52 protein-coding genes and 2 rRNA genes (2 of these 54 running past the window's edge) are annotated in these 55514 nt (G+C 64.6%); 31 read left to right on the forward strand and 23 right to left on the reverse strand.

Going from position 1 to position 55514, the window contains the following annotated elements; all coding sequences use genetic code 11:
* From ACA097_RS13260 to ACA097_RS13300, 9 genes are all read left to right on the forward strand, one after another.
* Nucleotides 1–2438: ribosomal RNA gene (locus tag ACA097_RS13260) — 23S ribosomal RNA — on the forward strand; it begins 453 nt to the left of the window's first position.
* 132 nt (nucleotides 2439–2570) lie between these two features.
* Nucleotides 2571–2686, forward strand: a 5S ribosomal RNA gene (gene rrf, locus ACA097_RS13265).
* A 374-nt stretch (nucleotides 2687–3060) separates the two neighbouring features.
* A complete protein-coding gene (locus ACA097_RS13270) occupies nucleotides 3061–4032 on the forward strand; it encodes a phosphate ABC transporter substrate-binding protein PstS family protein (RefSeq protein WP_043256539.1) in 972 nt (323 codons plus the stop codon).
* 434 nt (nucleotides 4033–4466) lie between these two features.
* Nucleotides 4467–6443, forward strand: a complete 1977-nt coding sequence (locus tag ACA097_RS13275) for an ABC transporter permease subunit (RefSeq protein ID WP_371370514.1) — start codon at nucleotides 4467–4469, stop codon at nucleotides 6441–6443.
* 22 nt (nucleotides 6444–6465) lie between these two features.
* Nucleotides 6466–8142, forward strand: coding sequence for a phosphate ABC transporter permease PstA (pstA, locus tag ACA097_RS13280; RefSeq protein WP_043256535.1), 1677 nt, complete (start codon nucleotides 6466–6468; stop codon nucleotides 8140–8142).
* Between the two features lie 56 nt (nucleotides 8143–8198).
* Nucleotides 8199–9035, forward strand: coding sequence for a phosphate ABC transporter ATP-binding protein PstB (pstB, locus tag ACA097_RS13285; RefSeq protein WP_371370375.1), 837 nt, complete (start codon nucleotides 8199–8201; stop codon nucleotides 9033–9035).
* An 89-nt stretch (nucleotides 9036–9124) separates the two neighbouring features.
* Nucleotides 9125–9850: a phosphate signaling complex protein PhoU gene (gene phoU, locus ACA097_RS13290; protein ID WP_043256530.1), complete on the forward strand. Its 726-nt coding sequence runs from the start codon at nucleotides 9125–9127 to the stop codon at nucleotides 9848–9850.
* A gap of 103 nt (nucleotides 9851–9953) precedes the next feature.
* Nucleotides 9954–10850 (forward strand): response regulator, encoded by an 897-nt coding sequence (locus ACA097_RS13295; RefSeq protein WP_043256528.1) that lies wholly within the window; start codon nucleotides 9954–9956, stop codon nucleotides 10848–10850.
* Between the two features lie 113 nt (nucleotides 10851–10963).
* The gene (locus ACA097_RS13300; protein ID WP_371370376.1) at nucleotides 10964–11860 is read left to right on the forward strand and encodes a peptidoglycan DD-metalloendopeptidase family protein; all 897 of its coding nucleotides are present in this window, start codon (nucleotides 10964–10966) and stop codon (nucleotides 11858–11860) included.
* Between the two features lie 58 nt (nucleotides 11861–11918).
* Here ACA097_RS13300 and ACA097_RS13305 read toward each other — a convergent pair.
* Nucleotides 11919–13141, reverse strand: a protein-coding gene (locus ACA097_RS13305; RefSeq protein WP_160285487.1) for an IS3 family transposase whose coding sequence is annotated in 2 segments (ribosomal slippage) — nucleotides 11919–12790 and nucleotides 12790–13141 — 1224 coding nt in all. Because the reading frame shifts where the segments join, the coding sequence is not laid out codon by codon here.
* Nucleotides 13142–13295: 154 nt separating this feature from the next.
* On the opposite strand from ACA097_RS13305, the gene ACA097_RS13310 reads away from it, so the two are divergent.
* Complete coding sequence (locus ACA097_RS13310; protein WP_371370377.1) at nucleotides 13296–14717, forward strand: IS1182 family transposase; 1422 nt, start codon at nucleotides 13296–13298, stop codon at nucleotides 14715–14717.
* A 113-nt stretch (nucleotides 14718–14830) separates the two neighbouring features.
* Here ACA097_RS13310 and ACA097_RS13315 read toward each other — a convergent pair whose 3' ends face one another.
* From ACA097_RS13315 to phoB, 3 genes are all read right to left on the reverse strand, one after another.
* Nucleotides 14831–16171 (reverse strand): hemolysin family protein, encoded by a 1341-nt coding sequence (locus ACA097_RS13315; protein WP_371370378.1) that lies wholly within the window; start codon nucleotides 16169–16171, stop codon nucleotides 14831–14833.
* Between the two features lie 70 nt (nucleotides 16172–16241).
* The gene (gene phoR / locus ACA097_RS13320; protein ID WP_371370515.1) at nucleotides 16242–17546 is read right to left on the reverse strand and encodes a phosphate regulon sensor histidine kinase PhoR; all 1305 of its coding nucleotides are present in this window, start codon (nucleotides 17544–17546) and stop codon (nucleotides 16242–16244) included.
* A gap of 63 nt (nucleotides 17547–17609) precedes the next feature.
* On the reverse strand, nucleotides 17610–18299 hold the full coding sequence (gene phoB / locus ACA097_RS13325) for a phosphate regulon transcriptional regulator PhoB (protein ID WP_043256519.1): 690 nt from the start codon (nucleotides 18297–18299) through the stop codon (nucleotides 17610–17612).
* Nucleotides 18300–18540: 241 nt separating this feature from the next.
* Here phoB and ACA097_RS13330 point away from each other — a divergent pair, with 241 nt between their 5' ends.
* Entirely contained in the window at nucleotides 18541–18909 is a 369-nt protein-coding gene (locus tag ACA097_RS13330) for a hypothetical protein (RefSeq protein WP_197539240.1), read from the forward strand.
* 36 nt (nucleotides 18910–18945) lie between these two features.
* Here the strand turns inward: ACA097_RS13330 and ubiA are convergent, their stop codons facing one another.
* Nucleotides 18946–19836, reverse strand: a complete 891-nt coding sequence (gene ubiA, locus ACA097_RS13335; protein ID WP_160288790.1) for a 4-hydroxybenzoate octaprenyltransferase — start codon at nucleotides 19834–19836, stop codon at nucleotides 18946–18948.
* A gap of 26 nt (nucleotides 19837–19862) precedes the next feature.
* Nucleotides 19863–20393, reverse strand: a complete 531-nt coding sequence (locus ACA097_RS13340) for a chorismate lyase (RefSeq protein ID WP_156958159.1) — start codon at nucleotides 20391–20393, stop codon at nucleotides 19863–19865.
* A 213-nt stretch (nucleotides 20394–20606) separates the two neighbouring features.
* On the opposite strand from ACA097_RS13340, the gene glcD reads away from it, so the two are divergent.
* From glcD to ACA097_RS13380, 8 genes are all read left to right on the forward strand, one after another.
* Nucleotides 20607–22106 (forward strand): glycolate oxidase subunit GlcD, encoded by a 1500-nt coding sequence (gene glcD / locus ACA097_RS13345; RefSeq protein WP_160288789.1) that lies wholly within the window; start codon nucleotides 20607–20609, stop codon nucleotides 22104–22106.
* Entirely contained in the window at nucleotides 22106–23182 is a 1077-nt protein-coding gene (glcE, locus tag ACA097_RS13350) for a glycolate oxidase subunit GlcE (RefSeq protein WP_371370379.1), read from the forward strand. Before glcD ends, glcE begins: the two co-directional genes overlap by 1 nt.
* Before the next feature lie 13 nt (nucleotides 23183–23195).
* The gene (gene glcF, locus ACA097_RS13355; protein WP_371370380.1) at nucleotides 23196–24422 is read left to right on the forward strand and encodes a glycolate oxidase subunit GlcF; all 1227 of its coding nucleotides are present in this window, start codon (nucleotides 23196–23198) and stop codon (nucleotides 24420–24422) included.
* A 168-nt stretch (nucleotides 24423–24590) separates the two neighbouring features.
* The gene (locus tag ACA097_RS13360; protein WP_043256507.1) at nucleotides 24591–24758 is read left to right on the forward strand and encodes a rubredoxin; all 168 of its coding nucleotides are present in this window, start codon (nucleotides 24591–24593) and stop codon (nucleotides 24756–24758) included.
* A 184-nt stretch (nucleotides 24759–24942) separates the two neighbouring features.
* Nucleotides 24943–25110, forward strand: coding sequence for a rubredoxin (locus tag ACA097_RS13365; RefSeq protein WP_043256505.1), 168 nt, complete (start codon nucleotides 24943–24945; stop codon nucleotides 25108–25110).
* 74 nt (nucleotides 25111–25184) lie between these two features.
* Nucleotides 25185–26339 (forward strand): NAD(P)/FAD-dependent oxidoreductase, encoded by a 1155-nt coding sequence (locus ACA097_RS13370; RefSeq protein WP_371370381.1) that lies wholly within the window; start codon nucleotides 25185–25187, stop codon nucleotides 26337–26339.
* 198 nt (nucleotides 26340–26537) lie between these two features.
* Entirely contained in the window at nucleotides 26538–26810 is a 273-nt protein-coding gene (locus ACA097_RS13375; RefSeq protein WP_009614168.1) for an HU family DNA-binding protein, read from the forward strand.
* A 134-nt stretch (nucleotides 26811–26944) separates the two neighbouring features.
* Nucleotides 26945–27340, forward strand: a complete 396-nt coding sequence (locus ACA097_RS13380) for a hypothetical protein (RefSeq protein ID WP_043256502.1) — start codon at nucleotides 26945–26947, stop codon at nucleotides 27338–27340.
* A gap of 69 nt (nucleotides 27341–27409) precedes the next feature.
* Here ACA097_RS13380 and ACA097_RS13385 read toward each other — a convergent pair whose 3' ends face one another.
* From ACA097_RS13385 to ACA097_RS13395, 3 genes are all read right to left on the reverse strand, one after another.
* Entirely contained in the window at nucleotides 27410–28810 is a 1401-nt protein-coding gene (locus tag ACA097_RS13385; RefSeq protein ID WP_160288786.1) for an aminoacyl-tRNA deacylase and HDOD domain-containing protein, read from the reverse strand.
* A gap of 93 nt (nucleotides 28811–28903) precedes the next feature.
* The gene (gene recG / locus ACA097_RS13390) at nucleotides 28904–30979 is read right to left on the reverse strand and encodes an ATP-dependent DNA helicase RecG (protein ID WP_043256500.1); all 2076 of its coding nucleotides are present in this window, start codon (nucleotides 30977–30979) and stop codon (nucleotides 28904–28906) included.
* Nucleotides 30976–31908: a hydrogen peroxide-inducible genes activator gene (locus ACA097_RS13395; RefSeq protein WP_043256498.1), complete on the reverse strand. Its 933-nt coding sequence runs from the start codon at nucleotides 31906–31908 to the stop codon at nucleotides 30976–30978. The genes recG and ACA097_RS13395 overlap by 4 nt, the downstream gene beginning before the upstream one ends.
* 95 nt (nucleotides 31909–32003) lie before the next feature.
* Between ACA097_RS13395 and ACA097_RS13400 the strand changes: the two genes are divergently transcribed.
* From ACA097_RS13400 to ACA097_RS13410, 3 genes are all read left to right on the forward strand, one after another.
* Nucleotides 32004–32861 carry an NAD-dependent epimerase/dehydratase family protein gene (locus tag ACA097_RS13400; RefSeq protein WP_371370382.1) on the forward strand — a complete coding sequence of 286 codons (858 nt, stop codon included), beginning with the start codon at nucleotides 32004–32006 and terminating at the stop codon, nucleotides 32859–32861.
* Nucleotides 32861–33661: an AraC family transcriptional regulator gene (locus tag ACA097_RS13405; protein WP_371370383.1), complete on the forward strand. Its 801-nt coding sequence runs from the start codon at nucleotides 32861–32863 to the stop codon at nucleotides 33659–33661. Before ACA097_RS13400 ends, ACA097_RS13405 begins: the two co-directional genes overlap by 1 nt.
* A gap of 66 nt (nucleotides 33662–33727) precedes the next feature.
* Complete coding sequence (locus ACA097_RS13410; RefSeq protein WP_371370384.1) at nucleotides 33728–34351, forward strand: LysE family translocator; 624 nt, start codon at nucleotides 33728–33730, stop codon at nucleotides 34349–34351.
* A 33-nt stretch (nucleotides 34352–34384) separates the two neighbouring features.
* Here the strand turns inward: ACA097_RS13410 and ACA097_RS13415 are convergent, their stop codons facing one another.
* The 6 genes from ACA097_RS13415 to ACA097_RS13440 all read right to left on the reverse strand — a co-directional run bounded on the left by ACA097_RS13415 (nucleotide 34385) and on the right by ACA097_RS13440 (nucleotide 39637).
* Nucleotides 34385–35125 (reverse strand): hypothetical protein, encoded by a 741-nt coding sequence (locus ACA097_RS13415; RefSeq protein ID WP_043256492.1) that lies wholly within the window; start codon nucleotides 35123–35125, stop codon nucleotides 34385–34387.
* A gap of 73 nt (nucleotides 35126–35198) precedes the next feature.
* Nucleotides 35199–35579, reverse strand: coding sequence for a RidA family protein (locus ACA097_RS13420; protein ID WP_043256486.1), 381 nt, complete (start codon nucleotides 35577–35579; stop codon nucleotides 35199–35201).
* A gap of 23 nt (nucleotides 35580–35602) precedes the next feature.
* Nucleotides 35603–37720 carry a bifunctional GTP diphosphokinase/guanosine-3',5'-bis pyrophosphate 3'-pyrophosphohydrolase gene (gene spoT, locus ACA097_RS13425; protein ID WP_160288782.1) on the reverse strand — a complete coding sequence of 706 codons (2118 nt, stop codon included), beginning with the start codon at nucleotides 37718–37720 and terminating at the stop codon, nucleotides 35603–35605.
* A 51-nt stretch (nucleotides 37721–37771) separates the two neighbouring features.
* A complete protein-coding gene (rpoZ, locus tag ACA097_RS13430; RefSeq protein ID WP_043256481.1) occupies nucleotides 37772–38038 on the reverse strand; it encodes a DNA-directed RNA polymerase subunit omega in 267 nt (88 codons plus the stop codon).
* Nucleotides 38039–38127: 89 nt separating this feature from the next.
* Nucleotides 38128–38748, reverse strand: a complete 621-nt coding sequence (gmk, locus tag ACA097_RS13435; protein ID WP_371370385.1) for a guanylate kinase — start codon at nucleotides 38746–38748, stop codon at nucleotides 38128–38130.
* A gap of 25 nt (nucleotides 38749–38773) precedes the next feature.
* Entirely contained in the window at nucleotides 38774–39637 is an 864-nt protein-coding gene (locus ACA097_RS13440; RefSeq protein WP_043256477.1) for a YicC/YloC family endoribonuclease, read from the reverse strand.
* Between the two features lie 165 nt (nucleotides 39638–39802).
* Here ACA097_RS13440 and rph point away from each other — a divergent pair, with 165 nt between their 5' ends.
* Nucleotides 39803–40522, forward strand: a complete 720-nt coding sequence (gene rph, locus ACA097_RS13445; protein ID WP_160288781.1) for a ribonuclease PH — start codon at nucleotides 39803–39805, stop codon at nucleotides 40520–40522.
* Between the two features lie 28 nt (nucleotides 40523–40550).
* Nucleotides 40551–40913 (forward strand): DUF4870 domain-containing protein, encoded by a 363-nt coding sequence (locus ACA097_RS13450; RefSeq protein ID WP_043256473.1) that lies wholly within the window; start codon nucleotides 40551–40553, stop codon nucleotides 40911–40913.
* A gap of 54 nt (nucleotides 40914–40967) precedes the next feature.
* Here the strand turns inward: ACA097_RS13450 and ACA097_RS13455 are convergent, their stop codons facing one another.
* On the reverse strand, nucleotides 40968–41747 hold the full coding sequence (locus tag ACA097_RS13455) for an exodeoxyribonuclease III (RefSeq protein ID WP_043256470.1): 780 nt from the start codon (nucleotides 41745–41747) through the stop codon (nucleotides 40968–40970).
* A gap of 82 nt (nucleotides 41748–41829) precedes the next feature.
* Here ACA097_RS13455 and pyrE point away from each other — a divergent pair, with 82 nt between their 5' ends.
* Both pyrE and ACA097_RS13465 read left to right on the forward strand, forming a co-directional pair.
* On the forward strand, nucleotides 41830–42471 hold the full coding sequence (pyrE, locus tag ACA097_RS13460; protein WP_043256469.1) for an orotate phosphoribosyltransferase: 642 nt from the start codon (nucleotides 41830–41832) through the stop codon (nucleotides 42469–42471).
* Nucleotides 42472–42486: 15 nt separating this feature from the next.
* Nucleotides 42487–43125 (forward strand): DUF4124 domain-containing protein, encoded by a 639-nt coding sequence (locus ACA097_RS13465; protein ID WP_371370386.1) that lies wholly within the window; start codon nucleotides 42487–42489, stop codon nucleotides 43123–43125.
* 10 nt (nucleotides 43126–43135) lie between these two features.
* Here the strand turns inward: ACA097_RS13465 and ACA097_RS13470 are convergent, their stop codons facing one another.
* Genes ACA097_RS13470 through coaBC form a run of 5 tightly spaced genes read right to left on the reverse strand, consistent with a single transcriptional unit; the run spans nucleotide 43136 to nucleotide 48902 of the window.
* Nucleotides 43136–43582 (reverse strand): thioesterase family protein, encoded by a 447-nt coding sequence (locus tag ACA097_RS13470; protein WP_043256466.1) that lies wholly within the window; start codon nucleotides 43580–43582, stop codon nucleotides 43136–43138.
* A 56-nt stretch (nucleotides 43583–43638) separates the two neighbouring features.
* Complete coding sequence (gene argB, locus ACA097_RS13475; protein ID WP_160288778.1) at nucleotides 43639–44544, reverse strand: acetylglutamate kinase; 906 nt, start codon at nucleotides 44542–44544, stop codon at nucleotides 43639–43641.
* A gap of 21 nt (nucleotides 44545–44565) precedes the next feature.
* The gene (locus ACA097_RS13480; RefSeq protein ID WP_371370387.1) at nucleotides 44566–47190 is read right to left on the reverse strand and encodes a phosphomannomutase/phosphoglucomutase; all 2625 of its coding nucleotides are present in this window, start codon (nucleotides 47188–47190) and stop codon (nucleotides 44566–44568) included.
* A gap of 40 nt (nucleotides 47191–47230) precedes the next feature.
* Complete coding sequence (gene dut / locus ACA097_RS13485) at nucleotides 47231–47686, reverse strand: dUTP diphosphatase (RefSeq protein ID WP_043256460.1); 456 nt, start codon at nucleotides 47684–47686, stop codon at nucleotides 47231–47233.
* Between the two features lie 7 nt (nucleotides 47687–47693).
* The gene (gene coaBC, locus ACA097_RS13490; RefSeq protein WP_043256458.1) at nucleotides 47694–48902 is read right to left on the reverse strand and encodes a bifunctional phosphopantothenoylcysteine decarboxylase/phosphopantothenate--cysteine ligase CoaBC; all 1209 of its coding nucleotides are present in this window, start codon (nucleotides 48900–48902) and stop codon (nucleotides 47694–47696) included.
* Nucleotides 48903–49045: 143 nt separating this feature from the next.
* Here coaBC and radC point away from each other — a divergent pair, with 143 nt between their 5' ends.
* Nucleotides 49046–49720, forward strand: coding sequence for a DNA repair protein RadC (gene radC / locus ACA097_RS13495; RefSeq protein ID WP_160288776.1), 675 nt, complete (start codon nucleotides 49046–49048; stop codon nucleotides 49718–49720).
* A 6-nt stretch (nucleotides 49721–49726) separates the two neighbouring features.
* Here radC and ACA097_RS13500 read toward each other — a convergent pair whose 3' ends face one another.
* Nucleotides 49727–51298: an ABC transporter substrate-binding protein gene (locus ACA097_RS13500; RefSeq protein WP_371370388.1), complete on the reverse strand. Its 1572-nt coding sequence runs from the start codon at nucleotides 51296–51298 to the stop codon at nucleotides 49727–49729.
* 365 nt (nucleotides 51299–51663) lie between these two features.
* On the opposite strand from ACA097_RS13500, the gene rpmB reads away from it, so the two are divergent.
* A complete protein-coding gene (rpmB, locus tag ACA097_RS13505; RefSeq protein ID WP_009614118.1) occupies nucleotides 51664–51900 on the forward strand; it encodes a 50S ribosomal protein L28 in 237 nt (78 codons plus the stop codon).
* An 11-nt stretch (nucleotides 51901–51911) separates the two neighbouring features.
* Nucleotides 51912–52067, forward strand: a complete 156-nt coding sequence (gene rpmG, locus ACA097_RS13510; RefSeq protein ID WP_009614117.1) for a 50S ribosomal protein L33 — start codon at nucleotides 51912–51914, stop codon at nucleotides 52065–52067.
* Nucleotides 52068–52180: 113 nt separating this feature from the next.
* On the opposite strand, the gene ACA097_RS13515 is transcribed toward rpmG, so the two are convergent.
* Nucleotides 52181–52543, reverse strand: coding sequence for a cupin domain-containing protein (locus tag ACA097_RS13515; RefSeq protein ID WP_043256453.1), 363 nt, complete (start codon nucleotides 52541–52543; stop codon nucleotides 52181–52183).
* Between the two features lie 270 nt (nucleotides 52544–52813).
* Here ACA097_RS13515 and ACA097_RS13520 point away from each other — a divergent pair, with 270 nt between their 5' ends.
* Both ACA097_RS13520 and ACA097_RS13525 read left to right on the forward strand, forming a co-directional pair.
* The gene (locus ACA097_RS13520; protein WP_043256451.1) at nucleotides 52814–54307 is read left to right on the forward strand and encodes an aldehyde dehydrogenase; all 1494 of its coding nucleotides are present in this window, start codon (nucleotides 52814–52816) and stop codon (nucleotides 54305–54307) included.
* Between the two features lie 160 nt (nucleotides 54308–54467).
* Nucleotides 54468–55514: the 5' portion of an MFS transporter gene (locus tag ACA097_RS13525; protein WP_160288775.1), read on the forward strand. 123 nt of this gene lie beyond the right edge of the window; the window shows 1047 of its 1170 coding nt (coding positions 1–1047); it begins with the start codon at nucleotides 54468–54470; its stop codon lies beyond the right edge, outside the window.

Below are 55514 nucleotides of genomic sequence, written 5' to 3' on the forward strand. Positions count from 1 at the left end.
GTGAGGGAAAGGCGAAAAGAACCCCGGAGAGGGGAGTGAAATAGAACCTGAAACCGTATGCGTACAAGCAGTGGGAGCCTACTTTGTTAGGTGACTGCGTACCTTTTGTATAATGGGTCAGCGACTTATATTCAGTGGCGAGCTTAACCGAATAGGGAAGGCGTAGCGAAAGCGAGTCTTAATAGGGCGTTTAGTCGCTGGGTATAGACCCGAAACCGGGCGATCTATCCATGAGCAGGTTGAAGGTTAGGTAACACTGACTGGAGGACCGAACCCACTCCCGTTGAAAAGGTAGGGGATGACTTGTGGATCGGAGTGAAAGGCTAATCAAGCTCGGAGATAGCTGGTTCTCCTCGAAAGCTATTTAGGTAGCGCCTCACGTATCACTCCAGGGGGTAGAGCACTGTTTCGGCTAGGGGGTCATCCCGACTTACCAAACCGATGCAAACTCCGAATACCTGGAAGTGTCAGCGTGGGAGACACACGGCGGGTGCTAACGTCCGTCGTGAAAAGGGAAACAACCCAGACCGTCAGCTAAGGTCCCAAAGTTATGGTTAAGTGGTAAACGATGTGGGAAGGCTTAGACAGCTAGGAGGTTGGCTTAGAAGCAGCCACCCTTTAAAGAAAGCGTAATAGCTCACTAGTCGAGTCGGCCTGCGCGGAAGATGTAACGGGGCTCAAACCATACACCGAAGCTACGGGTGCATCGTAAGATGTGCGGTAGAGGAGCGTTCTGTAAGCCTGTGAAGGTGAGTTGAGAAGCTTGCTGGAGGTATCAGAAGTGCGAATGCTGACATGAGTAACGACAATGGGAGTGAAAAACTCCCACGCCGAAAGACCAAGGGTTCCTGCGCAACGTTAATCGACGCAGGGTTAGTCGGTCCCTAAGGCGAGGCTGAAGAGCGTAGTCGATGGGAAACAGGTTAATATTCCTGTACTTCTAGTTACTGCGATGGAGGGACGGAGAAGGCTAGGCCAGCTTGGCGTTGGTTGTCCAAGTTTAAGGTGGTAGGCAGAGATCTTAGGTAAATCCGGGATCTTAATGCCGAGAGCTGATGACGAGCGTTCTTTTAGAACGTGAAGTGGTTGATGCCATGCTTCCAGGAAAAGCTTCTAAGCTTCAGGTAACTAGGAACCGTACCCCAAACCGACACAGGTGGTTGGGTAGAGAATACCAAGGCGCTTGAGAGAACTCGGGTGAAGGAACTAGGCAAAATGGCACCGTAACTTCGGGAGAAGGTGCGCCGGTGAGGGTGAAGTATTTACTACGTAAGCCCATGCCGGTCGAAGATACCAGGCCGCTGCGACTGTTTATTAAAAACACAGCACTCTGCAAACACGAAAGTGGACGTATAGGGTGTGACGCCTGCCCGGTGCCGGAAGGTTAATTGATGGGGTTAGCGAAAGCGAAGCTCTTGATCGAAGCCCCGGTAAACGGCGGCCGTAACTATAACGGTCCTAAGGTAGCGAAATTCCTTGTCGGGTAAGTTCCGACCTGCACGAATGGCGTAACGATGGCGGCGCTGTCTCCACCCGAGACTCAGTGAAATTGAAATCGCTGTGAAGATGCAGTGTATCCGCGGCTAGACGGAAAGACCCCGTGAACCTTTACTGTAGCTTTGCACTGGACTTTGAGCCTGCTTGTGTAGGATAGGTGGGAGGCTTTGAAGCGTGGACGCCAGTTCGCGTGGAGCCATCCTTGAAATACCACCCTGGCATGCTTGAGGTTCTAACTCTGGTCCGTTATCCGGATCGAGGACAGTGTATGGTGGGCAGTTTGACTGGGGCGGTCTCCTCCTAAAGAGTAACGGAGGAGTACGAAGGTGCGCTCAGACCGGTCGGAAATCGGTCGTAGAGTATAAAGGCAAAAGCGCGCTTGACTGCGAGACAGACACGTCGAGCAGGTACGAAAGTAGGTCTTAGTGATCCGGTGGTTCTGTATGGAAGGGCCATCGCTCAACGGATAAAAGGTACTCCGGGGATAACAGGCTGATACCGCCCAAGAGTTCATATCGACGGCGGTGTTTGGCACCTCGATGTCGGCTCATCACATCCTGGGGCTGAAGCCGGTCCCAAGGGTATGGCTGTTCGCCATTTAAAGTGGTACGCGAGCTGGGTTTAGAACGTCGTGAGACAGTTCGGTCCCTATCTGCCGTGGACGTTTGAGATTTGAGAGGGGCTGCTCCTAGTACGAGAGGACCGGAGTGGACGAACCTCTGGTGTTCCGGTTGTCACGCCAGTGGCATTGCCGGGTAGCTATGTTCGGAATAGATAACCGCTGAAAGCATCTAAGCGGGAAACTAGCCTCAAGATGAGATCTCACTGGGAACTTGATTCCCCTAAAGGGCCGTCGAAGACTACGACGTTGATAGGTTGGGTGTGTAAGCGCTGTGAGGCGTTGAGCTAACCAATACTAATTGCCCGTGAGGCTTGACCATATAACACCCAAACAATTTGTGTGTTAGACGGTGAAGTCGACGAACCGAAAGTTCGTGAGAACCGCAAATTACCTGTCACATACCCGAATCAGGATGAGCGTGTGCGCAAGCCACGAGCGTCCGAAAGAATTGCTTGACGACCATAGAGCGTTGGAACCACCTGATCCCATCCCGAACTCAGAAGTGAAACGATGCATCGCCGATGGTAGTGTGGAGTTTCTCCATGTGAGAGTAGGTCATCGTCAAGCACCTATCCCAAAGCCCCTGATCAGCGAAAGCTGGTCGGGGGTTTTGCTTTGCGCGCGGAAAAAGCTCTGGTGCCGATAGACGCCCACAGGCTGATGACGAATCTAGTGGCGCCGGCCCTTGGATCGACCTGGAAGGGTCCAATTTCGAGCCGCATGGGCATCGTTTGCGATCCCAGCGAGCGAATTCGCCCCTACGAAGCGTGAGGGTCACCGAGCTGAATTCTTGCTCGGACATGTCTAGTAATAGTTTCTGTCATATTTATTACTCTGAACCGTCATTGGTCATCTGTCTGTCACATTGCTTTCATAGAGTCTCCTCGCCCGCCCAAGGGGCACGAATTACCGAAACCTCGGCCTTTTCCTAGGAGCAAGTCATGAAACTCAAGCGTTTGATGGCGGCACTGACCTTCGCTGCTGCCGGCATGGGCGCTACGGCTGCCCTCGCCGCGATTGACCCGGCCCTGCCGGAGTACCAGAAAGCCAGCGGCGTGTCGGGCAATCTCTCCAGCGTGGGTTCGGACACCCTGGCCAACGTCATGACCATGTGGGCCGAGGAGTACAAGCGTCTCTATCCGAGCGTGAACGTGCAGATCCAGGCTGCCGGCTCTTCCACCGCGCCGCCGGCACTCACCGAGGGGACTGCCAACCTCGGCCCGATGAGCCGGAAGATGAAGGATGTCGAATTGCAGGCCTTCGAGCAGAAGTACGGTTACAAGCCGACTGCCGTGCCGGTCGCCGTCGATGCGCTGGCGATCTTCGTGCACAAGGACAACCCCATCAAAGGCCTGACCATGCAGCAGGTCGATGCGATCTTCTCGTCCACCCGACTGTGCGGCGCCAAGCAGGAAGTGAAGACCTGGGGTGACCTTGGCCTGACCGGGGACTGGGCGAACAAGCCTGTGCAGCTGTTCGGACGCAATTCGGTGTCCGGCACCTACGGCTATTTCAAGGAACAGGCCTTGTGCAAGGGTGACTTCAAGCCCAACGTCAACGAGCAGCCGGGTTCGGCTTCCGTGGTGCAGTCGATCAGCCAGTCGCTGAATGGTGTTGGGTACTCCGGCATTGGCTACAAGACTGCGAGCGTGAAGACCGTCGCCCTGGCGAAAAAGGAAGGCAGCGCCTACATCGAAGACAACGAGCAGAACGCACTGAACGGCACCTATCCGCTCTCGCGCTTCCTTTATGTCTACGTGAACAAGGCGCCAAACAAGCCGCTGGATCCGCTGGAAGCGCAGTTCCTGAAAATGGTGCTGTCGAAGACAGGGCAGGAAATCGTCGTCAAGGACGGTTACATTCCTCTGCCGTCAAAGGTCGCGGAAAAGGCGATCAAGGACCTGGGCCTCTGAGCAGGCCTCCGATCGCCGAAGCGTCTGACGCGCAATGGCGAAGGGCCCGTCGACAGGTATCTGTCGGCGGGCCTTGCCACGTCATAGTGATGTCACTTTTGTAGAGCGCCATTAAGCCACCAGCCCCGATGAACGACCTGGCCACTTCCTCCATGAGCGATACCAGTCCCGAGCGGATCGATTTCAATGCCCCGGCCTTCCGCCGCAAGCGCCGCATCCGAGCGCTCAAGGATCGCCTGACCCGCTGGTACGTACTGATCGGTGGCCTGGCGGTGCTGGGTGCCATCACCCTGATTTTCTTCTACCTGGCTTACGTGGTGCTGCCGCTGTTCCGTGGCGCCGAGCTGGATGCCCGCGAGCCGCTGACGCCGGCCTGGCTGGGCAGCGTGCAGAAGCCGCTGCTGCTTAGTGTCGAAGAGCAGAACCAGGTGGCGATGCGCGTCGCCGCCGATGGTCAGGTGCTGTTCTTCGATCTCGACAGTGGCAACGAGCTGTCTCGCCAGGCGCTGAAGCTGCCGGCTGGTACTCAGGTGGTCTCCATCGGCCAGGATCAGCCCGATCGGCCGCTGGTTGCCCTGGGCCTGTCCAACGGACAGGTGCTGGTGTTCAAGCACAGCTACCGGGCCAGCTACCCGGACGGCAAGCGGGTCATCGCGCCCGTGCTGGAGTATCCCTATGGCGATACCCCGGTTGCCCTGGATGAGTCCGGCCGGCCGCTGGAGCACGTCGCCATCGCTTCCGGCGAAGACGGCGCCATGCTCGCCGGTTCCGCCGGCAGCCAACTGATGCTGCTCAACCTCAGCAACCAGGAGAACATGCTGACCGGCGAGAACACGCTGCAGCAGGAGCGCATCGAGCTGCCGCAGATCGCCGACCCGGTGAAGGCGATCTTCATGGACCCGCGCAAGCAGTGGCTGTACGTGGTCAACGGCCGTGCCCAAGCCGACGTCTTCGACCTGCGCACCCACCAACTCAACGGGCGCTACAAGCTGCTCGACCACGCCGACAGCGAAGTCACCGCGAGCGCGCAGTTGCTTGGCGGCATCTCGCTGATGATCGGCAGCTCCCGCGGCAGCATCAGCCAATGGTTCATGGCTCGCGATACCGACGGCGAGCCGCGTCTTTCTCACGTTCGTGACTTCCGCCTGGGCGACAAGCCGGTGACGGCGATTGTCGCGGAGCAACGCCGCAAGGGCTTCATCGCCCTGGACAGCAGCGGTCGCCTTGGCGTGTTCCACAGCACGGCCCACCGCACCCTGCTGACCGAGCAGGTCGCCCCAGAGGCGGGAGTCCTCGCCCTTTCGCCGCGAGCCAACCTTGTACTGCTGGAAGAGGGCGGCAAGCTGCACAGCTTCGCGCTGAGCAACCCGCACCCGGAGATTTCCTGGAGCGCGCTCTGGGGCAAGGTCTGGTACGAGAGCTACGACAAGCCGCAGTACGTCTGGCAGTCCACCGCGGCGAACACCGATTTCGAGCCCAAGCTAAGCCTCGCGCCGCTGACCTTCGGCACCCTCAAGGCGGCCTTCTACGCGATGATCCTGGCCGCTCCGCTGGCCGTCGCCGCGGCGGTCTATACCGGTTATTTCATGGCCCCGGCCCTGCGCCGCAAGGTGAAGCCGGTCATCGAACTGATGGAGGCGCTGCCCACGGTAATCCTCGGCTTCTTCGCCGGGCTGTTCCTCGCCCCCTATGTCGAGGGCCACCTGCCGGGCATCTTCAGTCTGCTGCTGCTCACGCCGCTGGGTATCCTGCTCGCCGGCCTGGCCTGGAGCCGCCTGCCGGAGCGCATCCGCCTGTCGATCCCGGACGGTTGGGAAGCGGCCATCCTGGTTCCGGTGGTGCTCGCCGTCGGCACCTTCGCCCTGTGGCTGAGTCCGCACCTGGAGTCGGCGTTCTTCGGCGGCGACATGCGCCTGTGGCTCAGCCATGACCTGGGCATCACCTACGACCAGCGCAATGCCCTGATCGTCGGCCTGGCGATGGGCTTCGCGGTGATTCCGAACATCTTCTCGATTGCCGAGGACGCCATCTTCAGCGTGCCCCGGAGCCTCACCTACGGCTCCCTGGCCCTGGGTGCGACGCCCTGGCAGACCCTGGCGCGGGTGGTGATCCTCACCGCCAGCCCGGGCATCTTCTCGGCGCTGATGATCGGCCTCGGCCGCGCGGTGGGCGAGACCATGATCGTGCTCATGGCGACCGGCAATACCCCGGTGATGGACCTGAATATCTTCCAGGGCATGCGCACCCTGGCAGCGAACGTCGCGGTGGAGATGCCCGAGTCGGAGGTAGGCGGTACCCATTACCGCGTGCTGTTCCTCTCGGCGCTCGTGCTGCTGACCTTCACCTTCGTGATGAACACCCTGGCCGAGCTGATCCGTCAGCGGCTGCGGAAGAAATACGCGTCGCTCTGAGCGGCGCCAACGAGGCTCCTCTGTGAAACAGAAACAGGAATCGGTGAAAGCCTGGTTCGCCAGCGGCACGCCCTGGGTGTGGATGAACGCCGGCGCTGTGTCGATCGCCGTGATCATGACCATCGGCCTGCTGGCTGTGATCGCCGTGCGCGGCCTGGGCCACTTCTGGCCGGCCAATGTGCTGGAGGCAACCTACAGCGTGCCCGGTTCCCCGGTGCAGACGCTGATCGGCGAGGAGGTGCAGGTCGAGCAGGTCCCGCGCGAGCGGCTGCACAGTGCCGGTATGCCGGTGCCGGCCACCGGTCCTGAGTTCATGACCCGCGGGCTGCTCAAGCTGGGCAATCGCGATCTCTATGGCAGCGACTTCTCCTGGGTGGTCGGCGAGTGGCTCGGCGAGCGCCATTGGCCGAAGGAGCTGATGACTCTCGAGCGCCGCGAGTGGGGCAACTTCTATGGCTACCTGCTGAGCGTGAAGGAAGCCGGCAAGGTGGTTGCCGAAGGTTCGGCCGCCATGCCTGAGCTGCAGCAACGCCTGCAGCGGGTGAATGCGCTCTACGACGAACTCAGCGGCCTGGAGAAATCCGACATCGGTGGCATCAACCACGAGCTTGAACGTCTGCGCCTGAAGGAGCGCAAGCTGCAGCTCGACGGGCAGCTCGACGCTACCGCTCAGGCTGACCTGGCTACCGCGCGTGCGGAGCTGCAGGCGCGCTATCAAGAGTACGAAGCGAAGCTCGGCGAGCTGCGCCAGCAGTTCAACCGTGACAGCGTGGTGATGCGCGATTCCAGCGGCCGCGAGACCGAGATCAGCGTCGGCAAGCTGGTCCACGCCTACCAGCCCAACGCCATGGGCGTGGGCGCCAAGCTGAAGTTCTATTTCCAGAAGCTCTGGGAATTCCTCAGCGAAGACCCGCGGGAAGCCAATACCGAGGGCGGCATCTTCCCGGCGATTTTCGGCACCGTGATGATGACCCTGGTGATGGCCCTGATCGTCACGCCTTTCGGTGTCATTGCCGCCGTATACCTGCGCGAGTACGCGCGTCAGGGACCGCTGACCCGGACCATCCGCATCGCCGTGAACAACCTCGCCGGCGTTCCGGCAATCGTCTACGGCGTGTTCGGCCTGGGCTTCTTCGTCTACGTGCTGGGCGGCTCCATCGACCGGCTGTTCTTCGCCGAGGCGCTGCCGGCGCCGACATTCGGCACGCCCGGGCTGTTCTGGGCCTCGCTGACCCTGGCGATCCTCGCCGTGCCGGTGGTGATCGTGGCCACCGAGGAAGGTCTGTCGCGGATTCCGCGTTCGATCCGCGAGGGCTCGCTGGCCCTGGGCGCGACCAAGGCCGAGACGCTGTGGAAGATCGTCCTACCGATGGCCAGCCCAGCGATGATGACAGGCCTGATCCTCGCCGTGGCGCGCGCCGCGGGTGAAGTGGCGCCGCTGATGCTGGTGGGCGTGGTGAAGCTGGCCCCGTCGCTGCCGGTGGACGGCAACTACCCCTACGTGCACCTCGACCAGAAGATCATGCACCTGGGCTTCCACATCTACGACGTCGGCTTCCAGAGCCCCAACGTCGAGGCCGCGCGGCCGCTGGTGTACGCCACCGCGCTGCTGCTGGTGCTGGTGATCGCCCTGCTCAACGTCTCGGCCATCGCCATCCGTAACCGTCTGCGCGAGAAGTACAAGGCGCTGGAAAACTGATAGCCGCCGCCGGCAGTGCTTGCCGGCGGCCTGGAGCCTCCAACGGGAGACCTGAAATGCAACACGATACCCACCGTCACGGTATCGACCTCGCTGCCCTCGGCCGGTCGAAGCGCCAGACAACACGTCTGGAGGACGAGTCCGTGGCCCTGGAAGTCCCCGGCCTGAATCTCTTCTACGGCAAGAAGCAGGCGCTGTTCGACATCCAGATGCAGGTTCCGCGGCAGCGCGTGACCGCCTTCATCGGCCCTTCCGGCTGCGGCAAGTCGACCCTGCTGCGCTGCTTCAACCGGATGAACGACCTGGTCGAGGATTGCCGCGTGGAAGGCGAGATCCGCCTCGACGGCCACAACATTTTCACCAAGGGCGTGGATGTCGCCGAGCTGCGTCGCCGAGTCGGCATGGTGTTCCAGAAGCCCAACCCCTTCCCCAAGACCATCTACGAGAACGTGGTCTATGGCCTGCGCCTGCAGGGCGTGAACAAGAAGCGCACGCTCGATGAGGCGGTGGAGTGGGCGCTCAAGGGCGCCGCGCTGTGGGAAGAGGTGAAGGACCGCCTGCACGAATCGGCGCTGGGGCTTTCCGGCGGCCAGCAGCAGCGTCTGGTGATCGCCCGCACCATCGCGGTGGAGCCTGAAGTGCTGCTGCTCGACGAACCCTGCTCGGCGCTCGACCCGATCTCCACGCTGAAGATCGAGGAACTGATCTACGAACTGAAATCCAAGTTCACCATCGTCATAGTCACCCACAACATGCAGCAGGCCGCGCGGGTTTCCGACTACACCGCGTTCTTGCACATGGGCAACCTGGTGGAGTTCGGCGACACCGACACGCTGTTCACCAACCCGGCGAAACGACAGACCGAGGACTACATCACCGGTCGCTACGGCTAGTGCCGCTGTGCCGCCGAGCGTCGGCGGCGGTCGAATCATAAAACTGCAATCTTTGTTTCATAGCCTGTAGCTTTCGCGGAGCGAATCCCATGATCAACAAAGAAAGTCTCAGTCATCACATCTCCCAGCAGTTCAACACCGAGCTGGAAGATGTGCGCAGCCATCTGCTGGCCATGGGCGGGCTGGTGGAGAAGCAGGTCAACGACGCGGTGAACGCGCTGATCGACGCCGACTCCGGCCTCGCCCAGCAGGTCCGTGACATCGACGACCAGATCAACCAGATGGAGCGCAACATCGACGAGGAATGCATGCGCATCCTCGCCCGCCGCCAGCCGGCTGCCTCCGACCTGCGCCTGATCATCAGCATTTCCAAGTCGGTGATCGACCTCGAGCGTATCGGCGACGAAGCCTCGAAGATCGCCCGCCGCGCCATCCAGCTGTGCGAGGAAGGCGAAGCGCCGCGCGGTTATGTCGAGGTGCGCCACATCGGCGGCCAGGTGCGCAAGATGGTGCAGGAGGCGCTGGATGCCTTCGCCCGCTTCGACGCCGATCTGGCCCTGTCGGTTGCGCAGTACGACAAGACCGTCGACCGCGAGTACAAGACCGCGCTGCGCGAACTGGTCACCTACATGATGGAAGACCCGCGGGCGATCTCCCGCGTGCTCAACGTCATCTGGGCGCTGCGTTCGCTGGAACGCATCGGCGACCACGCGCGCAACATCGCCGAACTGGTGATCTACCTGGTGCGTGGCACCGACGTCCGTCACCTGGGCCTGGCCCGGATGAAGGAAGAGGTACAGGGTCCTTCGGAATAATTCCCTTGCGCCCGGCCGGAATTGTGGCTGGGCAGTCACGTCGGCATGGCATCCTGCCAGCGGCCAAGGCTATCCTTCGCCTTGACGTTTCAGGGAGTCGACAATGAGCAAGGTGAGTGTTCTGGTCGTGGATGATGCGCCTTTCATCCGCGACCTGGTGAAGAAGGGCCTGCGCGACCATTTTCCCGGTCTGCGCATCGAGGAAGCGGTGAATGGGCGCAAGGCCCAGCAGCACCTCGCGCGGCAAGCGGTCGACCTGATCCTGTGCGATTGGGAGATGCCGGAGATGTCCGGTATCGAGCTGCTCGGCTGGTGCCGTGCGCAGGAACCGCTGAAGGAAGTGCCCTTCATCATGGTCACCAGCCGCGGCGACAAGGAGAACGTGGTCCAGGCCATCCAGGCCGGCGTCTCCGACTTCATCGGCAAGCCCTTCTCCAACGACCAGCTCGTCACCAAGGTACGCAAGGCCCTGAGCCGCAGCGGCAAGCTGGAAGCCCTGCTGGCTTCCGCGCCGCAGCGTAGCCTCGCCAGCGGCCCACCGAACGATTCCCTCGCTGCACTCACCGGTGGCAAGGCTGAAGTGGTGCGCCCGGCTGCGCCTGCCGCGCCGGCTCGCCCGGCAGCAGCTCCTGCCGCCGCTCCTGCACCACGTTCCGCCGCGCCGACCCAGGGCAAAGGTCAGGGGCAGCTGCGCTTGCCCAACGTGAGCCTGCCTTGCGTGATTCGGGCGCTTAGCCTGAAGGAAGCACAACTGGTGGTGAAGCGCGGTCAGGCGCTGCCGCAGGTGCTGGAAAGCGCCGTGCTGGACCTGGACGAAGAGAACGAAGTGGCGCGCTTGAACGGCTACCTGCATTCGGTAGCGGCGCTTGAGCCCAAGCCGGACAGCGAGTGGCTCCTGCTGCTGCTGCGCTTCGTCGACCAGGACCCGCAGAAGCTCGATTACCTCTCGCGCCTGATCGCTCGAGGCAGCACGCAGCGGCATTACGTGCCGGGCGCCTGAACCGTCGGTCGGCTGCAATCCGTATTGCTTCACAGCCTGACGCTCGGCTGCTCGTCGCTGCCCGAGCGCGCTGCTAGTCTTGCTGGCGTCGCATACCTATAACCAGAGTCGACATGCTGGGGCGCTTGATTTTCCTCTGCGGTCTATTGGCCGCCACGGGGCCGGCTGCGGCCGTGACCATCTACAAGTACACCGACGCCAATGGCGTGGTCACCTATACGGACAAGGCCGTGTCGGGCGCATCGGTGTTCGTCTTCCGCGACCGCATGGTCGAGCACCTCGAAGAGCAGGTGAAGCTGCAGAGCCTCAAGGGCGAAGGCTTCGACACCCTGCAGGTGCGCAATGACCTCTACGCGCCAGTGGAGATCGAGCTGAGCGTCAACGCCGCGCAGAACACCGTGGGCGTGCCCGAGCAGCCGATCCACTGGGTGCTGGCGCCGCGCACCTCCATGCGTCTCGCTACCCTGAGCCCGCGCGACCCTGGGCGGCCCATGCAGTACAAGCCCAAGCTGCGCTACGCGCTTGGCGATCCGCGGCTGCAACCGGTGCCGTTCCGCTACCCGTTGCCTTGGCGTGGCGGCCCGTTCCGCCTGAGCCAGGGGGCCAACGGCAAGTACAGCCACTTCACGCCCAAGAGCCGCTACGCGCTGGACATCGCCATGCCCGAAGGCACGCCCATAGTCGCGGCGCGCGGTGGCATGGTGGTCAAGGTGGAGAACGGGCAGAGCGGGCGCGGCAACAACCCGTCCGGCAACTTCGTGCGCATCCTGCATGACGACGGCACCATGGGCGTGTATCTGCACCTGATGCGCGGCTCGGTGCTGGTCAGCGAGGGCCAGCGCGTAGGCGAGGGGACGCCGCTCGGGCGTTCGGGCAACACCGGTAATAGCAGCGGGCCGCACCTTCACTTCGTGGTGCAGCGCAACGTCGGGCTGGCGCTGGAATCCATTCCCTACGACTTCGCCCAGCCAGTGGGCACGCTGCCGAACTTCGCGGTGGTCAAGGAATGATCCGCTGCGGTGTCTAGTCCTGAAATAGGTTTACACCTCTCAGGCCATGCTCCAGACCTCAAAACGCCCGATGCACCGCATCGGGCGTTTTGTATTTCAGGGCCAGGTGAGGGCGCTCGCGGTTATAGATGTCGACGGCTTCACGCACCATGCGGCGCGCCTGCGCGAGGTCGGCGGGAGGATGCTCCAGCAACTCGTTCTTCAGGATGCCGTTGACGCGCTCAGCCAGCGCATTCTGGTAACAGTCGTAGCCGTCGGTCATCGAGCAGATTGCTCCGTGCTGCGCGTGCAGGCGTTGGTAAAGCCCCGAGCAGTACTGAATTCCTCGGTCGGAGTGATGCACCAGGGGTTCCTGCGTCGTGCGGCGCCGCAGGGCCTGGCTGTAGGCATGGGCCACCGACTCGGCGTGCAGGCTGTCGTGGACGTGATGGCCGACGATCTTGCGCGAATAGGCGTCGGTGACCAGGCTCAGGTACAGCGGGCCGCTCTGGCTGGGCAGATAGGTGATGTCGGCAACCCAGACGCGCTCCGGCGCATCGGGCAAGACCTGTTGCGGCCCTGGCTTGAGCAGATTGGGATGGCGATGGAACCGGTGAAAACTGTGGGTGGTCTTGTGGTACGCCCGCTTGGGTCGAACCAGCAGGCGGTGCTCGGCCAGCACCCGGAACAGGCGATCGCGCCCAACTCGCAACGCGGCTTCCGCTTGCTGCTGCAACAGATAATGCAGCTTGCGTGCTCCCAGGCGCGGCTGACGCATCCGCACCTGCCGCACGAACTGGGCGATCTGTCGATCCTGCTGGCTGCGCTGATCCGCCGCCCGGTTGCGCTGGTAGTACGCCTGGCGGCTGATGCCCATGAACTGGCAAGCCCTGCTAACACTCAGCGCTTGGACTTGCCTTTGCGTGAGGACTTGCCGGGACGCTTTTTTACGATCGAAACGCCGTAGTCATTCTCCAGCACATTCACCACGGCCTCGAAGAACTGCGCCTTCTGGCTCATCACCTCAAGCTGCTGCTCGAGTTCCTTGATGCGTTGTTCCGGGGTCAACGGCAATTTCGGGGTATTCATATCCGGGCTCCGAGCCTTTCGAAGGGAGGCGCCCTGGTTCCAGTCCTGCCGGCCATGCTTGCGTAACCACACCAGCACCGTCGAGCGGCCCTGGATGCCATAGCGGGCCTGAGCCTCCTTGTAGCTCATTTCCCCTTTTTCGACCTGGTCGACCACCGCCAGTTTAAAAGCCAGCGTGTAATCACGCTGGCTGCGACGAACACCTTCTGCCATCGAGGCTCTCCTGAAATAAGGGCGAAGGTGTAAACCTTATTCAGGACGGGACACGGACAAAAAAAGGCCGCTCATCCAGACTGTGTGAAAACCTAGCCGTCTGAGCACAAGCCAAAGACAATGCCCGTATCGATCAATACGGGCATTGTCGTTCATGGGCTATATCCGCGGTGAAGGGCGTGATCAGGGCAGCTTGTTTCCAGTGTCGCTGGATGAGTTGGTTCCCGAAGAACATCTGGTCCGCGTGATCGAGGCCTACGTGGCGCGGTTGGATCTGCAGCGACTGGGCTTCAGCAAGGCACAGGCGAGCCGGACGGGGCGCCCGGCCTATGATCCGGCCGACCTGCTCATGCTGTACCTGTATGGCTACTTCCAGCGAATTCGCTCCTCGCGCCGACTGGAAGCCGAATGTCAGCGCAATGTCGAAGTGATGTGGCTGCTGGGCCGACTGGCGCCGGACTTCAAGACCATTGCCGATTTCCGCAAGGACAATGGCGCGGCGTTTCAGGCGAGCTGCCGTGCTTTCGTGCAGTTCTGCCGCCAGGTCGGGTTGCTCGGTGGTCAGTTGGTGGCCATCGATGGCAGCAAATTCCAGGCGGTGGCTTCACGGCGCAAGCACCTGAGCCTGGCGCGGCTCAAGCGTCAGCAAGCCAAGCTGGAGGCCGAGATAGCCCGCTATCTGAGCGACCTGGATGAAGCCGACCGCGCCGAAGCGGGCGATGGGGGCGACCGGTGTGCCGTGAAGACTGCGCTGGAGCAGTTGCAGGCTCAACACGCGGACAACCTGACCTGCCAGGTACTGATGCAGGCCCAGGGGCTCGAGCAGTTCGTGATCGGCGAGCCCGATGCCCAGTTGATGCGAACTCACCAGGGCGCGCGGGTCGCCTACAACGTGCAGAGTGCCGTCGATGACAAGCATTGCTTGGTGCTGCACCACGAGGTGACCCAGGATGGCAATGACACTCGCCAGTTGCAGACGATGGCGGAAGCCGCTCAAGCCGTGCTGGAACAGGCGCAACTGACGGTCACGGCGGACGCCGGCTACTCCAATGGCGAGCAATTCCAGGCGTGCGAGGATGCGGGCATCACCGCGTATGTGCCGCTGAACCGTGGCGTCAACAATCAGGGCAATGACACCCCCCTGTTCGACCGCAGCGCCTTCACCTACGACGCGGAGCAGGACCGCTATCAGTGCCCTGCAGGCCAGTGGCTCGCCCTCAAGCAGGTACGCGGCACGGAGAGGGTTTATGCAATCAGTGGCGACTGCTGCGCGTGCCCTTTGCACTCGCGTTGCACGAACAGCCAGCGCCGCCATCTCACCCGGCACGTCCATGAATCAGCTTTCGAGCGCATGCAGCAACGCCTGAAGGCCCGGCCGGAGATGATGGCCAGGCGCCGATCCATCGTCGAGCACCCCTTTGGCAACCTGAAACAGTGGATATTCGGCAACGGCCGCTTCCTGCTGCGGCAGTTAGCGGGCGCCAGTACGGAAATGGTCCTGGCCGTGCAGGCCTACAACCTCAAACGCGCGATTCAGGTACTCGGCGCGCGTCGCCTGATCGAGTTGATGGGCTGATCCCTCCAAAAAAACAAACGCCCCGAACCAGTCGGGGCGTTTGTTTTGCCTTGCTCACAGCGTGTTTTCACACGGCCTGCATCGAGCGGCCTTTTTCGTAGTGCGCGGGCAGATCAGTCCAGCTTGATCACCTTGGCGAGGACGATCTTCGGTCCTTTCATCTTCTTCACGATGATGCGCAGGCCTTCGGTTTCCAGCACTTCTTCCTCTTCCGGCACGCGCTTGAGGCTGTCGTAGACCAGGCCGGCCAGGGTCTCCGCTTCGACGTGGTCGAGGTCGACGCCGAGCAGGCGCTCCAGCTTGAACAGCGGGGTGTCGCCGCGTACCAGCAGCTTGCCCGGCTGGTAGGCGAGGATGCCGCGCTCGGCCTTGCGGTGTTCGTCCTGGATATCGCCGACCAGCACTTCCAGCACGTCTTCCATGGTCAGGTAGCCGACCACCTTGTGGTCGGCCTCCTCGACCAGGGCGAAGTGCGCGCCACCCTGGCGGAACTGCTCGAGCAGGCGCGACAGCGGCATGTGCTTGGTGACCAGCTCCAGCGGGTGGGTCAGTTCGTCGAGATCGATGCGCTCAGGCTGGTTTTCGCGGGCGGACAGCTCAAGCAGCAGGTCCTTGATATGCAGCACGCCGGTGAACTCGCCCTTCTCGGCGTCGTAGACCGGATAGCGGCTGTACTTGTGGCGGCGAATGGTCGCCAGCACGTCGGCCAGCGGCGCGTTGCGCTCGAGATAGACCAGGTCTTCGCGGGAATTGGCCCAGTCCACCACTTCCAGCTCGCCCAGCTCCACTGCCGAGGCCAGTACGCGCATGCCCTGGTCGCTCGGGTCCTGGCCGCGGCTGGAGTGGAGGATCAGCTTGAGCTCTTCACGGCTGTAGTGGTGCTCGTGATGCGGCCCCGGCTCGCCCTGGCCGGCAATCTTGAGGATGGTGTTGGCGCTGGCGTTGAGCAGATAGATGGCGGGATACATCAGCCAGTAGAACAGGTACAGCGGCACCGCGGTCCACAGCGACAGCAGCTCCGGCTTGCGGATTGCCCAGCTCTTGGGCGCCAGCTCGCCGACCACGATGTGCAGGTAGGAAATGATGAAGAAGGCGCTGAAGAACGACACCCCGCGGATGATCTCTTCGTTGTGCACGCCCACCGCGCCCAGCAGGGGCTCCAGCAGTTCCGCGAAGGCCGGCTCGCCGACCCAGCCCAGGCCGAGGGAGGCGAGCGTGATGCCGAGCTGGCAGGCGGAGAGGTAGGCGTCGAGCTGGTGGTGCACCTTGCGCAGGATGTTGCCGCGCCAGCCGTGCTGCTTGGCGATGGCTTCCACGCGCGTGGAGCGCAGCTTGACCATGGCGAACTCGGCGGCCACGAAGAAGCCGTTGAGCACGACGAGGAAGAGGGCGAAGAGAACGAGGCCGAAATCGGCGAAATAGGTCAGCAGGGTGCTACTAGGGGAAGGGTCCATGGTTCTGTTGGCTGAGGAATGAACGGGTAAGGATGGCGGCATGCCGCCGCCATGGCAAGACGGCGCTGTTTCAAGCCATTTGCTGCGGCGGGAAGTGGCAGACGAAGCTGCTGCCCTTGCCCAGCACGCTGCTGATGTCCAGGGTGCCGCGGTGGCGGATCAGCACGTGCTTGACGATCGCCAGGCCCAGGCCGGTGCCGCCGGTGCTGGCATTGCGGCTGGAGTCGACGCGATAGAAGCGCTCTGTCAGGCGTGGCAGGTGCTTGGGATCGATGCCGATACCGCTGTCCTGCACGGACAGATGCGCGCCCTGCTCGTCCCCCCACCAGCGGATGCGGATTTCGCCGCCTGCAGGGGTGTACTTGACCGCATTGAACACCAGGTTGGAAAACGCGCTGCGCAGCTCTGCCTCGCTGCCCTTGAGGCGCACCTTGGGATCGGCCTCCAGGCTGATGCGGTGTTCGCTGGAACCGGACAGCGCCTGGGCGTCGTTGCGGATCGCCAGCAGCATCAGGTCCACCGCCACTGGCTTGTTGTCGGCCGGGTAGTCGGTCGCTTCCAGCTTGGCCAAGAGCAGCAGGTCGTTGAGCAGCGTCTTCATGCGCGAAGCCTGTTGCTGCATCTGCTGCAGGGCGCGGTTCCAGCGCGGGTTGATGTTCTCCACGTTGTCCAGCAGCGTCTCCAGGTAGCCGGCGATCACCGTCAGCGGCGTGCGCAGCTCGTGGGATACGTTGGCGACGAAGTCCTTGCGCATCTGCTCCAGCAGGTGCACGCGGGTCACGTCGCGCGCCAGCATCAGGTGCTCGCCGTTGCCGTAGAGGGTGATCTGGAACTGCAGCAGCTGCTTGTCGTTCACTGGCGAGGGCAGGTCCAGCGGCTCTTGGTAGTTGCCGTGGGCGAAGTATTCCTTGAAGCGCGGATGGCGGATCAGGTTGGTCACCGGCTGGCCGCCGTCCTGCGGGCTGCGCAGGCCGAGCAGGCGTTCGGCGGCGATGTTCCACCACTCCAGGTTGCCGTCGGCGTCGAGCATGACCACGGCGTCGCGCAGTGCGGCGGTGGATTCCTGCATACGGTCGATCACTGCCTGCAGGCGGCCGCGGGCGCGTTCGTTACGGCGTTGCAGGTGATAGATGCTGTCGAACACTTCGCCCCAGAGGCCATAGCCGTCCGGTGGCGGTTCGTCGTCGCGATGGTTCTTCAGCCACTTGTGCAGGCGCAGCACCTGCCAAAGGGTCCAGCCGAGATAGAAGCCCAGGCACGCGGCCAGGGCCCAGCCGTATTGGCCGGTCACCGCGCCGAGCAGCGCGGCGGCGAGAATCAGTAGCAGCAGATGGCGAATGAGGGCGCCACGCCAGTCTTGGTTCACCAGGTCCAGTCCTTGTGAGCAATGCAGGAACGGCCCGCGACAGTGCGAGCCGTTCCCGAGGCGCGGTGCGCGTCAGGTCTTGGTGGAGAAACGATACCCGGTCCCGCGCACGGTCTGTACCAGATTCTCGTAGACCTCGCCCAAGGCCTTGCGCAGACGGCGGATGTGCACGTCGACGGTGCGCTCTTCCACATAGACGTTGCCGCCCCAGACCTGGTCGAGCAGTTGGCCGCGAGTGTAGGCGCGTTCCTGGTGGGTCATGAAGAACTGCAGCAGGCGGTATTCGGTCGGACCCATTTCGGCGGGCTTGCCGTCGATGGTCACGCGGTGGCTGACCGGATCGAGCATCAGGCCGCCGACCTCGATCGGCGCCTCGCTGTCGCCGGCGCCGGTGCGGCGCAGCACGGCCTTCAGGCGGGCGACCAGTTCGCGCGGCGAGAACGGCTTGGTGATGTAGTCGTCGGCGCCGACTTCCAGGCCCTGGATCTTGTTGTCCTCTTCGCCCTTGGCGGTGAGCATGATGATCGGGATGTCCTCGGTCATCTCGTCACGCTTCAGGCGGCGCGCCAGTTCGATGCCGGAGGTGCCCGGCAGCATCCAGTCGAGCAGGATCAGGTCCGGCTTGCGGTCGACGATGGCAGCGTGGGCCTGCTGGGTGCTTTCCGCTTCCTGGCACTCGTATCCGGCCATTTCCAGGGCCACTGCGATCATCTCGCGGATCGGTGCTTCGTCGTCAACGATGAGGATTGTCTTGCCAACCATGGTCTCGTCTCTGGAGTTCTCTACTGCGCCGCATTAGATAACGGAATTATTTCAAGGATGTGACACCAGCATGTTAGCCGAGCGCCAGGCCCGGCGGTTGGCGGGCGCTCTACTATGCTGATCAGACCGCCCTTGAGGGTGGTTCGACGCGTATCGCCGGGACCGTCTTGGCGGCCTGCCTGACCTGCCGCCGTCCCGCTGCGCTCCCTTGCGGTTCCCACCGCTTCTGAGGAGATCGACGATGAATTGCAAACACCTGGTGCTGGCCCTCGGCCTGGCGCTGCCGGCTTTGGCCGCGCACGCGGCTGACCCGGCCACGGTCAAGAACGGCATGCTGGTCGATGCCAAGGGCATGACGCTCTACACCTTCGACAAGGACAGTGGCGGCAAGTCGATGTGCACGGGCCAGTGCGAGCAGTTCTGGCCGCCGCTGATGGCCGAAAGCGGCGCCAAGGCTGGCGAAGACTGGACCCTGATCAACCGTGACGGCGGTCAGCAGTGGGCCTACTACGGCAAGCCGCTGTACCGCTTCGTGAAGGACCAGAAGCCCGGCGACGCCACCGGCGAGGGCAAGATGGACGGCGCCTGGCACGTGGCCAAGCCGCAGTAAACCGTTCGCCCAGTGGCCAACCGTCGCCGGCGTCGCTCAGCGCAGCGCGTAGTCGGCGACGGTGCCGAGGAAGATCGCCAGCCCCGCCCAATGGTTGTGCAGGAAGGCCTTGAAGCAGGCCTGCGGGTCGCGTCCGCGGGTCGAGTGGAATTCCCAGGCGAAGCAGCCTGCAGCTACTACCAGGCCGGCATAGAAGCTCCAGCCCAGGTGCAGCTGGTTGGCGGCCAGCACCGTCAGCAGGAGCGTCAGGCCCTGCAGGGTCAGGATGATCACCCGGTCGGCGTCGCCGAAGAGGATGGCGGTGGATTTCACGCCGATCTTCAGGTCGTCCTCGCGGTCGGTCATCGCGTAGTAGGTGTCGTAAGCCACGGTCCATAGCACGTTGGCGAAGAACAGCAGCCACGCAGCCGCCGGCAGCTTTCCGCTGGCCGCGGTGAACGCCATCGGAATGCCCCAGGAGAAGGCCGCGCCCAGCACCACCTGCGGGTAGTAGGTGTAGCGCTTCATGAAGGGGTAGAGCGCGGCGATGGCGGCGCCGCCGAACGACAGGAAGATGGTCTTCTCGTTGGTGCACAACACCAGCACGAAGCTGGTCGCCAGCAACGCGAAGAAGGTGATCCAGGCCTCGCTCACGGTGATCTTGCCGGTGGCCAGCGGACGCGCCTTGGTGCGCGCAACGTGGCCGTCGAAGTTGCGGTCGGCGAAGTCGTTGATCACGCAACCTGCAGCGCGCATCGCCACCGTGCCGAGGATGAAGATAACCAGGTTCTTCAGGCTGGGAACGCCGCCGCTGGCCATCCACAGCGCCCACAGCGTCGGCCACAGCAGCAGGTAGATGCCGATCGGCTTGTCCATGCGCGTCAACTGGATGAAGTCCCAGGCGCGAGGGTGCAGGCGGGCGAGAGGTTTGATCAGGGCGACGAACATGGCTACCTCCGGACAGGAACGGAGGATTATAAGGCGTCGACCCCGGCGGCGCGCCACAGGCGCGGCAGGAACACTTCGGCGACCAGCACGCCCAGCGCGCCGCGGCGGAAGCACGAACGGCGGCCCCAAAGCAGCGTGCGGCGCACTTCCAGCGGGAGGAAGGGCGCGGGGTACAGGCAGATTTCGATCACATCGCGGCGGAACGCGCTGTCGCTGAACAGCAGCTCGCCCAGCGAGCGTGTGCCAAGCAGCGCCAGGTCGAAGCCCGATGCTTCCAGTGCGGCGCGCGCGGCGACGCTGCGGGCAAACACCCAGGGCTGGCCGTGGCCGTGCAGGTAGACCTCGCGCACCCAGCCCTGGCTGCCGTTGGGCACGCCCAGCGCGGCGCACTCGTCGTCGCGCAGCACTTGCCACTCCTCGCACAGCGGCTCGACGCTGAAGGCGCCTTCGGCGAGGGCGGTGAGGCGGCGAGTCAGCGAGCCCTGGTCGAACAGCCAGTCGTGTACGGCGGGGTCGACGTTGGCGGGCAGTTGGTCTTCAGCGAGCCAGCGGGGCAGGGGGGAGGAAAAATCGGACACGGGAGCGAGACGTTTGTGTAGGACGGCGGCAGGGTAGCACGAAGCGCATTGGCCAGACCGTGACCAATGGCGTCGTCTTCATCGGGTCCAGCCTTCTAGGTGTCGGATCGCCGAGCGGGGAACTGTGACAGGTTGCCACGGCTTCTAGACTGGTCGACGAAGCCACAAGAAGAACCCGCCCGGTGAGGCCCGATGAACATCCTTTACGACGAGCGCCTCGATGGCGCACTGCCCAAGGTGGACAAGCCCGCGCTACTCGTCGAGCTGCGCGCCGCGCTGCCGGATCTGGAAATCCTCCACGAGCCGGAGGACCTGCGCCCCTACGAATGCGACGGCCTCTCCGCCTACCGCTGCACGCCGTTGCTGGTGGTGCTGCCCGAACACGTCGAGCAGGTGCAGACCCTGCTGCGCCTGTGCCACCGGATGCGCGTGCCTGTGATCGCGCGCGGCGCCGGCACCGGCCTGTCCGGTGGTGCGCTGCCGCTGGAGCAGGGCGTGCTGCTGGTGATGGCACGCTTCAAGCGCATCCTCGAAGTGAACCCGGCCGGGCGCTACGCCCGCGTGCAGCCCGGCGTGCGCAACCTGGCCATTTCCCAGGCTGCCGCGCCTTGCGGCCTGTACTACGCGCCCGATCCGTCCTCGCAGATCGCCTGTTCGATTGGCGGCAATGTCGCCGAGAACGCCGGCGGCGTGCATTGCCTGAAGTACGGGCTGACGGTGCACAACCTGCTCAAGGTCGAGATCGTCACCATGGACGGCGAGCGCCTGACGCTCGGCTCCGACGCTCTCGACAGCCCTGGCTTCGATTTGCTGGCGCTGTTCACCGGTTCCGAAGGCCTGCTCGGCGTGGTGGTCGAGGTAACCGTGAAGCTGCTGCCCAAGCCGCAGATGGCCAAGGTGTTGATGGCAAGCTTCGATGACGTCGAGAAGGCTGGCCGCGCGGTGGCCGACATCATCGCCGCCGGCATCATCCCCGGCGGCCTGGAGATGATGGACAACCTGTCGATCCGCGCCGCCGAGGACTTCATCCACGCGGGTTACCCGGTGGAGGCGGCGGCCATCCTTCTGTGCGAGCTGGATGGCGTGGAGTCCGACGTCCACGAGGATTGCCTCTGCGTCGAAGGCGTGCTGCGCAAGGCCGGCGCTACAGACGTGCGGCTGGCGCGGGACGAAGAAGAGCGGGCGAGGTTCTGGGCTGGTCGCAAGAACGCCTTCCCGGCGGTGGGGCGTATCTCGCCGGATTACTACTGCATGGACGGCACCATCCCGCGTCGCGAGCTGCCTCGTGTGCTGCGCGGCATCGCCGAACTGTCCGCCGAGTACGGCCTGCGCGTGGCCAATGTGTTCCACGCCGGCGATGGCAACATGCACCCGCTGATCCTCTTCGACGCCAACCTGCCCGGCGAACTGGAGCGCGCCGAGGCGCTGGGCGGGAAGATCCTCGAACTCTGCGTGGCGGTGGGCGGCAGCATCACCGGCGAACATGGAGTGGGGCGCGAGAAGATCAACCAGATGTGCGCGCAGTTCAACGCTGATGAGCTGACCCTGTTCCATGCGGTAAAGGCTGCCTTCGATCCGCAGGGTTTGCTCAACCCTGGCAAGAACATTCCCACGCTGCACCGCTGCGCCGAGTTCGGCGCCATGCACATCCACCGTGGGCAGTTGCCGTTTCCGGACCTGGAGCGCTTCTGATGCCCCCGAATTTCGATTCCCAGGCTGGCGCCGACCGCAGTGCGGAGCTGCTCGAACAGGTGCGCCAGGCCCTGGCGGAACGGACCGCCCTGTCGATTCGCGGCGGCTCCAGCAAGACCTTTCTCGGTCGCTGGGTGGACGCCCGTCCGCTGGATGTTGCCGGCCACACGGGCATCGTTTCCTACGACCCGACCGAGTTGGTCATCACCGCCCGAGCCGGCACTCCGTTGCGCGAGCTGAATGCCGTGCTGGATGGCGCCGGGCAGATGCTTGCTTGCGAGCCGCCGAGCTTCAGCGACAAGGCCACGGTTGGCGGAATGCTCGCCGCCGGGCTGTCCGGCCCGCGCCGGCCCTGGGCGGGCGCAGTGCGCGACTTCGTTCTCGGCACGCGGATGATCAGCGGCCTGGGCACCCACCTGCGCTTCGGCGGCCAAGTGATGAAGAACGTTGCCGGCTACGACCTGTCGCGTCTGCTGGCCGGCAGTTTCGGTTGCCTGGGAGTGATCACCGAGGCCTCGTTCAAGGTGCTGCCCAAGCCGCGCTGCCACATCAGCCTGCGCCAGAGCATTCCCCTCGAGCGCGCGCTCCAGCGTCTCGCCGAGTGGGGCCAGCAACCGCTGCCGCTGAGCGCAGCCGCGCACGATGGCGAGCAGCTATACCTGCGTTTCGAGGGTAACGAGGGCTCGGTGCGCGCAGCCTGCGACCGCATCGGTGGCGATCCCCTGGGTGACGGCTGGTGGGAGGAGCTGCGCGAACAGCACCTGGCCTTCTTCCGCGATTCGCGCCCGCTCTGGCGCTTGTCGCTGCCGGCCACGACCGCACCGCTGGCGCTGCCTGGCGCACAGCTGCTGGACTGGGGTGGCGCACAGCGTTGGCTCAAGTCCGACGCTTCCGCCGAGCGGATTCGCCAGGCCGTGAGTGCAGTCGGCGGCCACGCGACCTGCTTCACTTCGAGCCACGTCGACGATCCGCTGCATCCGCTGCCCGAGTCCCTGCTCAAGTTGCATCGGTCGCTGAAGCGCCAGCTCGATCCGCAGGGCATCTTCAACCCCGGGCGCATGTACGCCGACCTCTGACTTGGACGGTTCTATGCAGACCAACCTGAGCGAAGCAGCCAAGCGCCTGGAGCATGCCGACGAAGCCGAGCGTGTCCTGCGCAGCTGCGTGCACTGCGGCTTTTGCAACGCCACCTGCCCGACCTATCAGGAACTTGGCGACGAGTTGGATGGCCCGCGCGGGCGCATCTACCTGATCAAGCAGTTCCTCGAACAGGACGAGGTGAGCGCGAAGACCCAGATGCACCTGGACCGCTGCCTGACCTGCCGCAATTGCGAAACCACCTGTCCGTCCGGGGTGGAGTACCACAAGCTGCTGGACATCGGCCGCGCAGCCATCGAGGCGCGCGTGCCGCGTCCGTTGGGCGAGCGCCTGCTGCGCACCGGGCTGCTCGCTGTGGTGCCGCGACCGGCGCTGTTCAAGGCGCTGTTTGGGGCCGGCCAGGCGCTACGGCCGATTCTCCCGGCGTCCCTGAGCCAGCACTTGCCGCGCGCCATCGCAGCGCCCGGCGAGCGGCCGCCGGAGCGGCATGCGCGCCATGTGCTGATGCTCGAAGGCTGCGTGCAGCAGGCGCTGTCGCCGAACACCAACGCGGCCGCCGCGCGTGTGCTCGACCGCCTTGGCATCAGCGTGACGCCTGCGCCTCAGGCCGCCTGTTGCGGTGCCGCGGAATACCACCTGAATGCCCAGGCGTCCGGGCTGCAGCGCGCACGACGCAATACCGACGCCTGGTGGCCGGCCATCGAAGAGGGCGCCGAGGCGATCGTGCAGACCGCCAGCGGCTGCGGCGCCTTCGTCAAGGAATACGGTTACCTGCTGCGCGACGATCCGCAGTACGCCGCCAAGGCGGTTCGCGTGAGTGAGTTGGCGAAGGACCTGATCGAAATCGTCCGCGCTGAGCCGCTGGAAAGCCTCGGCCTGCGCTGCGACCGGACGCTGGCGTTCCATTGCCCCTGCACGCTGCAGCACGCGCAAAAGCTCGGCGGCGCTGTCGAGGCGGTGCTCAAGCGCCTGGGCTTCAACCTCACCGCGGTGCCCGATGGTCATCTCTGCTGCGGCTCGGCCGGTACCTATTCGCTGACGCAGCCGGAGCTGTCGAAGCGCCTGCGCGCCAACCGGCTGGATGCGCTGGAAAGCGGCCGCCCCGACCTGATCGCCACCGCCAACATCGGCTGCCAGATCCACCTCGACAGTGCGGGCCGCACGCCTGTCCGGCACTGGATCGAGCTGGTCGACCAGGCGCTCGCCGGTGGAGGCTGATCCCTCGATCTCTCGGAGTAGGGGCGCGCGGTTGGGGGAGGGTTATCCACACCCATCTTTGGTTGGCCCCCAATGGGTGGCCAACTGCCCGGTGGCGTCTTGGCGCGCATCGGGAATTGCGTTAGCGTGCGGACCGCAAACCGTGGTAACCCGCCCGAGGGGTCGACAATGAAAAAGTGGCAATGCGTAGTCTGCGGACTCATCTATGACGAAACCAAAGGCTGGCCGGAAGAAGGCATCGCCGCGGGCACCCGTTGGGAAGACGTGCCGGAAGACTGGCTGTGCCCCGACTGCGGCGTCGGCAAGATGGACTTCGAGATGATCGAGATCGGCTGATCCCTCAGTCGATGTTCGTGACGACGGCGGCCGTGGCCGCCGTTGTTGTTTCTGCGCGCGGGCCCGGCGCTGGCTATGCTGGGCGAGTTGGCTGCATTGCCGCTGCCCGGCGGCATCCCTGCCCTTGGCGGGCGGCGCCAATCTACGCTAGGTTCGCCCGGGCCGATCCGCAGGAGGAGTGGCGATGCGCAAGTGGCAATGCGTGATCTGTGGCTTCATCTACGACGAGGCCCTCGGCCTGCCCGAGGAGGGCATCGCCCCCGGTACGCGCTGGGAAGACATTCCCGCCGACTGGATCTGCCCCGATTGCGGTGCGAGCAAGATCGACTTCGAGATGATCGAAATCGCCTGAGTCGCGCCCATCCCTGAATTTTTCCGCACCGGCGCTTGGGCGCCGGCGCGGTCCCGTTCGATCTGGAGAACCCAATGAGCGAGAACGCACCGCTGGTGATCATCGGCACCGGCCTGGCCGGCTACAACCTGGCGCGCGAGTGGCGCAAGCTAGACGGCGAAACGCCGCTGCTGCTGATCACTGCGGACGACGGCCGCTCCTACTCCAAGCCGATGCTTTCCACGGGCTTCTCCAAGGACAAGGACGCCGACGGCCTGGCGATGGCCGAGCCGGGCGCCATGGCTGAGCAGCTCAAGGCGCGCATCCTCACCCATACCCGCGTCACCGGCATCGACCCGGGGCACAAGCGCATCTGGACCGGCGAAGAGCAGGTCGAGTACCGCGACCTGGTGCTGGCCTGGGGCGCCGAGACCATCCGCGTGCCGGTGCAGGGCGATGCCCTGGAACGCATTTTCCCGATCAACGACCTGGAGGATTACGCGCGCTTCCGTGCCGCCGCCGCCGGCAAGAGCCGCGTGCTGCTGCTGGGCGCCGGGCTGATCGGCTGCGAGTTCGCCAACGACCTGTCCAGCGGCGGCTACCAGATCGACGTAGTGGCGCCTTGCGAGCAGGTGATGCCTGGCTTGCTGCATCCGGCCGCCGCTGCTGCTGTGCAGGCCGGTCTGGAAGGCCTGGGCGTGAAGTTCCACCTCGGCCCGGTGCTGAATCGCTTGGAGCAAGTCGGCGACGCGCTGCTGGCGCATCTCTCCGACGGCAGCGAAATTCCTTGCGACCTGGTGGTCTCCGCCGTGGGCCTGCGCCCGCGAATCGACCTGGCCGCCGGGGCGGGGCTGGAGGTCAATCGCGGCGTTGTTGTGAACCGCGAACTGCGCACTTCGCACGCCAACATCTACGCGCTGGGTGACTGCGCTGAAGTGGATGGCCTCAACCTGCTCTACGTGATGCCGCTGATGGCCTGCGCCCGCGCGCTGGCGCAAACCCTGGCGGGCAAGCCGACGGCAGTTTCCTACGGCCCTATGCCGGTCACTGTGAAGACCCCGGTGTGCCCGCTGGTGGTCTCGCCGCCGCCGCGCGGCAGCGACGGCGAATGGCAGGTGGAAGGCTCTGGCGCGGACCTCAAGGTACTTTGCCGGGATGCCGCCGGTCGCTTGCTCGGCTATGCCCTGACGGGCGCAGCAGTCAACGAAAAGCTCTCGCTGAACAAGGAGTTGCCGGCGCTGATGGCGTAAAAGTCTTCAGCTATGGCGATTTCCTCGTGGGAAAGAGCCCGAAAATTGTCGGACGATACTGGCGTACCAGCTTGCGGCGTGCCATCCTCCCCCCGGTCTGCCGCAGCCTAGAGCCTGTAGGGCCTGGGTCGCGGTGCCTTTGGCGCTGTTGGGAAGACAGCACGGACAAAAAAACAATAAACCGTCAAAGAGGCATTTATGCGTAAACCAGAACTCGCCGCGGCGATCGCCGAAAAGGCCGACCTCACCAAAGAACAAGCCAACAAGGTGCTGAACGCATTGCTGGATGAGATCACCGGTGCGCTCAACCGCAAGGACAGCGTCACCCTCGTTGGTTTCGGTACCTTCATCCAGCGCCATCGTGGCGCCCGCACTGGCAAGAACCCGCAGACTGGCCAGCCGGTCAAGATCAAGGCCAGCAACACCGTCGCCTTCAAGCCGGGCAAGGCCCTGAAGGACGCAGTCAACTGATGTTCCCGGTCCGGAGCCGCACCGGCTCCGGACCACCCTCCGCAGTTACATTTTCCCGTCAAAAGTGCGGATGTAGTCCTTCTTCGAAGTCGCTACAATGTGCAGCCTTATGTCTCGAACTCCGAGGTCTGTGCATGAAATTCCGTCTTCTTCTCTGGCTGCTCGGGCGTCTCATGGCGAAGGCCGGGCGCGATAATCCGGCATTCCAGAAGCAACTCGAAGGCAAGGACCTGGTGTTCCAGCTGCATAGCCTGGACGGCAAGGTCGCGCGTCACTTCCTGGTCCGCGACCAGCGTGTCAGCGCCCGCCGTGGCACCCACCCGGCGCCGGCATTCGCCATTGGCTTTCGCGACAGCGCCTACGGCTACGCCACCCTCACCTCGAAGAATCCGCAGCTGGCCTTCATGCAGGGCATCCAGGACAAGTCGATCCAGATCCAGGGCAACCCGGCGCTGGTGATCTGGTTCCAGGGCCTGGTGAAGTACCTGAAGCCGAAGAAGGCGAAGAAGCCGGAGAAGGAAGCGGCCTGACGCTTTCGCGCTAGAAACGAAAACGCCGTGCCTCGATTCGGGGCACGGCGTTTTTGTTTGTCGGCGCGATCAGTGCTGGGGGTTCATCTGCGAGGCCAGCTCACGCAGCACGGCCTCGGCGTCGAGCACCTTGCGCACGGCGTCCACGGCTTTCTCGCGGGGAATGTCCAGGCGGTCCAGCAGGCTCTGCGGGATCGGCCCTTGGGGGCCGGCGCCGATGCCGTTCTGGCGCAGCAGGCGGGTGGCCAGGCAGATCAGGTTGGCGTAGGACGCATTGGGCCCGGCGTATTCGGGGTCGTGCTGGAAGCGCAGCGCGGTGTAGATCTCTTCCGGCATGTCCCAGGTGCGCATCAGCCAGGCGCCGATCTGCTCGCGGGTGATGCCCAGCAGGTGCTGCTCGATGAGGTCGTGCTGCACGTGCGGGTTGACCTCCAGGTGCCGGCAGAGCAGCGAGAAGTGCGGCGGGAAGATATGCGCCAGGACCAGGTAGCCCATGCTATGCAGCAGGCCGCCGAGGTAGGTCAGGCCGGCTTCCGGGCGCTCGGCGCGAGGAATGGCGCGGGTCAGGCCCTCGATCACCGCGGCGGTGTAGATCGCCTGTTGCCAATAGGGCGTGGCGTGCTGCGGATGGTCCTTCGGCAGGCTAAGGGTCTTGCCCAGGGCGAGGCCCAGGGCGAGGTTGATCACCAGGTCGAAGCCCAGCACGCGGACGATGGCGTCTTCCACCGAGCGAATCTTGCCCGGCGCGGCGTAGTAGGGCGAAGCGGCCCAGCTGACCACCTGGGCGGCCAGCGCCGGGTCGGTCTCGACCACGCCGGTGATGTCGTCGACGGTGGCGTTGGGGTCGACGCGCAGCTTGATGATCTTCTGCGCGGTTTCCGGCAGCGGCGGGATCTCGATGGTTTCTTCCAGGCGCTGCTGGATGCGTCGGGCGGTGAAGGCTTGCACCGCCTGGGTGATTTCCGCGCGGTCGTCGTCGGGACGGTCGAGGTTCGGCCGGATCTGTTCCAGCGGTACGCCGAAGCGCGCGGCGCTGGCCTTTTCCAGCAGCTGGCGGAAGTCTCCGGTAGCGATTTCCAGCAGGGTGCCGGGGTTGCCCGACTCGATCAGCAGGTGCGGCTCCTGCAGCAGGCGCTCGTCATACAGGCAGGGCGAGCTGGTCAGCGGCGGCAGCGCCGGCAGGCGGCTGAGCTGGTGCTTGCCGAGCATGCGCTCCAAGCGCTCCGGCTTGATCGCCAGCAGCTTGCGGCCGGTCAGTTCGGTGAGGCGGTTGAGGTCCAGCAGCTGGCTCTGCGGGAAGAGCACGAGCAGCGAGCCCACGGCGTCTTCCAGCAGGCTCGCCTGGACTCTCCGCGAGGCCGGCAGGTTGGCCGTGTCGGGACGCTCCCGGCAGGGCACGCCCAGGCGCGAGAGCAACTGGAGGATGACCGAGGGTGCGGGGAGTGCTTCGGCGAGTGCGGCTTCGCTCATTTTCGTTGTGATCCGGTTATCAACTGCTGGCTGGAGTATACCCAGCGGTTATTCGTAACAGAGCAGATACCCGACCGATGAAGGCGAAATACTTCACACTTGGCCGTATTGCTGCCCATGTCGTAACCAGCGCGACAATAGCGGGCTGACGTGCTCCGGCCAGTGTTCCAGCAGTGCCTGGGCGGCATCGCGCACTGCCGGCAGCAGGTCGGCGTCGCGCATCAGGTCGGCGACCTTGAACTGTAGCAGGCCGGTTTGCCGTGTCCCGAGCATCTCGCCGGGGCCGCGCAACTCCAGATCGCGCTCGGCGATGACGAAGCCGTCGCAGGTCTCGCGCATGATCGCCAGGCGTTCGCGACCGATCTGCGACAGCGGCGGATGGTAGAGCAGCACGCAATGGCTCGCGGCGCTGCCACGGCCGACCCGGCCGCGTAGCTGGTGCAGCTGGGCCAGGCCCAGGCGCTCGGGGTTCTCGATGATCATCAGGCTGGCGTTGGGCACGTCGACGCCGACCTCGATCACGGTGGTCGCCACCAGCAGTTGCAGCATGCCCTCCTTGAAGGCCTCCATGATCGTGGCCTTGTCCGCCGGCTTCATGCGGCCGTGGATCAGCCCGACACGCAATTCGCCCAGGGCGGAGGCTAGTTCCTCGTAGGTGGTCTCCGCCGCCTGGCAGGTGAGCTCTTCGGATTCCTCGATCAGGGTGCAGACCCAATAGGCCTGGCGGCCTTCGCGGCAAGCGGCGCGGACCCGTTCGATCACCTCGAAGCGGCGGCTGTCGGCCACCAGCACGGTGTTCACCGGCGTGCGGCCGGGCGGCAGCTCGTCGAGGATCGAGGTGTCCAGGTCGGCATAGGCGCTCATCGCCAGCGTCCGCGGAATGGGAGTGGCGGTCATGATCAGCTGGTGCGGGCAGAGGCGGCCGTCGACCCCCTTCTGGCGCAGCGCCAGGCGCTGCTGCACGCCGAAGCGGTGCTGTTCGTCGATGATCGCCAGGGCCAGGCGGGCGAACTTCACCTCGTCCTGGAACAGCGCGTGGGTGCCGACCACCATGGGCGCGCCGGCGGCGATGCGCTCCAGGGCGGCGGCGCGCGCCTTGCCCTTGAGCTTGCCGGCCAGCCAGGCGACCTCGATGCCCAATGGCTGCAGCCACTTGCTGAAGTTGAGGAAGTGCTGCTCGGCGAGGATTTCCGTGGGCGCCATCAGCGCCACCTGGTAGCCAGCCTCGATGGCCTGCAGCGCGGCGAGGGCTGCGACTACCGTCTTGCCGGCGCCGACGTCACCCTGCACCAGGCGCAGCATGGGCTCGGACTGCGCCAGGTCGTAGGCGATCTCCGCGCCCACGCGCTGTTGCGCGCCGGTGGGGGCGAAGCCCAGGTTCTTCAGGTACTGCCGCGGCAGACGCGTCGCCGGCGGCAGCGCGGGGGCAGCCTGCGAACGAACCTGCTCGCGCAGGCGCTGCAGTGACAGTTGGTGGGTCAGCAGTTCCTCGAATGCGAGGCGGTGCTGCGCCCAGTGGCGGCCTTCGGCGAGTTCTTCGAGATCGGCGTCCGGCGGCGGTCGGTGCAGGTAGCGGATCGCCTCGTCGAGCGGACCCAGGCGATAGTCGCGGGCCAGCTCGGCCGGCAGCCAGTCAGGCAGACTGTTCGGCCCCAGGCGCGCCAGGGTCTGTTCGCTGAGCTGGCGCAGGCGCTGCTGGGTGAGGCCTTCGGTAGTCGGGTAGATCGGCGTCAGCGTCTGTTCCACCGGAATAGGTTCGTCGCCATTCAGCGCGCGGTATTCCGGGTGGTAGATCTCCAGGCCCGAGGCGCCTGGGCGGGCCTCGCCGTAGCAGCGCAGGTGGGTGCCACGCTTGAGGCCTTCCTTCTGCGCCTGGCTGAAGTGGTAGAAGCGCAGGCTGAGGGTGCCGGTGCCGTCCTGCAGGCGCACCAGCAGGCTGCGGCGCTTGCCCATGACCACGTCGGCGCCGGACACCACGCCCTCGACCACTGCGTCCTGCCCCGGGCGCAGCGCGCCAATCGGCGTGACGCGGGTGCGGTCCTGGTAGCGCAGCGGCAGGTGGAAGAGGATGTCCTGCAGGTTCTCCAGGCCAACCTTCGCCAGTTTTTCTTCCAGCGCGGCGCCGACGCCCTTGAGCGCCGTAACCGGGACGTTCGCCAGCTCGGTCATGCCGGCTGGGCTTCGCCCTTGGCGACCGGCTGGGCGACCGAGCAGAGGCGAATCGAGTCGGCCAGCACCTCGATGGCGCGGGGCCGCGGGAAGCTGGCGCGCCAGGCGATGGCCACGGTGCGGAAGGGCACGGGGGCGGTGAACGGACGAATCTCGATCACGCCCGGCGCGTAGTGGTGGCTGTCCACCGCGGAGAACGGCAGCACCGAAACGCCGAGGCCGGAAGCGACCATGTGGCGGATGGTCTCCAGCGAGCTGGATTCGACCGTGGTGTGGCGGTTCTCGTCGCCCTTGCGGGTGGTCGGGCAGGCTTCCAGCACCTGGTCGCGGAAGCAGTGACCCTCGCCGAGTAGCAGCAGGCTCTTGTCGTTGAGCATCTCGGCGTCGATGGTCTTGCGCTCGGTCCACGGGTGCTTGGCCGGCATCAGCACGTAGAAGGGCTCGTCGAACAGCGGCAGGGTGAGGACGTCGGCCTCCTGGAACGGCAGGGCGATGATGATGGCGTCCAGCTCGCCGGTGCGCAGCTTGTCGCGGAGGATGTGGGTGAAGTTCTCCTCGATGTACAGCGGCATCTGCGGCGCGACCCGGTGCAGCTGCGGGATCAGGTGCGGGAACAGGTACGGGCCGATGGTGTAGATGGCGCCGACTTTCAGCGGCGAGGTCAGCTGGTTCTTGCCGGCCTGGGCCAGTTCACGGATGCCCTGGGCCTGCTCCAGCACCTTCTGCGCCTGCGCGACTATGCCCTCGCCGACCGGGGTCAGGCGCACCGCGCTCTTGCTGCGCTCGAAGATCAGCACGCCAAGCTCGTCCTCGAGCTTCTTCACGCCGACCGACAGGGTCGGCTGGCTGACGTGGCAGCGCTCGGCAGCGCGGCCGAAGTGCTGCTCCTGGGCAAGCGTGACGATATAGCGCAGTTCGGTGAGGGTCATATCGGCTATTCCGTTGAGTTGGGGCCAAGCATAGCGGCTGCGCCGTTGCGAACCAACCGCGCTACACTCGCAGCCCTTGTGCAGTGGAGGTCGGCATGTCGAGGAAGGTGATGATCGTGGGCTGCGGCGATGTCGGCAGCCGTCTGGGCCGCCAACTGGTCGCCGGTGGCTGGGAGGTGCATGGCCTGCGCCGCGATACCTCAGCGTTGCCCGCCGGCATCCTGCCGGTGCCCGGCGACCTGGGCGCGAGCGCCTGCCCGCCGGCGTGGCCGCAGGGTGAGCTGGACTATGTGGTCTTCAGCGCCGCCGCCAGCCAGCACGACGAAGCAGGCTATCGCGCCACCTATATCGAGGGCCTGCGGCATTGCCTGGGCTGGCTCGAACAGCGTGGGCAGCGGCCGAAGCGCCTGCTGTTCGTCTCCAGCAGCGGCGTCTATGCGCAGAAGGACGGCGAGTGGGTGGACGAGGATTCGCCCGCCGAAGCCGAATCCTATTCCGGGCGCGTCATCCGCGAGGCTGAGCAGGTCGCCCTCGCGAGCGGTATTCCGGCGAGCGTGGTGCGCCTTACCGGCATCTACGGCCCGGGCCGCGAGTACCTTTTGCGCCAGGTGCGCGAGGGTTATCGCGTGGCCGTCGAGCCGCCGCTTTATGCAAACCGCATCCACGCCGAGGACGCCGCCGGCCTGCTGGCCTACCTGTTGCGCGCCGACGCTGACGGCAAGGTGCTGGATAACTGCTACCTCGGTGTCGATGACGCGCCGGCGCCGCTCGCCGACGTGGTGGACTACCTGCGCGGGCTCATGGGCGTCGAGCACTGGGCGGCGGAGCAGAGCGTGCGCCGCGCCGGCAGCAAGCGCTGCAGCAACGCCCGCGCCCGCGCGCTGGGCTGGGTGCCGCGCTACCCGAGCTATCGCGAGGGCTATGCGGCCATTCTCGCCGGGCGCGACGACTGATGGACGCCAACCGGCTGCTGGCGCGTTCCTGGCTGCCGGGCGTGGAGCTGTTCCACGCGGACTTCTCCGGGCAGCCGTTCGGCCGTCACAGTCACGATGCTTTCGCCATCGGCGCGATTCTCCACGGAGCCGGCGGCTACCAGTGCAGGGGCGCGCGCCATGTGCTGCCTGCCGGCACGCTGTCGTTGATGAATCCCGGGGAGCCGCACACCGGCAATGCCGAGAGCGAGCGGCTGGTCTATCGGATGCTGTACATCGAGGAGTCGCGGCTGCTGCCGCTGCTTGGCCGCAAGCAGCTGCCGCGTGGTTTCCAGGCACTCAATCCAGCCGATGACGGCCAGGTCGCCCAGGCATTGGCGCGGGTGGCCGGTGAGTTCGAGCGCAACGACGCGCTGGCGCTGGAGAGTGAGTTGCTGGCGCTGCTGGAGCTGGTCTTCGTCCGTCATGGCGGAATGCGCGAAGCGGCTGCGGCGAGCCGCGACGGTGGTGCCACGGCATTGCTGCGCGACTACCTGGAAACGCACTTCAGTGAAGCGGTGAGCCTGGAGCAGTTGGCCGCGCTGGTGGACCGTCATCCACGCCACCTGATCGAGACCTTCCGTCGCGCCTACGGCGTGCCACCGCATACCTATCTGCTGCAGCGTCGGGTGCGCGAGGCGAAGCGGCGCCTGGTGGAAGGTGCTATGCCCATCGACGTTGCCTTGGAATTGGGTTTCTACGACCAGGCGCACTTCTCGACGACCTTCCGCCGCTTTACCGGCGTCACGCCCGGTCGCTTCCGCAGCGCCACGCGCACCTGAGTTTCTTCCAAGACCGCTGCGCACCCTGCCTTCCAGACTGGCCTCCCTTGTTCCGGGAAGATCGCCATGTTCGCCGCCTTTGCGCTGGTCGCCAGCACTCACTTTGCCGCCCTGCTGTCGCCGGGGCCGGATTTCTTCCTGCTGATCCGTGCCGCGCTGGTTCGCGGCCGGCGCCACGCTGACGGTTGTGCCAGCGGCATCGCCGTGGCCAATCTGGCGAGCATGGGGCTGGTGCTGTTCATCCTTGGATTGCTGCCGGATATGGCGCGGCAAGGCTTGCGCCTGGTGCAGCTGTTGGGCGGGGCTTACTTCGTCTGGTTGGGCGTTCAGGCTGTGCTGGCGCGCCGCGAGCTGGAGATTCCCGTCGAATCAGGGACGTTGGCGCGGGGTGGGTTCTTCCAGGGGCTGCGTGAAGGCTTTCTGGCCAGCAGCCTCAATCCCAAGCTGCCGATCTTCTACAGCGGGCTGTTCGGCTTGCTCGGGCCATTCCATCTGCCGGGCTGGGCGCTGGCGCTGTGCGTGCTGTGGATGGGCGCGGTGGTGCTGTTCTGGGACCTGGCGCTGGTGCGCCTCCTCGACCAACAACGCTGGTGCGGCTGGCTGCAGCGGCGGGTGAGGGCGCTGGATCGCCTGTGTGGCGGGCTGTTGCTGGGGCTGGGGGGCTGGTTGTTGCTGCTGGGCTTGCGCTGAAGGCGCCGCCGGACGTGGGCGGCGCCTGCTCGATCAGTCGCGCTTGAGCAGCCAGACGCGCTGGCCGGGCTGGTACTCGGGCATCTCGTCGGCCTGGGCGCGGTTCACCGCTTCGAAGAGCTCGATCTGGTCGTCTTCGCGCTGGAACAGGTATTCGCGGCCCTGGCGGCCTTGTTGCAGCCAGATGCTGTCGTTGTTGCCGGTCATGGCCGCGCAGTCGCCGGCCAGGCACAGCGCGTAGCGATCGGCGTTGGGCATGCCTTCGATGCGGCCGTCGGGCTGGAAGCTGACCTTGCTGCCCTGGCCCTGGCCTTCCGCGATCACCCAGGTGCCCTTTAGGAAGCTGCCGTAGAGCGCGCGTTCGAAGGTTGCCCCGAGGGGTGTCTGTGCCGTGGGCTGTTGCTCGGGGCGGACGAAGCGCTGCTCCGGCCAGTTGTCGCCGCCGACCTGGATCAGCTGCTTGCCGTCCAGCTGCAGGGCTTCCTGTTTGCTGCCGTAGAAGGCTACCTGCCAGCGCTTCTTGTCGGACGGGTCCTGGCTCAGTTGGCCGTCGCCCTTCTCGAAACCGTTGCTGTAGCTGGCCTGGTGGTTCTTGCTGTCGAGCTGCCATTCCAGATTCGGTCCGTACGCCAGCAGCGCTTCGCGCAGCTTGCCGCTCTTGCTGGCGGCGTCGATGGCTGTCTGGTTGATCCAGGTGCCGGACGGGTCGGATGGGGTGCCGGCGCAGCCGGTCAGCAGGCCAAGCAGGGCGCTCAGGACGAGGGCGCGACGCATGCGGGAGTGCTCCTTGCGGACTAACACGGGAAAAGCGAACGGGGCCGCGAGGGCCCCGTTCGGCAGGTCAGGCTTATTCGAGGACGACGATGGCGTCCATCTCGACCTGGGCGCCCTTGGGCAGGGCGGCCACGCCGATGGCGGCGCGCGCCGGGTAGGGCTGGGTGAAGTACTTGCCCATGATCTCGTTGACCTTGGCGAAGTGCGACAGGTCGGTGAGGAAGATGTTCAGCTTGGCGACGTCGTGCAGGTAGCCGCCGGAAGCCTCGATCACTGCCTTGAGGTTCTCGAACACCTGGACGACCTGCTCCTCGAAGCCCTCGACCAGTTCCATGGTCTGCGGGTTCAGCGGGATCTGGCCGGAGACGTAGACGGTGTTGCCAGCCTTGATCGCCTGGGAGTAGGTGCCGATGGCCGCCGGGGCCTTGTCGGTGTGGATTACGGTCTTGGTCATGTCGACTCCTTCGAGGGGTGGGATCAGCTGCGCACGCGGGTGATGCGTACGACACCCTTGAGGGCGCGCAGCTTCTTGATGACGCGGGCCAGGTGCACACGGTCATGCACGCTGACGACCAACTGGACAACGCTGATGCGACCGTCGCGCTCGTCCATGCTGATCTTCTCGATATTGCCGTCGGCGGCGGTGACGCTGGTCGCCAGCAGGGCGATCAGGCCGCGCTGGTGTTCCAGCTCGACGCGCAACTCGACGTTGAATTCGCCGGTGACATCCTTGGCCCAGCTGAGCTGGATGCATTTTTCCGGGTTGTGTCGGATATCGAGGATGTTCTTGCAGCTTTCCAGGTGCACCACCATGCCCTTGCCGGCGGACAGGTGGCCGACGATCGGATCTCCCGGGATCGGCGTGCAGCACTTGGCGTAGCTCAGCACCAGGCCCTCGGTACCGCGGATCGCCAGCGGCCCTTCGGCGCTCGGCGCGCTGCTGACGCCTTCGCCCTCGCTGGAGAGCAGGCGGCGCGCGACCACGTACGCCATGCGGTTGCCCAGGCCGATCTCTTCGAGCAGGTCCTCGAAGACTTCCATGCGGTACTCGGCGAGTACCGCCTGGATGCGCTCCTGCGGAATCTTCTCCAGGTGGCTGTCGAAGCCGGCCAGGGTCTTGTTCAGCAGGCGTTCGCCCAGGCTGATGGACTCCGAGCGGCGTTGCAGCTTGAGCGCATGGCGGATGTGCGTACGTGCCTTGCCGGTGACCACGAAGCTGAGCCAGACCGGGTTCGGCCGGGTGCCCGGCGCGGTGACGATCTCCACCGTCTGGCCGCTCTGCAGCGGTTCGGACAGCGGCGCCAGGCGGCGGTTGATGCGGCAGGCGATGCAGCTGTTGCCGACGTCGGTATGCACCGCGTAGGCGAAGTCGACGGCCGTGGAGCCCTTGGGCAGCTCCATGATGCGGCCCTTGGGCGTGAAGACGTAGACCTCGTCCGGGAACAGGTCGATCTTCACGTTCTCGATGAATTCGAGGGAGTTGCCGGCACGTTGCTGCAACTCGAGGATACCCTTGACCCACTGGCGGGCGCGGGCATGAGTGCCTTTCTGCGCCTCTTCCTCGCTGGACTTGTACAGCCAGTGCGCGGCGATGCCGTGGTTGGCCATCTCTTCCATCTCGCGGGTGCGGATCTGGATCTCGATGGGCACGCCGTGCATGCCGAACAGCGTGGTGTGCAGCGACTGGTAGCCGTTGGCCTTGGGAATCGCGATGTAGTCCTTGAAGCGCCCGGGGAACGGCTTGTACAGGTTGTGTACGGCGCCGAGCACGCGGTAGCAGGTGTCTACCTTGTCGACGATGATGCGGAAGGCATAGACGTCCATGATTTCGTTGAACGCCCGGCGCTTGCCGCGCATCTTCTTGTAGATGCTGAACAGGTGCTTCTCGCGGCCCAGGACCTGGCCTTCCATGCCCTCGCGGGCGAGGCAGTTGACCAGCGATTCCTGGATCTTGCCGACGATCTCGCGACGGTTGCCGCGAGCTTTCTTCACCGCCTGGCGGATGCGCTCGGAGCGCATCGGGTGCATGGCCTTGAATCCCAGGTCCTCGAACTCAACGCGCATGCTGTGCATGCCCAGCCGGTTGGCGATGGGCGCGTAGATTTCCAGGGTTTCCTTGGCGATGCGCCGGCGCTTCTCGCCGGACAGCACTTCCAGGGTGCGCATGTTGTGCAGGCGGTCGGCCAGCTTGACCAGGATCACGCGGATGTCGCGCGCCATGGCCATGGCCATCTTCTGGAAGTTCTCGGCTTGCGCCTCGGCCTTGGACTCGAAGTTCATCTGGGTCAGCTTGCTGACCCCGTCCACCAGCTCGGAGACGGTTTCGCCGAACTGCGCGGTGAGCGCTTCCTTGGCGATGCCGGTGTCCTCGATCACGTCATGCAGCATCGCGGCCATCAGGCTCTGATGGTCCATGTGCATGTCGGCGAGGATATTGGCTACGGCGAGCGGATGGGTGACGTACGGCTCACCGCTGCGGCGGCGCTGGCCGTCGTGGGCCTGCTCGGCGTAGTAGTAGGCACGGCGGACCAGGTTGACCTGGTCCGGGCCGAGGTAGCTCGAAAGCCGGTCGGCGAAGGCATCTATGCTCGGCAAGGGAGCACCCCCTGCCGAGTGGACGGCTGCGGTCGTCGGCCGGACATCGACTTACAGGGCCTCGTTGTTGGCCTCGTCCTCGAAGGCAGCGAACAGCGGCTCTTCTTCAACCACGTCCTCCTGCTGAACGATTTCAGCATCGACCAGGCCCGAAGCGATCTCGCGCAGGGCGACCACGGTGGGCTTGTCGTTTTCCCAGGCTACCTTCGGCTCTTTGCCGCCGGTGGCCAGTTGGCGAGCGCGCTTGGTGGCGAGCATGACCAGCTCGAAACGGTTATCGACGTTGTCCAGGCAGTCTTCGACGGTGACGCGGGCCATGGTGTTCCTCGTTGCGGAAAATTGAACCCGGATGCCCGGGCGGACTGGATAGTCTAAAAAATCGCCAATCTTTATGGAAGAGCCGTTTGTTATGCCGACGGCGCCAGCAATTCGCTCAGCAGCTCCGCGTGGCGCTTCTGCTGGGCGTCCTGGCGCAGCTGGCGGGCGCGGAAGATCGCCTTGAGGTCTTCCAGAGCATGGGCGAAGTCGTCGTTGATCACCAGGTGATCGTATTCGACGTAATGGCTCATTTCGCTGACAGCTTCGCGCATTCGCCGCTCGATCACCTCGTCGCTGTCCTGGCCTCGGTTGGTCAGGCGCTGGCGCAGGGCCTGCTGGCTGGGCGGCAGTATGAAGATCGACTGCGCGTGCGGCATCAGCCGGCGGACCTGCTGGGCGCCTTGCCAGTCGATCTCGAGGATCAGGTCCAGGCCTTCGGTGAGGGTCTTCTCGATCCAGCGCTGGGAGGTGCCGTAGAGATTGCCGAACACTTCGGCGTGCTCGAGGAACTCGTCGCGCTCGAGCATGGCGGCGAAGGTGTCGCGGCCGACGAAGTGGTAGTTCACCCCGTCCACCTCGCCCGGACGCATGCCGCGGGTGGTGTGGGAGACCGAGACGCGCACGCTGGGCATGGCTTCGAGCAGGGACTTCACCAGGCTGGTCTTGCCGGCGCCGGAGGGAGCGGAAACGATGTAGAGGGTGCCGGACATGGCGCAATTCCTGGGTATTCGGGGGTTATTCGATGTTCTGGACCTGTTCGCGCATCTGCTCGATCAGGACCTTGAGGTTCACGGCAGCCTGCGTCGAGCGCGGGTCGAACGCCTTGGAACCGAGGGTGTTGGCTTCGCGGTTGAGTTCCTGCATGAGGAAGTCCAGGCGTCGGCCGGCGGCGCCACCGGCCTTGAGCACGCGGCGCACTTCGGCGATGTGCGTGCTGAGGCGGTCGAGCTCTTCGGCGACGTCGCTCTTCTGCGCCAGCAGGACCATTTCCTGCTCCAGGCGCTGCGGGTCGGCTTCCAGCTTCAGCTCGGCGAAGCGGTCGAGGATCTTCTGCCGTTGCAGGCCCAGCATCTGCGGGACCAGCTCGCGCAGATTGGCGACTTCTTCCTGCATGCTGCCCAGGCGTTCGTCGATGATCCGCGCCAGTTCGGCGCCTTCGCGGGCGCGGCCGGCCTTGAGCTCGTCCAGGGCCTGGTTGAACGCGGCGAGGGCGTCGGCGTTGAGCGCTTGGGGATCGGCGGCGTCGCCCACCAGTACGCCGGGCCAGGCCAGTACGGCCAGCGGGTCGATCGGCGCCGGCTGGCGGATCAGCGCGGCGACGCCTTCGGCGGCGGTGACCAACTGCGCGGCACGTTCGAGATCGACCTGCAGCGGCTTGCCGGCGGTGTCCTCGACATAGCGCAGGGTGCACTCCACCTTGCCGCGCGACAGGCCCTGGCGCAGGGCTTCGCGTACCGCGCCTTCGAGATCGCGGAAGCTTTCCGGCAGGCGCAGGTTGGGCTCCAGGTAGCGGTGGTTCACCGAGCGCAGCTCCCAGCTCAGGGTGCCATTGGTCCCGGCCCGTTCGATGCGGGCGAAGGCGGTCATGCTGTGCACCATGGGGCTACCTCTCTGTGATTCCAGCGCAGACGACGAATTGTCATCCTGAACCGGCAATTGTACCCCAGCGGCGTCGGCAGCCGCACGCCGATGGTGGTTGCAGGGCCCGCCGGGCCTCTATAATGGCCGCCAATCCCCGATTCACACTGCTTACAGGAAGTCTCCATGAACCGTCCCAGTGGCCGCGCAGCCAGCCAGTTGCGCCCGATCCGCATCACCCGCCACTACACCAAGCACGCCGAGGGTTCGGTGCTGGTGGAGTTCGGCGATACCAAGGTGATCTGCACCGTCAGCGCCGAAACTGGCGTACCGCGCTTCCTCAAGGGACAGGGCCAGGGCTGGCTGACCGCCGAGTACGGCATGCTGCCGCGCTCTACCGGCGAGCGGAACGCGCGTGAGGCGAGCCGTGGCAAGCAGGGTGGCCGTACCCTGGAGATCCAGCGCCTGATCGGCCGTTCGCTGCGTGCTGCGCTGGACCTCACCAAGCTCGGCGAGAACACCCTGTACATCGACTGCGACGTGATCCAGGCGGACGGCGGTACCCGCACCGCTTCCATCACTGGCGCCACCGTTGCGCTGATCGATGCGCTCGCCGTGCTCAAGAAGCGTGGCGCGCTCAAGGGCAACCCGTTGAAGCAGATGGTCGCCGCGGTTTCCGTGGGTATCTATCAGGGCGTTCCGGTGCTGGACCTGGACTACCTGGAAGACTCCGCTGCCGAGACCGACCTCAACGTAGTGATGACCGATGCCGGTGGCTTCATCGAGGTCCAGGGCACCGCCGAAGGTGAGCCGTTCCAGCCGGCCGAACTGAGTGCAATGCTGGAGCTGGCGCAGCAGGGCATGCAGGAAATCTTCGAACTGCAGCGCGCTGCGCTGGCCGATTGAAGGCACGAGTAGCCAAGGAGGAAGCGCAATGGAAGACGAACTGCAGGCTCGGCCGAGCCAGGACGCCCGGCAATGGGCGATGTTCTGCCATTTCGCCGCCTTCCTCGGCCTGGTGTTTCCCTTCGGCAATCTGCTCGGGCCGCTGATCGTCTGGCAGATCAAGCGCGAGTCCGATCCTTTCGTCGACCGTCAGGGCAAGGAAGCGCTGAACTTCCAGATCACCGTCAGCCTGGCGCTGCTGGTGAGTTTTTTCCTTTGCCTGGTAGTGATCGGCTTTCTGCTGCTGGCGCTGGTCAGTGTCGGTGCGCTGGTACTGACGGTCATCGCCGGGATCAAAGCCAACGAGGGGCGTGACTACCGCTATCCCTTCACCTGGCGGCCGCTCAAGTAGTACGCAGCGCAATGAAAAAAGCCGGCTATCAGCCGGCTTTTTCGCGCCTGGGGCTCAGATGCTGAGCGACCAGTCGTAGTCGATGATCAACGGCGCATGGTGCGAGAAGCGCGGCTGCCGGGGCAGCTTGGCGCTGCGCACGAATCGACGCAGGCCCGGCGTGAGGATCTGGTAGTCGAAGCGCCAGCCGAGGTTGAGCATCTCGGCCTGCTCGCTGTCGGGCCACCAGCTGTACTGGTCGCCTTCGCGGTTGACCTCGCGCAGGGCGTCGACGTAGCCCATGTTGCCGAAGACCTCGTCCATCCAGCCGCGCTCGGGCGCGAGGAAGCCGGGCATCTGCTGGCATTCGCGCCAGTTCTTCACGTCCAGCTTGTTGTGGGCGAGGTACAGCGACCCGCAATAGATGTATTCGCGGCGCTTGCGACGCTGCTTGTTCAGGTACTGGGCGAAATCGTCCATGAACTTGAACTTCTGGTTCAGGTTCTCATCCCCTTCCTGCCCGCTCGGCAGTAAGAGGCTGGCGATACTCACCTTATCGAAATCGGCTTGCAGGTAGCGCCCGTAACGATCGGCCGTCTCGAAACCCAGCCCGCTTATGACGGCCTTGGGTTGCAGACGGCTATAGAGTGCGACGCCGCCCTGGTTGGGCACTTCGGCATCGCAGGCGTACAGGAAGTAGCCATCCAGTTGGTAGGACGGGTCATCCAGATCGAAAGCGGAGGCGCGGGTATCCTGCAAGCAGATCACGTCGGCATTCTGGGCTTGCAGCCAGCTGAGGAGTCCTCGCTCGGCGGCAGCCTGAATACCATTCACGTTCACACTGATGATCCGCATAAATGGCCCCCAAAATCACGTGTGTGTATGATACCCGAGCTCAAACGGTTTAGCTAAATTCATACCCGCCGGTTCTATTCCCATGCAGGCATATCAACGCGATTTCATTCAATTCGCCATCGAGCGCGGTGTACTGCGCTTCGGCGAGTTCACCCTCAAGTCCGGGCGCACCAGTCCGTATTTCTTCAATGCCGGTCTGTTCAATACGGGAGTGGCACTGGCCAAGCTGGGGCGCTTCTATGCCTCGGCCATCGTCGATGGCGGTATCGACTTCGACGTGCTGTTCGGCCCCGCCTATAAAGGAATTCCGCTCGCCGCCGCTACAGCGGTAGCGCTGGCCGAGCAGCATGGCCGCGACCTGCCCTGGTGCTTCAACCGCAAGGAAGCCAAGGATCACGGCGAAGGCGGCACCCTGGTGGGCGCCCCGCTGCAGGGTCGCGCGCTGATCATCGATGACGTGATCACTGCTGGCACCGCGATCCGGGAGGTCATGCAGATCATCGACGCCCAGGGCGCCAAGGCTGCAGGCGTACTGATCGCGCTGAACCGCCAGGAGCGCGGCAAGGGTGAACTGTCGGCGATCCAGGAAGTGGAGCGCGACTTCGGTATTCCGGTGGTCAGCATCGTGTCGTTGGAGCAGGTACTGGAGTTCCTCGCCGGCGACGCCGAACTGAAGCGTCACCTGCCTGCCGTCGAAGCTTATCGCGCACAGTACGGAATCTGATCGGGAAAATCGCACATGGCCAAGCAGAGAACTTTCCTTAGAGGAGTGTTGTTGGGACTGCTGGTCATTGGGCTGGCCGGTGGGGTGCAGGCGGCAAACTCCACAGGTAAGCCGTCTTCCAGCGGTGGCATTGAGATGTACCGCTACGTCGACGACAAGGGCGTTACCGTGATCGATCGGTTGGGCGTTCCGCCGCAGTACATCGGCAAGGGCTACCAGGTGCTCAATGAGCAAGGCCGGGTAATCCGCGAGGTGCCGCCGGCACCGACGCCGGAAGAGCTCAAGGCACGCAAGGCCGAAGCGGCCCAGGCAAGTTCCGACGCCCAGCTGCTGCGGATGTACACCGGCGTGCAGGATGTCGATAGCGCCCGCGATCGCAAGCTGGCCGAACTCGATGGCTTGAGTAGCGTGACCAAGGCCAACTTGATGTCACTCAAGACTCAGCAGGCGAACCTGCAGTCCCAGGCGGCCGATCAGGAGCGCGCCGGCCGCCAGGTTGCTGCACCTCTGGTCGATCAATTGAACAACCTGAAGGACGAAGAGCAGCGTCTGGAAGGTGAAATCGCCCGCTACCAGCAGCTGCGTGCCCAGGCCAAAGCCTCCTTCGAAGCCGACCGCGCACGCCTCGCGCAATTGCTCGGCGCCTCGCGCTGACGAGCTGCCGTCACTCCGCTGGCGGCGTACGCTCAAAGGCCCTGATCCGTTCGCGTAGCCAGTCCGGAACCGGCTGGCTCTGCCGTTCCTCGTCGGCATAGACGTAGATCAGTTCACCCAGGGTAAGCGGCTGCTCCTCGCGCCAGATGGCGACCTGGAAAGTCAGGCTGCTACGGCCCAGGCGCAGCACGCGTACACCCATCTCCAGCCAGTCGTCGTAACGCGCCGGTGCGAAGTACTCGAGCGTGTTCTTCACCGCGAACAGGTCGCCGCCGCCACGCAGCAGATCCGCTGGGTAGCTCACGTCCAGGTTGCGGTAGTACTCGGTGGTGGCGACGTCGGTGTAGATCAGGTAGTTGCCGTTGAAGACGATGCCTTGCGGGTCGACTTCCGCCCAGCGCACGCGCAGGCCATGGAAGAAACTGAAGTCACCGCGAGAGGGGAAGACTGAAGGCATGATGGCCTCCGGGGCGGGGAGGAAGCCGCCATGGCCGGGGCCATGGCGGCAAAGGGTCAACGGTGCTTGCGGTTGGTGATCAGAGTGCCGACGCCGATGTCGGTGAAGATCTCCAGCAGCACCGCATTGGGTACGCGGCCGTCGATGATGTGTGCGCTGGTCACGCCACCCTGCACCGCTTCCAGGGCGCAGCGGATCTTCGGCAGCATGCCGCCGTAGATGGTGCCGTCGGCGATCAGGCTGTCGACCTGTTCGGTGGTCAGGCCCGTGAGAACCTGGCCCTGTTTGTCCATCAGGCCGGCGATGTTGGTCAGCAGCATCAGCTTCTCGGCTTTCAGCGCCTCGGCCACCTTGCCGGCCACCAGGTCGGCGTTGATGTTGTAGGACTCGCCATTGGCACCGACGCCGATGGGCGCGATCACCGGAATGAAGTCGCCTTTGACCAGCATGTTCAGCAGGTCGGTATTGACCCCGGTGACTTCGCCCACGTGGCCGATGTCGATGATTTCCGGCTTGGTCATCTCCGGCGTCTGGCGGGTCACGGTGAGCTTCTTCGCGCGAATCAGCTCGGCGTCCTTGCCGGTCAGGCCGATGGCGCTGCCGCCATGGCGGTTGATCAGGTTGACGATGTCCTTGTTCACCTGGCCGCCGAGGACCATCTCCACCACGTCCATGGTCTGCGCGTCGGTGACGCGCATGCCATCGATGAAGTGGCTCTCGATCGACAGGCGATTGAGCAGGTCGCCGATCTGCGGGCCGCCACCATGCACCACCACCGGGTTGATGCCGACCGCCTTCATCAGCACCACGTCGCGGGCGAAGCTGTTCTTCAGCTCGTCGGTTTCCATGGCGTTGCCGCCGTACTTGATGACCAGCGTCTTGCCGACGAAGCGGCGGATATACGGCAGGGCTTCGGCAAGGACGCGGGCGACCTGGGCGGCGTCATCGCGGCTTTGGGACATGGTGCAAGGCTCCGAGAAGAATCAGAAGGGAATGGTCAGGGCGGGATCGACCGCCTTGAGTTGGCTGCGGAACACGTCCTTGATGCGTTCCAGTTCGGCTTCGGAGTCCGCCTCGAAGCGCAGTACCAGCACCGGGGTGGTGTTGGAGGCGCGGACCAGGCCCCAGCCTTTCGGGTAATCGACACGCACGCCGTCGAGGGTCGTGAGGTTGGCTTCGCCCCATTGGCCGTTGCGCTGCAGCGCGTCGATCAGGGTGAACTTGCTCTCGTCGGTGACGGTGATGTTGATTTCCGGAGTTGAGACGTCCAGCGGGAAGGCAGAGAACACATGCTCGCTGTCACGTTTGTCCTGGCTGATGATCTCCAGCAGACGAGCGGCGCTGTAGATGCCGTCGTCGAAGCCGAACCAGCGCTCCTTGAAGAAGATGTGGCCGCTCATTTCGCCGGCCAGCAGGGCGCCGGTTTCCTTCATTTTCTTCTTGATCAGCGAGTGGCCGGTCTTCCACATCACCGGACGACCGCCGTAGCCGCTGATCAGCGAGATCAGGCGACGGGTGCATTTCACGTCGAAGATGATGTCGGCGCCCGGGTTGCGCGAGACCACGTCCTTGGCGAACAGCATCAGCAGGCGGTCGGGATAGATGATGGTGCCTTCGTTGGTCACCACGCCGACGCGGTCGCCGTCGCCGTCAAAGGCCAGGCCGAGGTCGGCGCCGGTTTCCTTGACCTTGGCGATCAGGTCTTCCAGGTTTTCCGGCTTGCCCGGATCCGGGTGGTGGTTGGGGAAGGTGCCGTCGACGTCGCAGAACAGCGGGATCACGGTGCAGCCCAGGGCCTCGATCAGTTGCGGGGCGATCACGCCGGCAACGCCGTTGCCGCAGTCGACCACCACCTTCAGCGGCTTGGCCAGGGGGATGTCGTCACGAATCTGCTTGAAGTAGCGCGGCAGGATGTCGACCTGCTGCACGCTGCCGACACCGCTAGCCAGGTCGTTGTTCTCGATGCGCTCGCGCAGGGCCTGGATCTGCTCGTTGGCCAGGGTCTCGCCGGCGACGACGATCTTGAAGCCGTTGTAGTTCGGCGGGTTGTGGCTGCCGGTGAGCATCACGCCCGACTTGCCTTCCAGGACGTTGGCGGCGAAGTACAGCACCGGGGTCGGCACCATGCCGATGTCGGTGACCTGGCAGCCGCAGTCGAGCAGGCCTTGGATCAGCTGCTGCACGAGCTCGGGGCCGGACAGGCGGCCGTCGCGGCCGACGTTCACACAGGGCTCGCCGCGAGCCAGGCTCTCGGAGCCGATGGCGCGGCCTACCCAGTAGGCGGTCTCGGCGGTCAGGGTGTCGCCGACCACGCCGCGGATGTCGTAGGCGCGGAAGATGCTGGCGGGCAGTTGCGGGGCTTTAGGCGTGCTCATAGCGGGGTTTTGCTCCAATCCCAGGAGATCCTGGTCTTCATCAAGAATGTCGATATCCAGAATGTCGGTGTTCTGGAACAGCGGGTCGACCAGCTGTGTTTCGGGGGTGGCTGCTGCCCGGGCGTAGGCTTCGGCCTTGACCGGAGCGGCTTCGATCGGGGCAACGGGGCTGGCGGTGCCATTGCCGTTTCCATTGGTTTCCGTTTTGCGGCGTGGCTGGCGGGCCAGTGCCTGGGCCAGCGGCTGCAGGACCGACAGGCTCAGCTCAGGAGCTTTGGCACTGCGTTGGCCGCCGAGTTCCTGGATGAACTGGCCGAGTGTCTGGGCGTCGATGCGCAGGCGGCGTTGCAGGCCACCGACGCTGAGGTAGATGCCCAGCAGGCCGCCGCTCAGCGCGAGCAGCGTGGCGATGGCGAGCAGAGCCGGCGAGTAGAGCGTGGCAGTGATGCTCTGGCCGGGAACGAAGCTGAGTTGCCAGTTCGGGTTGCCGCTGCTCAGGTTGAGCGCCGGTGCATCGCTGGCCTCGCCGCGCTGAAGTAGTGTCTGGGCAGGCGAATTGCCGAACTTCTGCGCGAGGGTCAGCTGGCCGACGTCCGAAGCCATGGGTGGCAGGGCGTTGAGTAGGCGTTGCAGATCGACTACCAGCAACAGAGTACCCTGGACGCTGTTGTCCTGGGCGCGCAGCGCGGTGGCGCTGTAGACCAGCCAACGCTGGCCGTTGCGATAGGCTTCTGGCGCAACGCTCTGGCCCATTTCCACGCGATGCAACATGTCCAGCGCGGCGTAGTTGAGCGGACCTGGCCGATTGGCATCCTGCGTGGCTGCGCCGTTGGCGTTCAGATAGACGTCCAGCAGCCCGTCCATGTGACCATGGGCGAGTGTGCTTTCCAGCGCATGCGAGCGGGTCGGATCGCTCAGTGCAGGCAACAGGTCGGGGTTGCTCGCCATGGCGCGGGTGTCTGCAGCGAGCTGCGCCAGGGCTTGACGCAGCGAGCCGGCCTGGCTCTCTGCCCATGCGCCAGCGAGCTGCTGGCGATGGGTCTGCTCAGCACTGCCGAACAGCGTGCCCCAGAGCAACGCGCCTGCGGCGGCGACGCCGAGCACCGAGACGCCGAATGCCGGCAGCAGCGACTTCAGCTCGGGTCTGGCGCCCGGGCCGCTACGCGCGACCTTCGGCATGCTGACTTCCGGCAACTCGGCCGTGTCCTTGGCGGTGCGTTGGAAAAGTTTCATGCAACGTCTCCTCGGCGAATCGTCCGTAATTGGGGGAGGGTCAGTGGCTGCCGGAGTGCCCGAAACCGCCGGCACCGCGCTGGCTTTCGTCGAAGCTTTCGACCAGCTCGAAGTGCGCCTGCACGACCGGAACCAGCACCAGCTGGGCGATGCGTTCGCCGATGGCGATGGTGAACGGCGTTTGGCCGCGGTTCCAGCAGGAAACCATCAGCTCGCCCTGGTAGTCCGAGTCAATCAGCCCGACCAGGTTACCCAGCACAACGCCGTGCTTATGGCCCAGGCCCGAACGCGGCAGCACCAGAGCAGCGAGGCCCGGATCGGCGATGTAGATCGACAAGCCGGTGGGGATCAGCAGGGTCTGGCCCGGCTCGAGGACGGTGTCTTCCTTGAGCATGGCGCGCAAGTCGAGGCCGGCGGAGCCAGGCGTGGCGTATTGCGGGACGGGGAATTCAGTGCCCAGGCGCGGGTCGAGGATCTTGGCTTGCAGGGAATGCATCGGGTTCTCAGTGTCGTTTCAGGCGGTCGGCGATGAAGGCGATCAGCTGGCGGGCGATCTTGCCCTTGCTGGTCTGGGCGAAGGCATTTTCGTGCAATTCGCGGTCGATCACGGTGATCGCGTTCTCTTCGCTGTTGAATCCGATCGAGGGGTTGGCCACGTCGTTGGCCACGATCAGATCGAGGTTCTTGTCCTTCAGCTTGCGCGAGGCATATTCCAGCAGGTTCTCGGTCTCGGCGGCGAAGCCGACGCTGAACGGTCGGTCGGCGCGCTGCGCCAGGGTGGCGAGGATGTCCGGATTGCGCACCAGCTGCAGGAGCAGGCCGTCGCCCTTGGTCGGGTCTTTCTTCAGCTTTTGCGAAGCCACGACTTCCGGGCGGTAGTCGGCTACCGCGGCGGCGGCGATCAGCACGTCCGCCGGCATCGCCGCTTCGCAGGCAGCCAGCATGTCGCGGGCGCTGACCACGTCGACGCGGGTCACCCGGTCGGGTGTGGGCAGATGCACCGGGCCGGTCACCAGGGTCACGCGCGCGCCGGCTTCGGCGGCGGCCTCGGCGAGGGCGAAGCCCATCTTTCCGGAGCTGTGGTTGGTGATGTAGCGCACCGGGTCGATGTTTTCCTGGGTCGGGCCGGCGGTGATCAGCACGTGCTGGCCGGTCAGGTCGAGGACCTGGAAGCAATCGGCGGCGCGCTGCGCCAGCTCTTCGGCTTCGAGCATGCGTCCGGGGCCGACGTCGCCGCAGGCCTGGCTGCCGGCGGCAGGGCCGAAGAAGTGGAAACCGCGGCCGCGCAGCAGCTCGGCGTTGCTCTGGGTCGCCGGGTCGCGCCACATGGCCTGGTTCATCGCCGGAGCGAGGGCGATCTGCGCGTCGGTGGCCAGCACCAGGGTGGTCAGCAGGTCGTTGGCCACGCCCTGGGCGAGGCGTGCCATGACGTCGGCCGTAGCCGGGGCGATCAGCACCAGATCGGCCCAGCGGGCGAGTTCGATGTGGCCCATGGCCGCTTCGGCGGCGGGGTCGAGCAGGTCCAGGTGCACCGGGTGGCCGGACAGCGCCTGGAGGGTCAGCGGGGTGATGAACTCACGGCCGCCCTGGGTCATCACCACGCGGACTTCGGCGCCCTGGTCGCGCAGACGGCGGACCAGTTCGGCGCTCTTGTAGGCCGCGATACCGCCACCTACGCCAAGGACGATGCGTTTACGAAAGAGCCGCTGCATAGGCCCGCCTTGATAATCGGAAATGGATGACGCGCGTCAGGGCCGGAAGCGCCTCCCCAGGTTTCCGACCGCGCGAAGAGGACGGGCTAAGATAGCACAGCGCCCGCGCCGGCACAGTGGGCCCCTTTCCCGAGTGAAACCTCATGAGTATTCGTCTATGGCCCGCGGCGGAACGGCCGCGGGAAAAACTGCTGGAACAGGGTGTTGCGAGCCTCAGCGATGCCGAGCTGTTGGCAATTTTCCTGCGTACCGGCGTCACCGGTTGCAGCGCGGTGGACCTCGCGCGCCGGCTGCTCGGTGAATTCGGCAGCCTGCGTGCTCTGCTGGAGGCCGATCAGGCGACTTTCAGCAGTCATCTTGGCCTGGGGCGGGCAAAGTACGCGCAGCTGCAGGCCGTTCTGGAAATGGCCCGGCGCCACCTGGCTGAGCAGTTGCGCCGCGATTCGGCGCTGGAAAGCCCACAGGCCGTGCGCGATTTCCTCAAGGCCCGGCTACGTCATGAGCCCCATGAAGTGTTCGCCTGCCTGTTCCTCGATAGTCGCCATCGCGTGCTGACCTTCGAGGTGCTGTTCCACGGCTCGATCGACTGCGCCAGCGTCTATCCGCGCCAGGTGGTGAAGCGCGCACTGGCGCACAACGCGGCGGCGCTGATTCTCGCCCACAACCACCCTTCGGGTGTGGCTGAGCCCAGCCACTCCGACCGCGTGCTTACCCAGCGGCTGAAAGACGCGCTGGCGCTGGTCGACGTGCGCGTGCTCGACCACTTCGTGGTTGGTGACGGCGACCCGCAGTCCATGGCCGAGCTGGGCTGGGTCTGAGCGCGTTTAGAAGCTGACCTTGGAGAAGTCCTGACGACCGAAGGGGCTCACCGCGTAACCCTTGACCTCTTTGCGCAGCAGCGTGGTCGCCGTGGGGTGCGCCAGCGGCAGCCACAGCGCCTGGTCGTGGATGATGCGCTGGGCGTCCTCGTAGAGGGCGCTGCGCTTTTCCTGCTCGCTCAGCGCCTTGCCCTGGCTGATCAGGCCGTCCAGCTTGGCATCGCAGAAGCGCGCGAAATTCAGTCCGGACTTCACGCTGGCGCAGGAGAATTGCGGAGTCAGGAAGTTGTCCGGATCACCGTTGTCGCCTGCCCAGCCCATGAACAGCAGGTCGTGCTCGCCGGCCTTGGCGCGGCGGATCAGCTCCCCCCATTCGATGACCTGGATCTGTGCCTGGATGCCGACTTTGGCCAGGTCGGCCTGTAGCACTTGAGCCCCCACGCTGGGGTTGGGGTTGAGCAGGCTGCCGCTGGGGCGGGTCCAGATGGTGGTCTTGAACCCGTCCTTCAGGCCCGCCTGGGTGAGCAGTTGGCGGGCTTTGTCCAAGTCATGCGGGTAGGCCGAGATGTCCTTCGCGTAGCTCCAGGTGTTCGGCGGGTAGACGCCCGTGGCCGGCGTGGCGCTGTCGCCAAATACCGACTTCAGGTAGCTCTGGCGATCGAAGGCGAGGTTGATCGCCTGGCGTACTTCGGGCTTGTCCAGGGGCGGATGTTGGGTATTTAGGGCGACGAAGGCGGTCATGAAGGCAGGCGTGCGCTCGATGCGCAGGGCCGGGTCCTTGGCTGCTTCCTCGACATCCAGCGGTTTTGGAGACAGGGCGATCTGGCACTCGCCGCGCTTGAGGCGCTGCAGGCGCACATTGGCATCCGGGGTGATGGCGAACAGCAGGTTATCCACAGCCGGCTTGCCGCCGAAGTAATCGCGGTTGGCCGCGTAGCGGATCGCTGCATCCTTCTGGAAGCTGCGCAGGACGAAGGGGCCGCTGCCGATCGGCTGGCTGTTGAGCTTCTCCGGGGTGCCCGCCTTCATCAGATGATCGGCGTACTCCGCAGAATAAATGGAGGCGAAGCCCATGCTGAGCATCGCCAGGAAAGTGGCGTCGGGGTGGCTGAGGGTGAAGCGCACCTGGTGCTCGCCTACCTTCTCCAGGCCCTTGATCAGGCTCGGCAGCTGCATTGACTGGGCGTGGGGGAAGCCGCTCTGCGCCACCTTGTGCCAGGGGTTGGCCGGGTCGAGCATGCGCTGGAAGCTGAACAGCACGTCATCGGCATCCAGCGCGCGGCTGGGCTTGAAGTAGTCAGTGCTGTGGAACTTCACGCCTTCGCGCAGCTGGAAGTCGTAGGTCAGGCCATCTGCCGAAACCGTCCAGCTCTGCGCCAGGCTCGGCACGACTTTGGCCTGGCTTGCATCGAACTCCACCAGGCGGTTCATCAGCACGTCGGCCGAGGCGTTGGTGGTGGTCAGGGCGTTGAACTGGACCACGTCGAACCCGTCCGGACTGGCTTCGGTGCAGACGCTGAGGGTGCTGGCGCCGGCCAGGGCGGGAGCGAGAAGGAGGGCGAGGGGAAGCAGACGCATGACGGACTCCGGATCTGGTGGGAAAATGCCCGTCCCGTGGGCTGGGCGCAGTCATGCAAGGCCGTTGTCGGCCTTGAAGCGGGTACCTTAGGCCAAGCGGCCGGAGGCGACAACGGCGGGAATCGACGAACGGTACGAGTACGGAGCCGCGATGGCGCTGGCTCGGCATGTGGATAAGCCGCTGTTACCCTTGCGACACTAAGAGCCTTTCTGATATAAAGCTGCGCTCTTTTCTGGGGCCCTGCCCGTTGACCTGGTTTCAGGTAGCGAATAGGCAGGTAAGACCCGGGTGAAACTGAGTATCCAACGAGTTCAAGCAGCCAACCCATGCCGGGTTTGGCATGTGGTTTACAGAGGGCTGAGCCATGTCGAGAGTTTGCCAAGTGACCGGTAAGGGTCCGGTTACTGGGAATAACATTTCCCACGCACACAACAAAACCCGTCGCCGTTTCCTGCCGAACCTGCAGCATCACCGTTTCTGGGTCGAGTCCGAGAAGCGTTTCGTGCGTCTGCGCGTTTCCGCTAAAGGCATGCGTATCATCGACAAGCGTGGTATCGAGGCCGTTCTGAACGACCTGCGCGCCCGCGGCGAAAAATTCTAAGGAGCACAGTCATGCGTGAACTGATCCGTTTGGTGTCCAGCGCCGGTACCGGCCACTTCTACACCACCGACAAGAACAAGCGCACCAAGCCTGAGAAAATCGAGATCAAGAAATTCGATCCGGTTGTTCGCAAGCACGTGATCTACAAGGAAGCCAAGATCAAGTAATTGATCCGGCCCTTGCGAAGAAACCCGCCTCCTGGCGGGTTTTTTCTTGCCTGAAGGAAAGTCGCAGGCACAAAAAAAACCCGCCATCGGCGGGCTTTTTCCGTTCGAGGAAGTCAGGCCTTCTGCTCGAACATCACGTAGACCTTGCGGCACGGCTCGATCACTTCCCAGGTGCCCTTCAGGCCGGCCGGGATGACGAAGCGGTCGCCGGCGCGCACAGTCTTGGCGCCGCCGTTGCTGTCGCGGATCACCGAGACGCCCTGGAGGATCTCGCAGTACTCGTGCTCGGTGTAGTTGATGGTCCACTGGCCGATGTCGCCTTCCCAGATGCCCACGTTGAACTGGCCGCAGGGGCTGCCGTAGTGGTTGCGCACGCTTTGCGCCGGGTCGCCCTTGAGGATCTTCTCCGGGGCGGGGCGGTAGTGCTCGGCCTCGGTGCCTGCCTGGGCGAAGTCGACGATCTGCTCGATGTTCATGCTGAGTCTCGTTTCTTGTGGATTGTTCTAAGGCTCCGCGGGCTTCGGGCGTGCCCGGAAGGAGGCGGATTCGCCGGAGTCTATGTTTAATAAAACGAACGTGACAAGGCGTTTTGGCGGCAAAGTGTCAAAAATATTGAAAATTCGCCCACTCCGGTTTAGGGTGGCGGACAGCGTGGCCAGTGCGCCGCCTTGCAGAATTTCTGACAGCGCGCCCCTCCTGCGGGCGCCGGAACTTCGATAAGTAATTCAATAAGAGGACAAGTTGTCATGGGTAACCTCACTCGCGCCGATTGGGAAGCTCGCGCCCAGAACCTGAAGATCGAAGGCCGCGCCTTCCTCGACGGCCAGTACGTCGATGCCGCCGACGGCAAGACCTTCGACTGCCTGAGCCCGGTTGATGGCCGCTTCCTGGCCAAGGTCGCCAGCTGCGACGCCGCCGACGCCGAACGCGCCGTACAGGTTGCCCGTGCCACCTTCGAATCTGGCGTCTGGTCGCGCATGGCGCCGGTCAAGCGCAAGAAAGTCATGATCCGTTTCTCCGAGCTGATGCTCGAGCACGCCGAAGAACTGGCGCTGCTGGAAACCCTGGACATGGGCAAGCCGATCAGCGACGCGCTGAACATCGACGTCTCCGGTGCCGCCAACAGCATCCGCTGGAGCGCCGAAGCGATCGACAAGATCTACGACGAAGTCGCCGCCACTCCGCACAACGAACTGGGTCTGGTCACCCGCGAGCCGGTCGGCGTGGTTGCTGCCATCGTGCCGTGGAACTTCCCGCTGCTGATGTCCTGCTGGAAGCTCGGCCCGGCGCTGACCACCGGTAACTCGGTGATCCTCAAGCCGTCCGAGAAGTCGCCGCTGACCGCCATCCGCGTTGCCCAACTGGCCATCGAGGCCGGCATCCCGAAAGGCGTGTTCAACGTCCTGCCGGGCTTCGGTCACACCGTCGGCAAGGCCCTGGCCCTGCACATGGACGTCGACACCCTGGTGTTCACCGGTTCGACCAAGATCGCCAAGCAGCTGATGGTCTATGCGGGCGAGTCGAATATGAAGCGCGTCTGGCTGGAAGCCGGCGGCAAGAGCCCGAACATCGTCTTCGCTGACGCCCCGGATCTGAAAGCTGCTGCCGAATCCGCCGCCAGCGCCATCGCCTTCAACCAGGGCGAAGTCTGCACCGCCGGTTCCCGCCTGCTGGTGGAGAAATCCATCAAGGCCGAGTTCCTGCCGCTGGTGATCGAAGCGCTGAAGGCCTGGAAACCGGGCAATCCGCTGGACCCGGAAACCACCGTCGGTGCGCTGGTCGACACCACCCAGATGAACAACGTCCTGGGCTACATCCAGGCTGGCCACGACGACGGCGCCAAGCTGGTTGCCGGCGGCAAGCGCACCCTGGAAGAGACCGGTGGCACCTATGTCGAGCCGACCATCTTCGACGGCGTGACCAACGCCATGCGTATCGCCCGTGAAGAAATCTTCGGCCCGGTCCTGTCGGTGATCGAGTTCGAAGACGCCGAAGAAGCCGTGCGCATCGCCAACGACACCCCGTACGGCCTGGCCGCTGCGGTGTGGACCAGCAACCTGTCGAAAGCGCACCTGGTCGGCAAGGCCCTGCGCGCCGGCAGCGTGTGGATCAACCAGTACGACGGCGGCGACATGACCGCTCCGTTCGGTGGCTTCAAGCAGTCGGGCAACGGCCGTGACAAGTCGCTGCACGCCTTCGACAAGTACACTGAGCTGAAAGCTACCTGGATCAAGCTGTAAGACGATTCAGGCTGCGCAAGGTCGGCCCCGGGCAACGGGGCCGGCTCTGACAAGAGCCATACCCGCGGCCGGGTTTCCTTAGGGGAGCCCGGCCGTTTTGCATTGCGCGCCGGGTGACTTCTGGCCCGGAGTGCGCTCCGGATGGAACGGGAGAACGACAATGCGTTGGGGTCCTTATTTCGCTGTCTGCCTATCGGTCATCAGCATCGGCCTCGCCCTGGGCCTGACCATGCCGCTGGTATCCCTGCGCCTGGAAGGCTGGGGCTACGGCAACTTCGCCATCGGTGTGATGGCCGCGACGCCCGCCGCCGGCGTGCTGCTCGGCGCACTTATTGCCGGTCGTCTCGCTGCGCGGATCGGTACGCCGCGGCTGATGCGCTGCTGCCTGCTTAGCGGCGCCTTTTCCATTGGCCTTCTGGCGCTGCTGCAGAGTTATCCGATCTGGCTGGTGCTGCGCCTGCTGATCGGCGTGCAGCTGACCGTGGTGTTCATCCTCGGCGAAAGCTGGATCAACCAGTTGGCGATCGAGAAGTGGCGTGGCCGCCTGGTTGCGCTGTATGGCACCGGCTATGCGCTGAGCCAGCTTTCCGGTCCGGTTCTGCTGACATTCATCGGCACCGCTGACGATCGCGGGTTCTGGATCGGCGTAGGCCTGCTGGTATGCGGCTCGTTGCTGTTGCTGGGCCGTGGCGGCGCACCCAAGGTCGATCCGCACAGCGCCTCCGGCCGCGGCCTGTTCGCCTTTTGCGCCAAGCTGCCGGCGATCGCATGGGCGGTGGTCCTGTTCGCCGGCTTCGAGGCGATGATCCTCACCCTGCTGCCGGTCTACGGCGTGCGCCAGGGCTTCAGTCAGGCGGTGGCGCTGAGCATGGTCACTGTGGTGGTGGTCGGCGATGCGTTGCTGCAACTGCCTATCGGCTGGCTGGCCGACAGGGTCTCCCGACAGAGCCTGTTCCAGGCCTGCGGGGTCATCCTGCTGCTTAGCAGCCTGGGCATCCCGCTGCTGCTCCACGGTCCGGCGATCTGGCCGGTACTGGTGCTGTTCGGCGCCAGCGCGGGCGGGTTGTTCACGCTGTCGCTGATTCTCATCGGCGAGCGTTACCGCGACGACCAACTGGTCCGCGCCAACGCGCACATCGCACAGCTCTGGGGGATTGGCTGCCTGATCGGTCCGCTGACCACCGGCGCAGTCAGCCAGTGGGTGAGC

The sequence above is a fragment of the Pseudomonas sp. QL9 genome, assembly GCF_041409665.1.
In the GTDB taxonomy this organism is placed as follows: domain Bacteria; phylum Pseudomonadota; class Gammaproteobacteria; order Pseudomonadales; family Pseudomonadaceae; genus Pseudomonas; species Pseudomonas knackmussii.

Coding starts and splice junctions, on each gene's coding strand:
- ACA097_RS13295 (WP_043256528.1), top strand. CDS start 9,954: ATGAGCAAGGTGAGTGTTCTGGTCGTGGATGATGCGCCTTTCATCCGC.
- ACA097_RS13515 (WP_043256453.1), bottom strand. CDS start 52,543: ATGAACATCGAGCAGATCGTCGACTTCGCCCAGGCAGGCACCGAGGCC.
- pyrE (WP_043256469.1), top strand. CDS start 41,830: ATGCAGGCATATCAACGCGATTTCATTCAATTCGCCATCGAGCGCGGT.
- ACA097_RS13370 (WP_371370381.1), top strand. CDS start 25,185: ATGAGCGAGAACGCACCGCTGGTGATCATCGGCACCGGCCTGGCCGGC.
- ACA097_RS13500 (WP_371370388.1), bottom strand. CDS start 51,298: ATGCGTCTGCTTCCCCTCGCCCTCCTTCTCGCTCCCGCCCTGGCCGGC.
- ACA097_RS13410 (WP_371370384.1), top strand. CDS start 33,728: ATGTTCGCCGCCTTTGCGCTGGTCGCCAGCACTCACTTTGCCGCCCTG.
- argB (WP_160288778.1), bottom strand. CDS start 44,544: ATGTCCCAAAGCCGCGATGACGCCGCCCAGGTCGCCCGCGTCCTTGCC.
- dut (WP_043256460.1), bottom strand. CDS start 47,686: ATGCATTCCCTGCAAGCCAAGATCCTCGACCCGCGCCTGGGCACTGAA.
- ACA097_RS13385 (WP_160288786.1), bottom strand. CDS start 28,810: ATGAGCGAAGCCGCACTCGCCGAAGCACTCCCCGCACCCTCGGTCATC.
- rph (WP_160288781.1), top strand. CDS start 39,803: ATGAACCGTCCCAGTGGCCGCGCAGCCAGCCAGTTGCGCCCGATCCGC.
- pstB (WP_371370375.1), top strand. CDS start 8,199: ATGCAACACGATACCCACCGTCACGGTATCGACCTCGCTGCCCTCGGC.
- ubiA (WP_160288790.1), bottom strand. CDS start 19,836: ATGTTCGTCGCCCTGATCAAACCTCTCGCCCGCCTGCACCCTCGCGCC.
- ACA097_RS13315 (WP_371370378.1), bottom strand. CDS start 16,171: ATGGACCCTTCCCCTAGTAGCACCCTGCTGACCTATTTCGCCGATTTC.
- ACA097_RS13330 (WP_197539240.1), top strand. CDS start 18,541: ATGAATTGCAAACACCTGGTGCTGGCCCTCGGCCTGGCGCTGCCGGCT.
- ACA097_RS13300 (WP_371370376.1), top strand. CDS start 10,964: ATGCTGGGGCGCTTGATTTTCCTCTGCGGTCTATTGGCCGCCACGGGG.
- glcD (WP_160288789.1), top strand. CDS start 20,607: ATGAACATCCTTTACGACGAGCGCCTCGATGGCGCACTGCCCAAGGTG.
- rpmG (WP_009614117.1), top strand. CDS start 51,912: ATGCGTGAACTGATCCGTTTGGTGTCCAGCGCCGGTACCGGCCACTTC.
- ACA097_RS13375 (WP_009614168.1), top strand. CDS start 26,538: ATGCGTAAACCAGAACTCGCCGCGGCGATCGCCGAAAAGGCCGACCTC.
- ACA097_RS13520 (WP_043256451.1), top strand. CDS start 52,814: ATGGGTAACCTCACTCGCGCCGATTGGGAAGCTCGCGCCCAGAACCTG.
- rpoZ (WP_043256481.1), bottom strand. CDS start 38,038: ATGGCCCGCGTCACCGTCGAAGACTGCCTGGACAACGTCGATAACCGT.
- ACA097_RS13310 (WP_371370377.1), top strand. CDS start 13,296: ATGGGCTATATCCGCGGTGAAGGGCGTGATCAGGGCAGCTTGTTTCCA.
- ACA097_RS13465 (WP_371370386.1), top strand. CDS start 42,487: ATGGCCAAGCAGAGAACTTTCCTTAGAGGAGTGTTGTTGGGACTGCTG.
- glcF (WP_371370380.1), top strand. CDS start 23,196: ATGCAGACCAACCTGAGCGAAGCAGCCAAGCGCCTGGAGCATGCCGAC.
- ACA097_RS13415 (WP_043256492.1), bottom strand. CDS start 35,125: ATGCGTCGCGCCCTCGTCCTGAGCGCCCTGCTTGGCCTGCTGACCGGC.
- ACA097_RS13400 (WP_371370382.1), top strand. CDS start 32,004: ATGTCGAGGAAGGTGATGATCGTGGGCTGCGGCGATGTCGGCAGCCGT.
- phoB (WP_043256519.1), bottom strand. CDS start 18,299: ATGGTTGGCAAGACAATCCTCATCGTTGACGACGAAGCACCGATCCGC.
- ACA097_RS13365 (WP_043256505.1), top strand. CDS start 24,943: ATGCGCAAGTGGCAATGCGTGATCTGTGGCTTCATCTACGACGAGGCC.
- ACA097_RS13405 (WP_371370383.1), top strand. CDS start 32,861: ATGGACGCCAACCGGCTGCTGGCGCGTTCCTGGCTGCCGGGCGTGGAG.
- ACA097_RS13480 (WP_371370387.1), bottom strand. CDS start 47,190: ATGAAACTTTTCCAACGCACCGCCAAGGACACGGCCGAGTTGCCGGAA.
- ACA097_RS13360 (WP_043256507.1), top strand. CDS start 24,591: ATGAAAAAGTGGCAATGCGTAGTCTGCGGACTCATCTATGACGAAACC.
- coaBC (WP_043256458.1), bottom strand. CDS start 48,902: ATGCAGCGGCTCTTTCGTAAACGCATCGTCCTTGGCGTAGGTGGCGGT.
- ACA097_RS13420 (WP_043256486.1), bottom strand. CDS start 35,579: ATGACCAAGACCGTAATCCACACCGACAAGGCCCCGGCGGCCATCGGC.
- ACA097_RS13270 (WP_043256539.1), top strand. CDS start 3,061: ATGAAACTCAAGCGTTTGATGGCGGCACTGACCTTCGCTGCTGCCGGC.
- gmk (WP_371370385.1), bottom strand. CDS start 38,748: ATGTCCGGCACCCTCTACATCGTTTCCGCTCCCTCCGGCGCCGGCAAG.
- ACA097_RS13450 (WP_043256473.1), top strand. CDS start 40,551: ATGGAAGACGAACTGCAGGCTCGGCCGAGCCAGGACGCCCGGCAATGG.
- recG (WP_043256500.1), bottom strand. CDS start 30,979: ATGACCGAGCTGGCGAACGTCCCGGTTACGGCGCTCAAGGGCGTCGGC.
- glcE (WP_371370379.1), top strand. CDS start 22,106: ATGCCCCCGAATTTCGATTCCCAGGCTGGCGCCGACCGCAGTGCGGAG.
- ACA097_RS13275 (WP_371370514.1), top strand. CDS start 4,467: ATGCGCGTCGCCGCCGATGGTCAGGTGCTGTTCTTCGATCTCGACAGT.
- ACA097_RS13380 (WP_043256502.1), top strand. CDS start 26,945: ATGAAATTCCGTCTTCTTCTCTGGCTGCTCGGGCGTCTCATGGCGAAG.
- radC (WP_160288776.1), top strand. CDS start 49,046: ATGAGTATTCGTCTATGGCCCGCGGCGGAACGGCCGCGGGAAAAACTG.
- ACA097_RS13440 (WP_043256477.1), bottom strand. CDS start 39,637: ATGGTGCACAGCATGACCGCCTTCGCCCGCATCGAACGGGCCGGGACC.
- rpmB (WP_009614118.1), top strand. CDS start 51,664: ATGTCGAGAGTTTGCCAAGTGACCGGTAAGGGTCCGGTTACTGGGAAT.
- phoU (WP_043256530.1), top strand. CDS start 9,125: ATGATCAACAAAGAAAGTCTCAGTCATCACATCTCCCAGCAGTTCAAC.
- ACA097_RS13455 (WP_043256470.1), bottom strand. CDS start 41,747: ATGCGGATCATCAGTGTGAACGTGAATGGTATTCAGGCTGCCGCCGAG.
- ACA097_RS13395 (WP_043256498.1), bottom strand. CDS start 31,908: ATGACCCTCACCGAACTGCGCTATATCGTCACGCTTGCCCAGGAGCAG.
- ACA097_RS13470 (WP_043256466.1), bottom strand. CDS start 43,582: ATGCCTTCAGTCTTCCCCTCTCGCGGTGACTTCAGTTTCTTCCATGGC.